Below are 56,372 nucleotides of genomic sequence, written 5' to 3'. Positions count from 1 at the left end.
AACTTGCATGTGTTAGGCACGCCGCCAGCGTTCATCCTGAGCCAGGATCAAACTCTCAAATAAAAGTTTATCAGGCTCAGATACTATTGTTATCAAAATATCTGGCTTTATGGTTTGTTTCTTGTTTTATAAATTAACCTACTGTTTAATTTTCAAAGTTCATTTTTTATGTCTGCCCTTTTCTTAGGGACAAGTAATACTATATCACCTTAAAAATAATCCGTCAATACATTTTTAATATTTTTTATTTTATTTTTTATATATCAAGTTTTTTTAACTCTTCTAAATCTAGTGTTATCAACCTATTGAGTATATCTTTTCTTTTAATTTTATCTTCATATTTTTTTATAACTTTTTTTCTAATATCACCTAATACATTTAAATATTCCTCATAATCTTCAGTGTATCTCTCCTCAAGCTCTTTCTTTATCTTTGATGATAATGAAGGACTTTTACCCCCAGTAGATATACTTATAAGTAAATCACCTCTTTTTATATATGATGGAACAGTAAAATTTGATATTTCTACGTTGTCAACAACATTTACTAATTTATTTTTTGCTCTACAATATAATCCTATTTCCATATTCAATTCCCTATTATTTGTAGCAGCGACTATTACAGAAGCATTTTCTATATACATTTCTTTATAATCATCTTTTATTATCTTTATATCTCCCTCCAAATCATAAAACTTATTTAAAAGTTGTTTAGAAACTATAGTAACACTCTTATTAAAGTTTAAAAAATTCTTACATTTTCTATATGCAACTTCTCCTCCACCAATTATAACTACATCTAAATCATCTAATTTTAAATTAATAGGATACAGCATTTTCCACCTCCAAAGTTTATTTAATTACATAAATAAAGTATAGAAATTATAAATTAGTATATATTCTTATTCAATAAATTTCTAAATAAAAATACTGTAAAATAGCTAACTAAAATTCCTATACTTTTCAACATTCTTTATACTTCTAGAATTTATTTTTTCAACAACTTAGCAATATCTTTAGCAAAATAAGTTATTATTATATCTGCTCCAGCTCTTTTTATAGAGGTAATTGATTCAAGAATTACATCTTCATTTAATAACCCTTCTCTAACTGCAAACTTAAGCATAGAATATTCTCCACTTACATTATAAGCTGCTAATGGTAAATCAAAATTGTCTTTAACTCTTCTTATTATATCTAAATACGATAATGCAGGTTTAACCATAAGTATATCTGCACCTTCTAATATATCAAGCTCCGTTTCTATTATAGCTTCATTGCTATTTGCTGGGTCCATTTGATACGTTTTTCTATCTCCAAAAGATGGCGCTGAATGAGCTGCTTCTCTAAAAGGTCCATAAAAATTTGAAGCGTATTTGACACTGTAAGCCATTATTCCTACATTTTCTAATCCATTTTCATCTAAAGCTTCTCTTATTGCTTGTATTCTTCCATCCATCATATCAGACGGAGCAACCATATCTGCTCCTGCTTTAGCATGACTTACAGATATTTTAGCCAAATACTCTAGTGATTTATCATTGTCAACATAACCAGTATTAGTTAGAATTCCACAATGTCCATGACTTGTATATTGACACATACAGACATCTGTTATTACATTCATATCTGGATTTATCTCTTTAACCTTTCTAATTGCCTTTTGAACTATTCCATTATCATTAAATGCTTGTGAAGCACACTCATCTTTTTCATCTGGAACACCAAATAACATTATATGTTCAATTCCCAACTCACTGATTTCTTTTACTTCTTCTTCTAACATATCAATTGATAAATGATAGACATCTGGTAAAGATTTAATTTCTTCTTTTATATATTTTCCCTCTACTACAAATAGTGGATATATTAAATCTTCTACATTAACTTTAGTTTCTCTCACTAAATTTCTGATTGCTTTACTTGCTCTTAGTCTTCTTGGTCTTCTTAACATATCAAGCCTCCAAAATTAATTCTTTATAATTAAATCTACTAACGAATCTATAGTAGATTTAGTAGCTTCTTTATATAACTTTATACCTAAACTATTTATTGTCTCTGTAGTTATAGGTCCTATAGATAGTGTTTTTATTTTGTCTAATATTTTAATATTTTCTTTTCCTATAATTTCAACAAGATTATTTACTGTTGAGGAACTAGTAAAAGTTATATAATCTATATCATTAGAATTTAAAATATCTAATATCTCATCTTTTTTACCTTCATCTATTACGGTTCTATACGTATGTACTTCTGTTACCTCACAAATATTCTTAAGCTTGTCAACTAGATAGTCTCTAGCATTTTCTGCTCTTGGTATAAGTATATTATCACTACTTTTCAAAATAGGCATTAACTCTTCATACAGTGACTCTGCCACAAATTTTTTTGGTACTATATCTGCTATAATTCCTCTTTTTCTCAATTCATTTGATGTAGCAGAACCTATAGCACATATTTTTAAATTAGATAATATCCTTAAATCAAAATTCATTTCATATATCTTTTCAAAAAAGATTTCCACAGCATTTTTACTAGTTAATATTAGATAATTATATTTGTTTATACTTTTTATTTCGTTTTCTAACTTAATATTATTTTGTAGCTTTTCTATCTTTATAGTAGGTATTTCAACTGGATTTCCACCTAAATCCATTATTTTTTCCACCAATACACTATTTTGATTTCTAGACCTAGTTACAGCAATACTTTTTCCAAACAAAGGCTTATTCTCAAAGAAGTTCAACTTTTCTCTAAGACCTACAACGCTTCCAACTACTATAAGGGTTGGTGGCTTTACTTCTTCTTTAATAGCAGTTTCATAAACATTCTCAAGTGTAGATGTAACAACTCTTTGATTATATCTAGTTGCCCAACTTATAAGAGCAACTGGTGTATCTTTATCTTTTCCCTCTTTCATTAAGTTTTCGCTTATTCTCTTTAAGTTTGAGATTCCCATTAAAAATACAAGAGTACCCTTATTATTCGCAAGAGCATTCCAATTTAATTCTTCACTATCATCATCCTTCAAATGACCTGTTATTACATGAAATGATGAAGCATGGTCTCTATGTGTTATAGGAATACCAGCATAACATAAACCTCCTATAGCAGAGGTTATACCTGGAACTACTTCAAATTCTATACCTTCATCTACTAAAGTCTCTGCTTCTTCGCCTCCTCTACCAAATACATAAGGGTCTCCTCCCTTAAGACGAGTCACATATTTTCCTTCTTTAGCTTTTTCTACTATAATTCTATTTATATCTTCCTGTGGCAAAATATGATTACTTGATGCCTTTCCTACATATATAAGTTCACAACCAGGCTTAGCCTCCCTTAGGTAACTACTATTTGCTAATCTATCATATACTATTACATCAGATTTTCTTATACACTCCAAACCTTTTAAAGTCATAAGTTTATAATCACCTGGTCCTGCCCCTACTAAGTAAACCTTACCCTTCATAATTCTCATACTCCTTCAATACAAGTTTAGCTAACTTTAAACCTAACTCTCTAGGAGAAGAAATATCTCCATCTATAGACTTGATTACTATTTTATTTCCTTCTGAATCTCCATATAAACCAGTAAGGTGTATTTTATCTTGAATTATTTCACAATAAGCTGCCATTGGAATATGACAACTTCCATTTACACCATCCAAAAAACCTCTCTCAGCCAATATTTGGATTTCTGTATTCTCGTCTTTTAGCGAATTCACTATTTTCTCTATATTACTATCGTTACTTCTAATCTCTATAGCCAAAGCTCCTTGGGCAGGTGCTGGAATAACAACATCAACAGGTAAATAAGAACTTATTTTATCTTGTAAATTAGCTCTTATTATTCCTGATGCCGCCAAGACAATCCCATGCATATTTTCATCTTTTATTTTTCGTATCCTAGTTTCTACATTACCTCTAACTTGAACCACATTTAAGTCTGGTCTTTGTTTCAATAATTGAAATTTTCTTCTTTTGCTTCCTGTTCCTATTACTGCTCCATGAGGTAAATCATCTAAGTTTTTATATCCTTCTCTAAGTATCAGAACATCTCTTGGGTCTTCTCTCTTAGGTGTGTGAGCAAATTTTAGTCCATCTGCTAAATAAGATGGCATATCCTTCATACTATGTACTGCTACGTCTATCTTTCCATCTAATAATTGTTGCTCTATTTCTTTGACAAACAACCCTTTATCGCCTATTTTATCTAGGGAAACATTTTGAATCAAATCCCCTTTTGTCTTTATGACTTTAATCTCAAAACTAATATCTGGATACTTCTTTTTTAGTTCATTAATTACCCATTCTGTTTGTATAAGTGCTAGATTACTACCCCTAGTTCCAACCACAATATTCATACCAAATCTCCTTTAAAATGTTACCTTAGTTTATTTTGTTCTCTTTATTTATTAGTATCGTAGAAAAATAAGATATTTTATCTTCAAGATGTGCCTCTCGTAAATCTTTAAATACAGTTTCACCTTTTTGAGACGAATTGCTTACTAAAATAGCATGTTCTATTAGATTATATTTTTCTAGTTTTTTTATTATATCTTTAAAGTTCTTATATACTTTCATCAATACTATTGAGTTATAATTTTGTAAAGCATGTTCTATTTTATCATCTTCCATAGTACAGGGAACTACTACTAAGGCTTCCTTATCCATTACTAATGGGAAATTTTGATTGGATGCTATATTAGAAAATGATGAAATTCCTGGTATAGTTTCCACTTCTATCTCATCTGATATTCTTTTCATTATGTAAACATACGTGCTATAAATCATAGGGTCTCCTAATGTAACAAATCCTACATTTTTACCATTCTTAACATCTGAAACAATCTCTTCAGCTATATTGTCCCACGCTATGTTTTTTTCATTTCCATCAAAACACATTGGAAAATGTCTAGATTTTATCTCTATTGATTCATTTAAGTATTCTTTAACTATTGATAAAGCTAAGCTATCTCCACCTTTTTTTGATTCTGGAGTATATAAAATATCTAATTTTTTTAATGTACTAACTGCTTTCATAGTAAGTAAAGAACTATCTCCTGGACCTGCTCCTATACCATAAAACTTAACATTTTCTGCACATTTAGTCGCATGACGAACAAATTTATCTTGTATATAAGGATTTTCACCCAGACCTTTTAAATGTATGTTTACATTAAACCCATTCTCTTCTAAGATTGTTTTCCAAGAATCTTCTTCATCTCCTGCCATATCATTTACAGCATGGTCACCTGCAACTAACATAAATGGCATCAAATTTACAGTTTTTATGTTTCCTTCTTTCAGCCTTCTTATTACATGTTCTATTTCTGGATATCCTTCAACTGTCCCAACATAAGCATTTATTCCATTATCTCTAAGCATATATTCCAATGCTGGATATGCTGAATGTGATTCATGAAGAGTTCCATGTCCCATAAATACTACTGCTTCGTCATTTTCCATATGAGGCATTTGATGTTTAATCGCCTCTACAGATTCTTGATAGTCCTCAATATGTGTAAGTAAAGGTCTTCCTAATACAATCTTTTTAAATTTAGATGAGTAGCTTTCCACTTGTTCTTTTAACTTGTTAAATTCTTCTCCACATATAATATGAAGAGTTTGAATTATTACTTCATCATATCCTTGTTCATATATTTTATCTAAAGCTTGTATTGGATTATCTATCTCTATTCCATCTCTTTTTCTTATTTTATTTATTATCATATTTGATGTATAAGCTCTAAAAAAATCATAGTTTTTTAATGAATTTTTTATTTTATTTTCACATATATCTATTGTCTTTTCTCTCGTTTCATTATAGCTTGTACCAAAACTCACTACTAATAATGCCTTCTTCATATGTTCTCCTCCTAAAAAATTACACAAGTATATCTTTAATTTTATTTATATCATTGATTACATTTTCATAGTTAATTGATTCTCTCTTAATAATTATCACTGGTATATTGAAACTTTTACATGCATTTACTTTTTCTAAGAAACCACCTGCTATTCCACTTTCTTTTGTTATAACTAAGTCTATGCCATAATGCTTATAAGTTTCTTCGTTTATACACTGGCTAAACGGTCCTTTCATAGCTACTATATTATCTGCGTTTAAACCTAATTTTTCACAACTTAGTATAACTTCACTAGTTGGAAGAACTCTAACTACTAAGTTTTTATTATTTATTTCTTCTACAAATCTATTCAAATTTTTACTTCCTGTTCCTATGAATATATTTTTTCCTATTTTATTTGCTATTTCACAGGCTTCTTCAATTGTATTTACTATAAACTTATTATCATAATCTATTTCTTCAATTAGAGATTTTCTCTCAAACCTTATGTATTCTATATTTGATAGTTTTGCACAATACATAGCATTTTTAGATACTTCAACTGCATAAGGATGAGTTGCATCTATTATTTTTACTATACGATTATCTTTTATAAATTTTAGCATTTCCTCTTTTCCGAGTTTCCCTAAAATTACATTTTTTGTATGTCGTTGTGCAAGTTCCTTTCCATAATCTGTGGTCACTGAAAGTATATATGGTTGATTTAGTTCATTTATCTTATCGCATATAGATAAGCTATCTGAAGTTCCTCCTAAAATCAAAATCATACTGTATAACCTCTTGGAGTTATCATCAACCCACCATCAATATAAGTAGATTTATTTCCGATTATAACCATTGTAGTCATATCGACTTTTTCAAAGTCCATACTTTCAAAAGTACATACAAATTTTTCTTCATTTTCTCTACCTACATCTTTAACCACTCCAACAGGTATATTTCCATTTTTAAATTCGCCCATTATTTTAAATGCTTTACTTAAATGCTCACTTCTTCCTTTACTTCTTGGATTATACAAACAAATTACAAAGTCAGCTTCGGCAGCCAGTCTTAATCTTTTTTCAATTACCTCCCATGGAGTCATTAAATCGCTTAAACTTATATGACAAAAATCGTGCATAATAGGAGCTCCAAGTATAGCTGCTGCACCAATACTTGCAGTAACACCTGGAATCACTTTTACTTTTATATCTTCCTTTTCTTTAGATATTAATTCTAAAATAAGACCTGCCATTCCATATATTCCAGCATCACCACTACTTACAACTGCTACTTTTTTTCCTTTCTTTGCTTCTTCTACTGCTTGTTTACATCTATCAACTTCTTGTCTCATACCAGTTTGAATTATTTCCTTATTTTTTATAAATTCTTCTATTAAATTTATATAAGTCTTATACCCAACAATAGCCTCAGAATCTTCTATTGCTTTTATTGCCTCTAAAGTCATGGTATCTTTGCTTCCTGGACCAATTCCTACAACGTATATCATATTTTTACTCTCCCCACTGAAAAAGTTATTCCTTTATATTTATGTTTTTCAACTATTAAGTTACCTTTGCTCAAAAGATATGCTACAGGCTCAGCCACTGAATACACTCCCACATTTTTTTTAACAAAATCAGATTTATCGAATAAATTATCAACCTTTGATATTTCATCTACTGAAAATATCTCAAATGGTACTTGCAATGTTTTTGATAAATCAATAATCGCTTTTTCATCTTTTTTAAGCTCAATACTTCCAATTGTTCGAACTGCTTTAGCATCTATATCTTGACTATCAAAAAATTTCAATAGCGAATCTAACATTAACTTACTATCCGTATCTCTTCTACATCCAATGCCTATTACTATATCTTTTGGAATTACTTTAACTATTTTCTCACTAAAATAACTATTTTTAAATTTATTATCTTTATCTAAAACTTCAATATCTTTATTTAAATTTTTCTTATTACTTATTACAACTATTTTTTCTATATTAACATCTAAATAACTCTCTTTTAACTCTTTACTACTTTCTATAAGTTTAAATCCTCTAGTATCAACTTTATATCCTCCGTCAATATACAAGCCAACACATCTATTGTTTACCAGCATAGAATTTACTTCTTTTATATTCTCTCTAAAGTTATCAATATGTGCATTTAAGTATTTTGCTATCATGTCCAAAGAAGCTTTTTTATTGACGTCAGTAGCTGTTGTTATTACTGGATTAGCATCAATAAGACTACTTATATGATTTGTTAGACTATTTGCACCTCCAACATGTCCACTTAATAAACTTATTACATTTTTTCCCTTTTCATCTATAACTAAAATAGCAGGGTCACTAAACTTACTCACTATATATGGTGCTATGCTTCGTACAACTATACCCGTAGCCATTATAAATACTATATAATCAAATTTATTAAATACTTCTCCCACAAAATCGCTTAGTTTCTTTTGAACTATATGTACACATTTTTCTTGAACATTTAAATAACTTTTTTTATTTTTTATTTGATATACAACACAGTTATTTACTAAAGATTTTATCTTTATAGCTAGATTTTTTCCATTCTCTGTTATACAGATTATAGCAATATTACCCTCTATATTCATGTTTAAAATCCTTGTCATATAACTTTGAGTTATTATATTCTTCTCCTAAAAATCTTCCAACCATTATTAAAGCAGTTTTGTTTATATTATTTTCTTTAACTTTTACAGCTATATCACTTAAGGTTCCTTTAACTATCTTTTCATCTGCCCAAGTTGCTTTATATATAACTGCTATAGGAGTATCTTTTGGATATCCACCTTCCAGTAATCTAGACACAACTTTCTCAATTTCTTGAACAGATAAAAATATTACCATAGATGTCTGATGCTTAGCATATGATTGTATTGACTCTTTCTCTGGAACTGGAGTTCTTCCTTCCATTCTTGTTATAATTACACTTTGAGAAATCTCTGGAACTGTATATTCAACTCCTAAAGATGAGGCTGCTCCTAAAAAAGAACTTACTCCTGGTGTACAGTCATAATCTATATTTAATTTATTTAAATCCTCCACTTGTTCTCTAATTGAACCATATATAGAAAAATCACCTGTTTGTAATCTTACAACAGACTTATTATTTTCTATACCTTCCTTCATAACATCTATTATTTCTTGTAAATCCATATGTGCACTATTATGTATTTGACAACCTTCTTTACAGTACTCCAAAAGTTCAGGATTAACAAGTGAACCTGCATATATTACTACATCTGCATTACTTAATAGTTTGTATCCTTTTAATGTTATTAGCTCTTTATCTCCAGGCCCTGCTCCTACAAAATGTACTTTATTCATCATCATTTTCCCCTTTTTCACAAGATATTATATATATAGGATTTAGTGGTTTAAAATATTCACCTTTCCCTAGTTTCTCTAGTTTAGAAACATTCAAAACACATACGTCTATTTCTTTAAATCCATGTTTCCTAATTAGATTTAAAGTTTGATTAAACGTCTCTAGTATTATAAAATTAGCTACAAGTCTACCTCCAGTGATTAAAGTATTTTTAGACCATGCTATTATTTCTTCCAAATTATTTCCTGTACCTCCAATAAAAATAGCATCCACTTGTCTATCTAAATCTATACTGATAGGAGCATATCCTTTTATTAACTCTACATTTTTCAAATTAAACTTTTTTACGTTTTCTTTTATAAGTTCTAAAGCAGCATCATTTCTTTCTATAGATATAACATTTAAATCTGGATAATTATATGCTGATTCTATACTTACACTGCCTGTCCCAGCACCTATATCTATGAAAGTTTTAGCATTTACTAAAGCCAACTTACTTATTGATATCGCTCTAACTTCTTCTTTTGTAATTGGAACTTTACCTGTTATAAATTCACTATTCTTCATCTAAAATCACCACAACATTCATCTCGAAATTATCCATTCTTATTATTTCTTCTGGTTTTGCTATTGTTATTTTTTCATTGTCGTATGATAAATTTTCTCCTACAACAATAATTTTATTTAGATTTCTGTCTATTATTTCCTTGCTTATTTGTTTTGGTCCTATCTTAAAGTCTGTAACCATGCATACTTTTTTATGTGACAATATGTAATCAAAATCTGGTACTTTACCATGACTACTTGTAATATATACATCATTCATATCAACATATATTTTTGAAAATATATATTGTAAAGAACTAATTCCAGAAACCATATTTAGCATCTTATTGTCAATATTTTTGGATATATATCTACCTATCCCATATATTAGTGGGTCACCAGACGCTATTATTGATATTTGCTTTTCTTTATTGTTATTTATGTACTCTATAATTTCTCTCAAATTAGAGTCTAGGATTATCTTTTCACCTTCAAAATTCTTTATAGATTCTAGATTCCTCTTACCGCCAATTAATACATCAGAAGTGGAAATTAAATTTTCACCTTTTTTTGTTATATAGTCTAAGTTTCCAGGTCCTAGACCTATTATATTTATCATATAAAGACCTCCACTAATGCATCTGCATTATCCGATTTACCTAATAAAGACTTATCCATTGAAAACATGATTACTTCCACATCAATGTCATCTGAATCTTCATTCAAGTACTGCTTTACTCTCTCCCTACATTTATTACTCAATATATTATATACTTGTCTATATTCACTATTATTTATTAGCTCTACAGCTTCTTCAGCAGTTAGGCATTGATTTATTTTATTTAAAAATTCGTATGTAGCTCCCATTAAGGCTAAGTTTGCCACTAATATCTCACTTCTAGCATCTGCTACCTTACTATGAGTATTGAAAATACCAGCAGATACTTTTATAAATTTACCTATATGACCTGCCATTAAGATTTTTTTATATCCTATTCTTTGAGCTTCTTTAATCATATAACCTATAAAATTACTTGTCCTAACTACATACTTAATGTCTAAGTTTAGTTTTTCTCTTATAAACTGTTCTCCATGATTTCCTGGAACCAATATTACTTTATCTAAACCTTGTTCTTTTTTCATTTGAAGTTCTATAGATAAAGACTTCTTCCATCCCTCATCACTCATAGGTTCAACAATTCCTGTTGTTCCTATTATAGATATTCCTCCAACTATACCTAACCTTGGATTAAATGTTTTTTTTGCTATGTTTTCTCCTTGTGGAGCAAAGATTGTTATTTTTAAAACTTTATTATCTCCAAGTATAGATTCAAAATTATCTCCTATAAGCTTTCTTATTTCATGATTTATCATTTTAAGTGGAGTCGGATTTATAGCAGGCTTACCAACCTCTACACTTAGACCTTTTTTCATAACCACACCAATACCATTTCCTCCATAAATCCTAATAAACTTATAGAGTTTACTTTGACACTCACTGTTGGTACTTAAACTATCTATATCACCTAGAGTAAGATACTCTTTGTTCTCATCATTTTTAGACACAATTTCAGCTCTTGCGTAAATATCCATGGTATGAGTTGCATCTATATCATCCCCACCATCTTTTTTTATGGAACATTCCACAAATGTATCCGAAATATTTACATTATCAACTTTTAGTGATAGTGGTATCCCTTTAGGAGTATCTATATTTATAGTATTGATTCTATTTTTTGTAATCAGCATATATACAGCAGCTTTAGATGCACCTGTTGCACATGAACCTGTAGTATATCCTCTTCGATATTTTTTACCATCTACATATACATATTCTTCCATATAAATACCTACATAGTATATAATATAGCATTTACTATTGCTGCTGCTAAATTACTACCACCTTTTCTACCTTTAGAAATTATATATGGTATATCTGTTTTTTCAACTTCATCTTTTGATTCTTGTGCTCCTACAAAGCCTACAGGAACTCCTATAACTGCATCTAAATCTAATTTACCTTCTAATTTCATCTCCATAACTTTATATAAAGCTGTTGGTGCATTTCCTAAAACAAATATTTTTCTTCCTTCTTCTTTAGCTGCAATTTCTACTGCTGCCATAGAACGAGTAATTCCTTTTTCTTTAGCTAGTTTTGCAGTTTCCTCATCTGCTACTAAACATTTATATTTACATCCCAATGATTCTAGTTTTCTTTTATTTATTCCACTAAGAGCCATATTTGTATCAGTATAAATACTCGCATTATTTTTTAATGCATCTATTATACTATCAACAGCTTCTTCTGATATTCTTAATATATCCAAGTAATCAAAATCTGCAGTAGTATGTATGGCTCTCTTTATTATTTTTTCTTCGATATTATTCTTAAATTTATAATCTGGTCTAATTTCATCTATTATTTCTTGTATCAATTCAAAACTTTTTTCTTCTATTTTCATAGGATTCTTTATGTATTCCATTCTATTTCCCCCTTAATTCCTCCATTTATTATGTTCATTGTATAAATTTTGTTATAGACAGAATTTATGTTAGATTCACATAAAGCATCTATCACCTTTTTATCGTCCATAAACTTATCAATTAAAATGCCTAATACAGTTCCACTGTGAGCAATATTTACTCCATATGCCCCATATTTTTTTGATACTTTTATTATTTCATTTAAGTATTCTTTTTTTTCTATATTCTCATTTGCTAAACTACTCAAGGTACAAGCCTCTCCAACTAAAGACAAATTATCATTTTTCAATCCTTCTTCTAAAATAGCAAATGACTTTTTTATGATTTCTTTATTTTCTATTTTTAACTTGTTGTAATCTTCCCTCATCCTAATTTTCATAGTATTTAGTATTTTATTAGGTTCAAGTATTACAACTTTTGCATTGGTTAAATTTCCCAGGTATTTTATAACAGTTCCATTTAGAGGGTTAAATATACTATTTTTATCTATAAATATAGAATCTGTTGGTTCTATTTCTGCTGCTAATTTAGAAATCTCTTCACTACTCAACTCTTTATCTATCAATGATAACGTTGCCTTTATGGTAGCTCCTATGTCAGCAGTAGAACTGGCCATTCCTTTTCCAACAGGTATTCTACTATCTATATTCAAAGAAATATTTTTAGTATCTTTTTTAGGTAAATTAAACTTTTCAAATACCTTTTCTATTGCTAGTCTTGACTTATGCCTACCTAAATTTATATCTTGTAATTTTTCTTCAATATACACCTTAGAATACATATCTATTGCATATGAGCATAGATATTCTTCATTATCAATTATTCCTTGTACAAATTCTCCACAAGATGCCGGGCATATTCCATAAGATTTCATTTTAATCACCTAATAAATTTTTGATATTTTCTATAAGAATTTTATTATCTTCGTGAGATTTTATAGCCACTCTTATAAAACTGTCGTCTAATCCTACAAAGTTAGATGCATCTCTAACCAATATATTTCCTTGGTTAAACAAATCTTTTTTTAATTGTCTAGCTGTTTTTTTATAAGTTCTTATCAGAATAAAATTAGTATCTGTATCATAGACCTTTATATTTCTTAAGTTTCTTAACTCTTGTAACATATATTTTCTTTCTTTTATGTAATACTCTTTACTATTTCTAATATACTCTTTATCTTCAAAAATAAAATTAGATAGTATGTCTGCAAAAGAGTTTATAGTCCAGGGTTCTTTGTGTTCATAAATTTTATCTATAATTTTAGCGTTACTTGTAAGACCATATCCCAACCTTAAACCAGGCATACCAAAAAATTTAGTCACTGCTTTAATTATAAATATATTTGCATTTGATTCTATATACTTGACCAAGCTATATTCACTTTCATCTTCAACAAATTCCATGAAGGTTTCATCAACTATTAACATCTTATTGTGTTGACCTAATAGGCAAACAAGTTCCTTTAAGTCTTGGACATTACCACTCGGATTGTTAGGATTACATATAAATAAGCTATCAAATTTTTCAATGTTATTTTTTATTATATCTATATCAAGTTTAAAATTATTTTCTAAATCTAATTCTAAATCTATAATGTCTAAATTATTTAACTCAGCACTTCTTCTATACTCTGAGAATGTAGGATTTATTATAGCCAATCTTTTTTTAATACTCTTCATAAGCAAATAAATTACTTCTGTTGCTCCATTTCCAGGTATTATAAAGTTTGGACTTATATCTATGTATTTTGATATATTTTCTCTCAAGTTTGTATAGTTTATATCTGGATAATTTCTACACTCCTCTAATCCTCTCAAAATGTATCTTTCTAAATCTGGTAATACATTTGGATTTATATTTGAACTAAAATCAATTATTTCTCTTGGGTCTTTCCCATATAATCTTGCCATTTCATCCACATTGGCACCATGCCCTAAATCCTTCATCTATGTCCCCCTTAAGTTAGCAAACAATAATTTATATAATTAAGTTAATTAAAATAATTCTACATAACACATATGCTAGTGTAAATACTAATATGGATACAAATGAAGATGCATACATAATTTTATTCGTTTTAATTATATCCTCTTTATCTATCTCCCTAAGCTTATCTCCTATTGTCGGCTTATATACTTTTTCACCAAAATAAACATTTGTACCTCCTAGCTGTATTCCTAAAGCACCAGATACTGCACCTTCTGAAAACGCACAATTTGGACTTTTATGATTCTTTCTATCTCTAATAGAAATTCTAAAACAATTCCTATAGTCATAGCGTAAAAAGAAACTGCCAATTGTCATAAGAATGACAGATATTCTAGCTGGTATATAATTGGCTATATCATCAATCTTAGCAGAAGCAAAACCAATATCTTTATATTTTTCATTTTTATATCCAACAGTTGAATCTAATGTATTTACAGCTTTATATGCCATAGCAAGTGGTGCTCCTCCAATAAATGCATAAAACAGTGGTGCCATTATACCATCTACAGTATTTTCTGCAACAGTTTCTACAGTTGCTCTTATTATCTCAGGCTCACTTAAATTAGTAGTATCTCTACCTACTATGTAAGATAGCTGAACTCTAGATTTTTCTATATCTCCAGTTTTTAATACATTATAGATTTTTAATGCTTCATCTTTCAAACATTTTGTGGCTAGTGTTGTATAAATTATAAAACTATTTACTACAACACCTAATAATACATTAAAACTGAATAATTTCACTATAGCATAAGTCATTAGATATGTTGTTCCAACAGTTATAAACCATAATATAAATCCACCAAATTTTAACTGCCTATCATTTTTAGAGACTATCCTTATTATACCTTGAGTAAAATTTATAAGTTTGCCAATAAATCTCACTGGATGAGGAAAAGAATATGGGTCTCCAACAATTAAGTCTGCCACATACCCTATATAAATAGATAAAATATTCATTTATTCATTTCCTTTATTTAAAAAATTTTCTATACAGTTTAAGTTATTATAAAAATGAGTGTGAAGATACGTAGCTAGAGTGTTTCCTTTACTATAACCGCCATCCCACTCTTCTACTATATTTCCATCCCTTTCTTTTTTCATTGAATATGCACATTTTTCATCACTTTCAAATATTGAATGATGAAACTCATGTCCTTTAATAGATTCTCCTTTTTTAGATAAAAGAGTGTTTTCTTTAGCTACACCAATACAGTATCCAAATCTCTTTAAAGAAGATGTCATCTTACTAATTCCACTGAATATACCAACCATATTAAATTCTTGTTCTTCTTGATTCAGCAGTTTCTCTCCTAGGTACATCAGTCCTCCACATTCTGCATAAATAGGTATATTATTGTTATGTGCTTCTAGTATAGAGGCTCTCATTGACTCATTTGCTTCTAATTCTTTTCCAAATATCTCTGGAAAACCTCCTCCAATATAAATATAATCTGAATCTGGTACTGATGTGTCTTCAAGAGGACTAAAATAGTTTATTTCTAATCCAAGTTCTTCTAAGAGCTCTATATTTTCTCTATAGTAAAAATTGAATGCTTTATCATATGCTATAGCTATTGATTTATTGTTAACATGCTCTTTTATTTTATTATTTTCTATCAAAGTTTGAAAATCAAAATCACTCTCAAATTCATCACTTTCCGATATTTCAATTATTCTATCAATATCTATGTAGTTTTCAATTTCATCTGCTAAAGTATAAAATTTTTCCCTTAGTGATTTCATTTCCACACTAGGAACTAATCCTAGATGTCTAGATTCTAAAGAGAATTTATCATTTGGAGGAAAGTACCCCAATACTTCAACATTACAATATTTTTCTATAGAACTCTTGATTATTTGATAATGACTATTAGTCTTCACATTATTTACTATGACACCTTGTATATTTACATCTTTATCTAGTTCCTTATATCCAAGTACCATAGCAGCACTAGATGCTGCCATAGATTTCCCATTTATAACTAATATAACAGGCGATTTTAATACCTTTGAAGTATGTGAACTTGTACAATTATCTAAATCTATTCCAAAACCATCATATAAACCCATGACACCTTCTATTACTGAAATATCTGCGTCTTTTGAGGACTTATTTACTATATACTTTATTTTTTCATCGTCTAACATATAAGAATCTAAATTTCTGGAATGTCTCCCAGTTATAAAAGTGTGATATGAAGGGTCTATATAGTCTGGCCCTACTTTATATGGCTGTACTTTCATATTTCTCTTAACTAAAGCTTGCATTATTCCTAATGATATTGTTGTTTTACCTACCCCACTACTAGTACCCGCAATTAAAATTTTTTTCATAATACACCTCCTACCTAAATTATAAATAAAAGTTATCCTTATTTCATAATCTCATATATTTTGTCTATATCTAAATGCTCTCTTAAAAAATCAGCCAACTTATCATACTCTTTATCCTTAAATTCATTAAAAGAGTTTACTTTGCTTTCTAATTCTCCTAATCCTTTTTTCTTTCTTATATTGTTTAAAATTGCTCTTGTAAAACTTATTTCATCAAATATTCCATGAAGATAAGTCCCAATTACATTCCCTTCTTTATTTACACTTCCTTCAGTATAACTCACTTCTTTATCAAGTTTTTTAGTTATCAAATCTAAGCTTCTTACATCATTACCTCGATTTGTAATACCCATATGAATTTCATAACCTTTTACTTTCTTACCCTTAAGGTCATTCATATATTCACTGCTACATTCAACAATAGTAGCCTCTACCTGTGTTGTAGTCTTTTCTTTCTCAAAAGTTGTTTCTGTATCTAAAAGACCTATTCCGTCAACTTCTTCAATTTCACTTTCAACATGATAAGGGTCTTTTAATTTTTTACCTAGCATTTGATATCCACCACATATACCAAATATCAATTTACCTTGACTATGTAAATTTTTGATTTGTGATTCAAGACCACTTTTTCTTATATATGTTAAATCGTCTATAGTACTCTTAGTTCCAGGTATTATTACCATATCTGGATTTCCCAAAGATTCTCCGTAGTCTACATATCTGATACTTACATCTTCCTGTGTCTCAAATATATTAAAGTCTGTAAAATTTGACATATGTGGAGTTCTAATTATTTCTATGTTTATATCGCTTTGATTCATTTTCTTCTTAAATCTCGTAGTTACACTGTCTTCATCCTCTATTTTTATATCTGTATAAGGCACTACTCCTATGACAGGTACTTTTATTATGTCTTCTAGCATATTTACACCATCTTGTAAAAGTTCTTTTTTCCCTCTGAATTTATTGATTATTACACCTTTTACTCTTCTTTTCTCATCTTCATTTAACAAAAGCATTGTACCTGCTAATGATGCAAATACGCCTCCTCTATCAATATCTCCGACTATTATTACAGGTGCATCAGCGATTTCTGCCATACCCATATTAGAGATATCTCTATCTTTTAAATTTATCTCTGCATTACTTCCTGCACCTTCCATAACCACAATATCATACCTTGAATTCAAGCTATTAAAGGTTTCCTTCAATACATCTACTAACTCTAGTTTGTAATCATGATATTCAGAAGAAGGCATTTCTCCTACTACTCTCCCTCTTACAATAACTTGACTTTTATTATTTCCAGAAGGCTTTAGTAAAACTGGATTCATATCAGCTATTGGCTCTATTTTTGCAGCCTCTGCTTGAAATACCTGTGCTCTTCCCATTTCTAAACCTTCTTTAGTTATAAAAGAATTTAAAGCCATATTTTGTGACTTAAAAGGAGCAACAGTATAACCATCTTGTTTAAATATTCTACACAACCCTGCTACTAAGATACTTTTACCTACATTTGACGCTGTTCCTTGTAGCATTATTTTTTTCCCCACTCTTCATACCTCCTTGTTAAAATTTACTAAAAATTAAATTAAAAAAAGCCCTAATACTTCTAAAGATAGGACTTTTATATATATTAATTAAAAATCTTTCACCCCGAAGACCTCTTGTTTTAAATTAAATTAGGCAGGTATCCTGGCTTAACTTCATCCTACTTCTATAACCTTCCCATCAAATTGACAGTGGTATTTATAGTTTCGTTGGTTTCACAGTAGCGGGGGCTGCAAAGGCATCTAACCTTTTTCCCTTTTAACATCTAATTAAGAACCTAATTTTAATCTAATATTCTATTTTCATTTCTAATTTTACAGGTATATTGCAAACACATATTGTAATTTTTAGTTTTGATTAAATTATATAAAGTCTGTAAAATTCATTTTATCTATTACAGCAAATCCACTATCAACTTCTAAAACCGTAATAGATGCATTATCAATTTTAAAATTCCAATGATATTTATAACTACCAGAAATTAAATGTGTTATTATATTTCTTATCGTTCCTGCATGAGAACATATAAGTATTGTTTTTGTATCTGAATTACTATCATTTTCTAAAATTATATTATCAATTTCTTTTGCCACTCTTTTGTAAGAGTCTATCAAACTTTCTCCATTTGGATATCTATAGTTGTTGCCTTCTTTTATCATTTTTTCAAACTCATCTGGATATTTGGTTTTAATTTCTTCAAAAGTTATTCCTTCAAAGTCTCCAAAACTAATTTCTCTTAAAGTTTCTTTTTCTTCTATTTCTAATAATTTCAATTTTGATATTTTTTCTATTGTATATTTAGTACGTGTAGATGGTGTTGTATAAATCTTGTCTATGTCTTCATTACTCAAATATCTAGTAATTTTATTTATTTGGAGCTTACCCTCTTCACTAATACAACTATTTATATGACCTGATAATTTTCCCTTTTTATTATCATTTGTCAATGCATGTCTTATTAATATTAATCTTATCACATTATCACCACTTTTTAGTTTAAAAAAACATAAAAATTAACAAATATATGTAAATCAAATATACAAGCTCTGAAAGTTCTATTCCACAGCCTAATATATCTCCTGTTACTCCATCAATCTTTTTATAAATATGTTTTTTGAATAATATTATAAATACAAAAACTACTATAGCTGAACTTAGTACTTTAATCAACACTATATTAGGTAATAAGAATATAAATTTAGTAATAAGAGCAACTATCAATAATGTGTATATTATAGCAGTTATTAACATACTTGTAGTTAATTTTCCTATAAATAAATTTCCCATTCCTTTTTTTCTTGGTGTCACAGTTTTATATGTCAATAACATTACTCCTAGCCTTGCAATCATTGGCATAAAAATTATAACCCACAATGAATCATTACTTATTATATTGTAGATGAATCCAATCTTTAATAAAAGTACAAACATAATCGCTAAAAGTGAATTTGTACCTAATCTTGAATCTTTCATTATTTCAAGCATTTTTTCTTTGTCTCTATAACTATATATTGCATCAAATGTATCTCCTAATCCATCTATATGAAGTCCTCCAGTAATTAAGACAACAGCTAGAGTTATTATTATAGAAGCTATAAATGGTTCAAATAAAAGCATAGAAATCCATCCTACTAAATAGGATAATATACCTATGACAAAACCTACAAGTGGAAAATATACTATTGATTTATAAAATTCATCATCAAATCCTACATTTAATTTTATAGGTATCCTTGTCAAAAACTGTAGTATTAAAATAAATCTTTTCATAATCACATACTACTCCTTTATTTTCATAGGTATGCCACTAACTACAAAATAAACTTCATTACTTTTTGATGCTATATATTGATTTATGCGACCTACAACATCAGCATATATCCTACTAAGTTTATTCCCAGGAACAATTCCCATACCTAATTCATTCGTCACAAATACAAAGTATAGATTTATTTTTTCTATTTCTTTAATAAGTTTGCTAACTTGTTCTTTTATGTACTCTTCTAATTTATTTATTTCTTCTTGAGTAGAGTCTTCTATATTTAGATTGTACTTAAACATTAGATTATTTACTAATAATGTTACACAATCCAGTATAACAGTTTCATGTTCTTTATATATCTCTTCAATTATAGAATATATATCTTCATATATTTCATAGGTATTCCAGTTTCTAGGTCTATTCTCTTGATGCTTTTTTACTCTATCTTTCATTTCATCATCAAATGGAATAGAAGTTGCTATATAAGCTGTATTATTATTTCTGTCCAAACATAGTTTTTCTGCAAAGTTGCTCTTCCCTGACCTAGCTCCTCCTGTTACTAGAATAATTTTACTCATCAAAACACTCCTACATATTAAATTTTTATATTTATCTTCCCATATCAATTTCATCAAAAGTTGCCATATTTTTGTAAGTATAATTTGAAGCTTCTATTATATTAAATGCTAAAGCAGCTCCACTTCCCTCACCTAATCTCATATCCATATTTAATAGAGGGTCTAATTTCAATATGTCTAATGCTCTTTTAGTTCCTGATTCTGCTGACAAATGAGATGCTATCATATATTCTCTAGTTTTTGGATTTATCTTATATGCAATTAATGCTGCTGCATAAGAAATAAATCCGTCAATTACTACTGGAATTCTATTAGCACTACAACCTAATATAACGCCTGCCATTGAGCCTATTTCAAATCCTCCTACTTTAGATAAAATATCTACTCCATCAGTTGGATTTGGATTATTAATTTCAATAGCCTTTCTAATTACTTCAGCCTTATGTTTCAGTCTCTCTTTCTTAAGACCTGCACCTATACCAGTAACCTCTAATGGGTCACACCCTGAAATTACAGATATTATTGCTGTACTTGGAGTAGTATTTGCTATACCCATCTCCCCAATACCAATAACCTTATAATCTTTTTCTATACACTGTTCTGCTATTTCAATGCCTATCTCTAAGCATCTAATAGCTTCTTCTTTACTCATAGATGGTCCTTTTGCCATATTTGATGTTCCTTTTCTTATCTTGTAATCCAATACTCCATCCAGTTTTTCATCACAGTTTATTCCTACATCTACAGCTACAACATCTGCCCCTACAAATTTACTTATTACTCCAACTCCACATAGACCTTTCGAAAAATTTGGAAATTGTAGTTTTGTTATATTTTGAGGGTCAGGTGCTACTCCTTCTTCATATACACCGTGGTCTCCAGCAAAAGCTATTATAACCTTTTTACTTGTCTCAAAATTTTCATTGCCAAATATTCCTGCTAATTGCATGCAAATATCTTCTATCTTTCCTAAGCTTCCAGTTGGATGTATAAGCCTGTCCAATCTCTGCTTTGTTTTTTCAATAGAAGAATTATCTAGAGAATATATGTTTTTTGATATACTTTCTAATAAACTCATTTTTTATCCTCCTAACATTTTTTTATTTTTTTAATTATCTTTTTAGATAAAAAATACTCCTATTTTCTAAAAATTTCAACTTTTTATTTTTATTTTTACACACATACAAAAATTATTCTACATTTTATCTGTATTTCCTTTATTTTCTATTATCAATTTGCATACAATAAGATGATTTTTGTAAAAATATATTTAAAAGAACTTTAAGGAGATGATATTGTGGATGATTTTTCTAAATTAAAAAATTTGTATGAAGATGGATATAGATGTATTTACCATGATTGTGTTGATAATAATTATACTATCTATCTTAAGAATTTTTATACGGAAGGTTCAGAAACTATCGAGTTAAGCAGTGAATCAGATTTCTCACAATTTAAAGATTATATAGATGGACTTAGAATGTCTTAATTATTATGAAACCCATTAAAATAGGGAGTTTAATAACTCCCTATTTTGAAGTCACAATTTTTTTTATAAGCTTTAAAAGTTCGTCTCTATTTACTTCTCTTTGATTTTTTCTGTCTTTATACTCTTGAAAGTTAACAACTTTTGTATTTGGTTTTTCCATAAACTCACTTCCCATTTAACATTATTAACTTATCTTAATATAATATTTTATTCTATACAATTTATCTATTTCCTTCTATTTATAATACAAAATTTCTTAAATAATCCCAAATTTTCAAAACAAAATTTTCAAAATATACTAAAATCTACCTTTTAAATATAATATCAAATAAAATTTAATAATCCTTATACTTTATAGTATAATATACTCATAAAATATAATAAAGGAGATTTTAAATGAATATATTACAAAATGAAAATTTAATTATCGAATCAAACAGTTCTGGTGCTGAACTCACTAAAATATTTTCTAAAAAATCTAATAAAAATATTCTTTGGGATGGCAATAAAAAATATTGGGGTAGACAATCACCTATATTATTCCCTATAGTAGGTAAACTTTTTAATAATGAAACTATAATAGAAAAAAATCTATACAGTATGACTCAGCATGGATTTGCTAGAGATATGAACTTTGAGGTTATAGATAAAGGAAACACATTCATATCTTATAAATTAACAGACAATGAATCTACTTTAAAAAAGTATCCATATTCTTTTGAACTAATCATAAACTATACATTAAATGATAACAGTATAAAGGTAGAATGGATTGTGAAAAATACTGACTCTAAAGATATATTCTTTTCTATAGGTGGACATCCTGCATTCAATCTTCCTTTTTTTGAACAAAATGATTTTTCTAAATATTATCTTGAATTTAAAAAAAGAAATGATGTGGAAAAAATTAATTTAAATGGCTCTTTTACTAATGATATAACATTTATTGGAGATTTAAAAAATTTACAGTTAAGCCCAGAGTTATTTAAAAATGATGCTTTGATATACACTAACATAGATGAAGTATCTATATGTAATAATGATGGTAGCAAATATATAACTCTATCTATGAAAGATTTCCCTCTAGTTGGCATTTGGACTCCTTATTATAGTGAAACTAATTCTACTGCTCCATTTTTATGTATAGAACCTTGGTATGGTCTTGCTGATAGTATACATTCTAATAAAATTTATAAAGATAAGAAATTCATTAATAAACTGAATAAAGGAAAAGTTTTTAATGCTTCTTACAGTATAAATATACATTAAATAAAAGTCAGTTTCATGTGTTACCAAAGTGATAAAATATTTTTATATAAGTTAGTATAAGAATATGAAATAGTATTATTTAATATTCCTTAATCAAAAAATATTGCTGGAATATAGTCTAAAAATATTTATGTGTATTATTTAAATAGAAATTCATTTTCTAAGTGATGATTAGGTATTTATTGATAAGGTTATGGTTTCAAAAATCATAGCCTTATTTTCATATTTTCATAAATATCCATAGTTGTTAAGTATAATGATTTGTACAAAGAATAATCTGAAGGGAAAATAGACTTTGATTTTGTAATCTTTCTTAATAATCTATTGTAACTTTTCGTTGAATTTGTAGTATATATCAATGTTCTTATCTCTTGAGGATATTTAAAATATATTGCTAGTTCATTCCAATTGCTTTGCCAACTTCTTAATGCTATCGCATATTATCTTTGTTTATGACTTCATTTCAATAGACTATTGTAATTAGGTGAATACCAATATGCGTTGAAATACTTTAGCTTTACTCTTTATTTTACATGTTGAAATTTATGGAAAAATAAGATATCATTATATTTAACAGAATATTCAATGAATTAAGGATAAGATATGTATAAAATTATGAACTTAATTAAAAATACATCGGTATAACTTAAATACATCTATTTTGTTATTTTATAAAATATATAAATTTTATAGTTAAATCAAAGTTATTTTAATAATTATAAGTACTTAATTAATTTACTATTTTCTAAATAGTTGAAAATAATATGTATCTCTTACTTCCTAATTAATTCAACATTAATATAAGATTTATTATATTATCTAGTTCTCATGGCTGTATCTACAAATATTAAAAAAGGAAATCTATCATGAATTCAAACAAATTACCTGAACCACTAAAAAAACAAATCACACATATTATCATCATTAATGTTATTCAATTTATAGGTATGTTATCATTATTTGAAATATATGGAATGAAACAGTTAATATTTATTCCATGGACGATTATGTTTCTATTATCAACATACACAAGAATTTTAGTATTAAAAAATAGAAAAAAAGGAGATGTAAAAAATAATGAGAAACAAAGTAGATAAGTTCTTAGAGATAATATCTGTAGCCTTAGTAAGTAATTAATATTTAATATATCCAGTTATGTTTATGCAAGCTCAAATATGGATGACCTATATTCTAATCCAAATATATTTGATATGTATAAAACGTCATAGAATATACCCTGATATAGTTGATGTTTTAAACATTTACTATAAAATGGGTACTCTAATGCTAAATATCCCCTATATTATTATCATACATCTGTATATTTATATCCTTTGACCGATAGCTCTAAAATTAAGTTCCATATACATGTGTTTCCCTTTCTTAGAATATTTACACATATTGCAACATTTTTAAAAGTATATTATAGTAAACTAATAGAATTATTTAGGCGTACCAACAGGAGAATATGGATTTGATGCCTGTGCAATTGGCTTCCCTACAATATCTGTAACTAAGGAAGGTAGAACTGTTCCCCATCCATCAATAAAATGGATATAACAAATAATATAATAGGTGACATGTTATTTTCCAAGTGAATCTATACAATAAAAAGGCTTATAAATTATAAGTCCTTTTATTGAGTAAAGTTAAATTCTCCAATAAATTTTTTTATATTTCACTTTTATTAAACATAAAAAGTGTGCATTTTCCTTTATATAGTGATATTTAATATTTTAATTATCACCACTTTTTAGAAGAATACACACTTTATTTTAAAGACCACTGTAATGCAAAGTTCCAGTAATATTTACTAACTAAATAATATGCTCTTATATAAACCCATAAATATCTTATTCTCTATAATTTAACAATACATGCTTGTATAAGTTTTTTTAATTCTATTTAGAGCCTCATTTAATGTTTCTTTAGGACATCCTATATTAAGACGGATAAATCCATCTCCATCTTTTACAAAATAACTTCCAACTACCATAGTTAAATTTGCATGTCTAAAAAATGTTTTAGCTTCTTCTTCGTTTTCAAAAACTTCTCTCACATCTATCCAAGCTAGAAAAGAAGAATCAGACTTCATAACCTTTGCTTTTGGTATATATCTTTCAAAGAAGTCATAAACTATTTCAAAATTATTTTCTACATAATTGGTCATCTCATCTAGCCATTTTTCACTTTCATTGTACGCTGCAACAATTGCTGGTATTGCAAATACATTTGGAGAAGTTATTGAATTACTTTTTAGTCTTTCTAACAAAGTTTCTCTAACTTTTAAATCTCTTATTAATACATAAGAGGTTTTTAGTCCACCTAAGTTAAATCCTTTATTAGGAGATACACATATTATACTATTTTTATAAATTTCTGGATGTGCATTCCATAAAGATACAAATCTATAACCTTTAAATACTACATCTCTATGAATTTCATCACTTACCAAAAGTACATTATACTTTAAACATAACTCTGATACTTGATACAGTTCTTCTTTTGTCCATATGCGACCTGATGGATTTTGTGGACTACAGAATATAAATAATTTTATATTTTCGTATTTCATTTGTTTTTCTATATCTTCTAAATCTAAATAATACCTATTATTCTCTAACTTTAAGGAACTACAGCATAACTTTCTATTATTGTTTACTACAGCTTCTGCAAAAGGGTCATAGGCAGGTGTATTTATCAATACACCCTCTCCTTCTTTAGTGTATGCTTGGACTATATAATGAAGCGTTGAAACAGTACCAAAAGTCAACTTTATCCATTCTTTTTCTACATATATATCAAATCTTCTTTTATTCCAATTTATAATAGCATCATAGAAATCATCTCCTATAAAAGTATAACTATAATCCCCTACTGATGCTCTTTTTAAGATAGATTCTCTTATAGCAGGAGCACATTCAAAATCGATATCAGCTAAATCCATAGGAATTGCATCTTCATTTAAGCCGAACTTTTCTTTAATTACATGATTGCTCCATTTCCTACAATTCCCTTCTTTGCGATTTAATACTTTGTCAAAATTATATTTCATAATTTTACTCTCCTAATATTATAAAATCTTTTGATGTCTCATTGATTGGGACACCTTTCCCATCTATTATAACAATGTCATCCTCTATCCTAACTCCCCCTATATTTGGAATGTAAATTCCTGGCTCACAGGACATTACCATACCCTCTGTTAATATATCATCACTATTTGGATTTAGGGTAGGAACCTCACCATCTCCAAGACCTATACCATGACCCAATCCATGATTAAAATATTCACCAAATCCATGTTTATCTATAATGTCTCTAGCTACTTTGTCAACATCACTGGCCTTAACTCCTTCTTTTATTGATTCTATTGCAGATAATTGTGCTTCTAATACTACATCATATATCTCTTGAATAATTTCAGGAGGTTTACCTATAGATATTGTACGAGTCATATCCGATTGATACCCTTGATAAACAACACCAAAATCTATTGTTATAGCCTCATTCATTCTCAGTTTTTTGTTTGTAGGTCTTCCATGTGGCATTGCTCCTCTTTCTCCTGATACCACTATTGTTTCAAAAGACATTCCACTTGCACCTTTTTTCAATGCATAGTACTGAATTAGAGCTGATACTTCTAGTTCAGTCATATCTTTTTTAATCTCAGAAATAACCTCACTAAATACTTCGTCTGTAATATCACAAGCCTTTTTAATAAGTTCAATCTCTTCTTTAGATTTTATAGCCCTTAACTTCCACAATTCATTGGTTATTAAATTGATTTCAAAACCTGCATTTTTTAGCAAAATATACTCTTGTATGCTCATAGCTTGATTTTCTATTGCCAACTTTCCTATATTCAACTCTCTTAATAACTCAATTATAGTTGGTATATAAGAGCCTTGAGATACAACCCTTTTTATGAAACCAGTCGTTTTTTTATCTGCTTCATCAATATATCTTCCATCTAGAATTTGATAATTTTTATCTTTAGTAACAAGTACATACACACCACTACCTGATAATGCTCCTATATATCTCTTAGTATTTTTTGCTTTAATCAAAAGAGCGTCAACACCTCTTTTATGGATTAAGTCTACTAGTCTCTCTATTTTATTATTCATAGCAAAATATTAAAAGTCCAGCCCTAAGTCGTCTAATAAGTCTTCTTCTTCTTTAGAGAATATGTTCTTTGTTTCTTCTTTTTGTTTTTTATTGTTTTGTTGACGTTCCATTATCTTAAAGAATGGCCAATATAACAAGACTGCTAATACTAATTGTAATGCATTTGCTAATATAGAATGCCAATCTCCATTAGTTAAAAAACCTTCTAGGAATACTCCTACATATGGAGGATCAAATACTGGTTTTGCTAACCATCCCCAGTGCATAAAAAACATTGGTAATGTACCTATTATAGCTCCACCAAATACATGTGGTATAAACATTATTGGATTTAATATTATCGGTGCACCAAATAATATTGGTTCATTTATTCCAAATAATGCAGGGAATAATGATACACGTCCAATCTTCTTATAAGAGGCATTTTTTGATAACATACATGCAATTACACAACCTATACTGATTCCACAACCTGTAAATCCAAAGAATGCACTTGAAGCTCCTCCTGTAAAGAAATGAGGTATTGTTTCGCCAGCTTGCATAGCTGCTATATTTTCAGCTATAAATGTAATCATTATAGGTCTAGTTATAGGGCTAAATACTGATGAATGTATTCCAAAAAAGAATATAGTACATATAGCAAAGTTAAGTGCAAGAACTGACCATGGGTTATCCATACTCCCTACTAATGGAGATAAAAATTGAGTAAGTATCTGTGGAGGTAATTCTCCAAACACCTTTAATGAAACAAAACGAGCAACTATAAAAGTTCCACAAACTATTATAGTAGTTGGTATTAATTCAAAAGACCTAGATACAAAATCAGGTACATTTTCTGGCATTTTTATTGTGATATTCTTCTTACTACAAAAATTATATAACTCTACAGAACCAAGCCCTGCTATCATTCCTGTAAATAACCCTTTAGCTCCTAAATTTCCTATTTCTAATGCACCATCTGGTGTGAATGATGCTACTAGGAATAGAAAAGAAAACGTTGATAGTGCAACACAACCTGGTATATATAACTTATAATAATTACCTAGATTGAAAGCAATACACATACAGGCATATAATCCTATCAAACCTATGGAAAGACTTACTGGCAAGTCTAGTATTGCTGAATTATTCAGTATGAATTTGCTTATTGAGTTATTTTCTCCAAGCATATTTGGAAGTGCTGGAAGTATTGCAAATATACTTCCTAATATTGTGAATGGTGTCATAGCTACCATACCAGCCTTTATAGAACCAAGATGACGCTGATTGTCAACCTTGTGAGCTAAAGGCATAAATACTCTATTCATAAACGCTTCAAATTTTGAAAACATATTTAATCCCCCTTTTCCCTCAATCTTCTTATTATCCTTGAGCTAATTGATGTTTCTTGTAAGTTATTAATGCTAACTTCATAACTGTAGCTCCATCCATTTTTCCATAAACATCTTTATCTATTACTGCAAAAGGTTTATTTTTTGGCTCTAATATTCCTTTTAAGAAATCTATTTTGTGAGCTATTTGAGGACCTATAAGTACTATATCCCAATCATCAACCTCACTTTCTATTGAATCTGCTGGTATAGCTGTAAATTCAAAATCTTTTTCATTAAGTTTAGTACTTTCTTTTACTACCTTCTTCATATTTTGCATTAGCATATTAGTAGAAAATCCACCTGCACAACATAATAATATTTTCATAATAATTCCTCCTAAAATTTGTATTTTTTATTATCTTTTGAAAGCATTTAAAACTTTCTAAAAGAAAATTTATGTAAATAATTTATTATACACTCCAACTACTTATCAAAACAATCTATCAAAGCCTCTATCAAGTCTTTAGCTAGTTGAGAAGTCATATAGTGGTCTTGGGCATGTACCATTAAAAGACTCATTGCTGGACTTTCAACATCCTCATTTAAATCTTGAGTTATTAATTCTGTCTGTATTCTGTGAGCTTCAATATCTATTTTACGAGCCTCCTCTATTAACAACTTTGCTCCTTTAAAATCTTTTGCCTTCACTTTTTTTAAAGCCTCAAAAGCTTTTGATTTACTTTCTCCTGCAGTTGATATAAGCTCCATTATTTGTACTTCTGTTGACATTTTCTTATTCTCCTTTAAATAAAATTTCTTATATGTTTATATTTTTCTTCATCAAAATTTAAAATTAACTGTGTATATAATCTTATAATGGCATCCAAATCTTTATTACTTACTATCGAAAATGCACAATGACCATATCTAACTGGTACACAAGTTACTACACAAGGTTTCCCTTCATTTACAAGATGTGCTTCTCCTCCATCAGTCCCACCTGATTCAAACATATCATGTTGAAGTAGTATGTTGTTTTCATCAGCAATTTCTATTACATAATCTATCATTTTTCTACTAGGGACTAGAGTCCTATCTCTATGCATTAGCATTATACCTTTATCGATTTGCTTCTGATTTGTATAGTCTCTTACAAACTCATTCTTAGCACATGCTACATCTATTACAAATACTATATCGGGATTTATTAATTGCGTTGCTGTCTTTGCTCCCCTTATTCCAACTTCTTCACTACTTGTAGCTGCAAAGTGAACATTACAATTTAGATTCTTCTTATCTAACTCTTTTAAAACCTCTCCAATCACAAAGCATCCTATCCTATCATCAAAAGCTTTTCCCACTAATCGGTCTGGAAGAGTAAATTCCTCAAAGTTTGTTGTATAGGTCACCATATCCCCAACATGAATCCCTAAATTGTATACCTCTTCTTCTGTATATGCTCCAATATCTGCATATATATTTTCGGCTTTACCATCATTATATGTAGCATTTATGATAGCAGGTATTTTTTTCCCTTCTCGTGTTGTAATTCTAATTTTTTGAACAAACTGTGCAAGGGGTTTTACTCCTCCTATTGTTATTAGGTGAATCATACCAAGTTTATCTATACTTCTCACCATAAATCCAACTTCATCCATATGAGCACAAATCATTACATTTGGTGCATTTTCATCTTTTATCTTGGAAAAGATTATACTCCCTAGCCCATCACATATAACTTTATCACTATAAGCTCTTAGCTCTTTTAATAAAACTTGTCTAACCTCCTCTTCATTAGAAGCTATACCATCTGCCTCTGATAATCTCTTAAAAAATTCTATATTCATGTCTAACCTCCCAGGTAGATTTTTAACTTATACATAAACTCTTCATAGGATTGCGACTTATTTAGCATATCTACCATATCCTTATCTGCCATAATCTTACTTAAATATTTAGATATTTGTTTATGAAGCTCTAAATTTCCCTTTATTAATGAAATCATGAAAATAATCTTTGGCACCCTATTTTCATAACTAATATCAGTTTGTATTAAAGACACTGATATAATATTTTTATTACCTGTCATTTCAATTGGATGGGGTATCGCTACACCATTTGTATAAATAGTACTCAAATAGCTCTCTCTTTCCCACACATCTTTAGGATACGTTGGAGAACAAGCTCCTTCATCAACTATGCATTGTGACATGCTATCAATGACATCCTTATATTTGAGTTTCTCTTTTATACATCTAAAGTGATTCTTATCAAACAGACCTAATATATATTGCTTTGGACTTGATATATTTCCTATATGGTCTGCAAATCTAACACTTTCTTTAATATCCAAATAGTCTAGCTCATCTAAAATTTCATTTATAAGTATAACTGGAGCATTTATTTCAAATAAAAGACTTGTTATTGAAAAAATCAAATCTGGTGTAAACTCTACTACAGCTTTTTCTTCTAGTAATGAAAAATTTTTTATATCAGCATTTGGAAATATTTCTTTAAGTCTTAAATTTATCAAAAATGCACTGCCTCCACCAGAAGAGCATATTATTGCTATCTTATATTTTTTATTAAAATTAGCCTCGTCTCTCTTTTCAAAAGGAACAGCAATATGAGTAGCTATAAAACCTATTTCATCTTGACTTATTTTTATATGATACTCATCTTCTATGATTTTTGAAAATTGAATAGATAAATTAAAAACAGTTGGATACTGTTGACTTATCTTAACTGAAAAAGGATTTATTATCTTGTGATTCTTCTTTATACGTTCTATTAAACATGCAATATGTAAATAAAATAAATTAAGAAACTCTTTATCCTCCAAAAAATTAGAGTTATACTTTTTATCTATATCTCTAAAAAATTTACACATTATATCTTGAAGTTTATTTTTATCTATATTCTTTATAGTGGCTTTCTTATCTTTAGTCCTTAATTTTATAAGTTGCTTTAAGTAATACTTTTCGTCATGAGAAAGATTATATTTTTTATCTCTAAAAATTTTATCTAATAAGTCATCTATAATTAAATCTTCTGTATATAATTCTAAATCATTAGCATCTCTTGCTACTCTCATACTAACTCTTATATACAATATAATAATTTGTGCTAATATTTCCTCAAGCTCTGTTAAGTTAACTTCTAAGTTATGTTTATTAAGAACATTTTTTATTGTGCTTCTGATATTATCTAATTTAAAACTATCTATAAACTTATTTCTGTACTCTGTTATATTTCTATTACCTTTAAAATAATTATCCACTAATATACTTTGGATTTCTTTTACAGAACCTTCTATTTTAATTCCATAATGAGCCTTTCGTTCCAATTTTAATTCTGTATCCTTTATCTTTTCATCTATCTTTTTCAAATCATTTTTTATTTGAGATGAACTTACTAAAAATTTTTTACTTAACTGTTCTATAGTTTTATAACCTTCATTTATTAAAAGTTCTACCATTATAGACTCTAACCGTTGTTCTGGATTTTCAACTAAATCTGAGGGTAAGTTTTTTAGGTAATGCTCGAATTTATCTTGGTCTTTAATATTTAAAATATATCCTAATTTAGACTTATATTCTAATTTGAAACCATTACATTCTCTTATAGTTTCTATATTTTTTATTTCATTTCTGATAGTTCGAGTAGATACCCCCAACTTATCTGCAAAATAATCTATATTTAGATAACCACTACTATTTTTCAATATCTCAAGAATAATGCGTTCTCTCATATCCCCACCTCCCTCAGTATTATTATCTTTTTCAAAGTAGTATAATAAACAAAAATATTTTCTTATAAAAATTAAACTCTTTATTTGTATTTATCGAAATTTATATCCTAGTACATTTTAACACTAAAATTTAAGATATATATTTCATAATAATAAAATATATAGTTCAATTTTTATTATATTTTAATTATATATGTAATACTTTACCAATAAAAGCTGATATTTTTCATCAATTAAATGAAAAAAATACACCATTATACCTATAATTGATATAAAATTTTCATATAATAAATATCCTAAACTTATAAAAAATAAATTTAGGATATTTTATTTTTTATGCCTTATTTACAGACCCACATACTCTAATCTTTTCTTTTACAAAATCCTTTACTGATTGAAGTCCTGCTAATCCATATTTCTTAGGGTCTATAACTTCAGAATCCTTACTTAAAACTTTTTTAACTCCATTACTGTATGCAATTCTTAATTCAGTTGCATAGTTAACTTTTGCTATTCCTCTTTTTATAGCCTCTTTTATAATATCATCACGTATTCCTGAACCTCCATGTAATACCAAAGGTATTGAAACTACCTTTTTAATTTCTGATAGTCTATCTAAATCTATTTTAGGTTCACCTTTATACAATCCATGCGCTGTACCTATAGCTACAGCTAACGAAGATACTCCTGTTCTATTGACAAACTCTTTTGCCTCTTTTGGATTTGTATAATCATTACTATCTCCACCATCTAAATCATCTTCTTTCCCACCAACTTTTCCAAGTTCTGCTTCCACTGGTATAAGAGACGGGCTACATGCTTTTACTACTGATTTAGATAGAGATATATTATTTTCAAAACTTTCATGAGAACCATCTATCATTATTGATGTATAACCATTTCTCAAAGCTTTCATTGCAAGGTCAAAACTTGAACCATGGTCTAGATGCATTGCTACAGGTATATTTACTCTTTCTGCAGCAACCTTTGCGTTTGCTAGATAATAATCAAGCCCTGCATACTTTACAGTTGATGGAGTAGTTTGTAATATAACTGGAGAATTTAACTCCTCAGCAGCTTCTATAACAGCAATTACCATTTCCATATTTTCCACATTAAATGCTCCTACTGCATATTTTTCATCTTGTGCATTTTTAAGCATAGATGTTGTTGTTACTAATGCCACATTGATACCCCCCAAATGATTTAATTATAATGTTTTAATAAATACTTTTAGTATTCATATATTGTTACACCTTTTACTACCCTATTTACTGTTCCCGTAGCTGATGGTGTGTCTGGCTTATTTTCAACTTTTATAGATACAAATAATGCTATAGTTTGTGCAAATAATATGTATGGCATTGCAAGATACACATCTGGTAATTTATTGTATTTTCCTTCAAACTCAAACTTTGTCCCTGAGAAATTATTTTCATCTTCTACTGACACTGAGCAAGAAAGTTTAGCAATTTTATCTCTTTTTATCTCTTCTAAAACATCTAAATCATATTTTCGTGTATATGAATAATTAGATACAAATTCAAATACAAGTGTCTTTTCATCAATAAATGACTTTGGACCATGTCTAAATCCCATAGGAGAATCATATACTGTAGCTATTTTCCCTGCTGTAAGTTCTAAAAGTTTTAGTTGTGCTTCTTGTGTCAAACCACCCAATCCTCCTGAACCTAAATATACAACTCTATCAAAATCTTTATTTATTAACTCATGTATTTCATCTTTTCTATCTATAACATTTCTTCCCATTTCAATTATTGCATTTATATATGACTTTTCTATATCATCTTCTAAACTATCAAATATTAACATAGCAGATAACATCATACATGAAAAACTTCCTGTCATAGCAAAACCTTTATCATTTGATTTTGATGGCATTAATAACAAGTAATTATTTTCATCATTTTTAGTCATTTTAGCCAGTTCTCCTTCTGGATTACAAGTTATAGCTAAATGATAAAAATTATCTACAATCTGATTTCCTAAATTTAGGGCAGCTAAACTTTCAGGGCTATTTCCACTTCTTGCAAACGAAACTAATAACGTTGGTACATCTTTTTTTAAGTAATCATATGGATTAGAAACTATATCTGTAGTAGGTATTGTTTCAAATATGTATTTTCTTATGTCATTTTTATTTTTAAGATAAGGAAGTATTGAGTTTCCTATATAAGCTGAAGTTCCAGCACCTGTAAATATAACTCTAAACTGACCGTGATTATTACTTATTGTATCTATAAATTGGTTCAATTTTTCCTTATTGGATTTATATATTTCATAAGTTTCTAACCATAATTCAGGTTGTTGTTTTATTTCGTTAGTCGTTATTATTGCACCTAAATCTTTTAGTTTTTGTTCTTCTAGTTTAAACATTTTTATTCCCCTTTCATACTTATAACATTTAATTTTGGTAATGAGGTTATAACCACTTTTTAGTGTAAAAAAATATGCTTTTTTATATTTTTTTAATAAGACTTTTTATTACTACTAAAACTAATTTTTAAATATACTCTATAGATTTTGATTACTCTTATAGATTATTTTTAGTTTATTTAAAAAAATTTAATAGAATCATATTATAGACGTTTTAACATTTTTATTTTATGATAAAAATTTATTCAAACCAAAGTGGTAATTACCACTAATCCAAATATAAATTAATTTGAATTTTTTGTCAATACATAAAATCTTTATATCAATCAATTTTATAGGTATTTTTTAAAATTACTTTATCAATTGTCTTTATTTCACCATTGAGTTACCTGTATTAACTTCATATTTATTTTTTTGACACAAAGTTTACAAATTTATCTGTCTGAATTATAATCAGTTCTATAAATATAAAAAATACTAGGAGAAACTATTATGAAAAATATAAAAATAGGTATGATAGGTCTTGGCTCTATAGCTCAAAAGGCATATTTACCTGTATTAACAAAATCTGAGAGATTTGAATTTGTAGGAGCTTTTACTCCAAATAAATCCAAAAGAGAAAAAATCTGTAGTGATTATAGACTCACACCATTTGATTCTATTGAATCTTTAGCTAAAAAGTGTGATTGTATTTTTCTACATAGCTCTACAGAAACACACTACGAAATTATAAAGATATTATTAAATTTAGGTATTCACATATATGTAGATAAACCGCTTGCTTCAACAGTAGAGCAAGGAGAAGAGCTTATCGAATTAAGTATGAAAAAAAACCTAAATTTAATGGTTGGATTTAACCGTAGATTCTGTCCTATGTACAAAGAAATTAAAAGGAATGCCACAGAAATTGTATCTATCAATATATGTAAACATGGATTAAATTCTCTAAGAAATGTTGGATTTGACAGTACACTTATAGATGACTATATACATGTTATTGATACTGCTTTATGGTTAGCAGATAGTGATGTCAAAATTGCTGGAGAGGATTTATTTTTAACAGACAATAAGAATCTAATATTTGTAAGTCATAAGCTTAAAGGTAAAAACTTTTCCATAAATACCTCTATGCATAGAAATTCTGGAACAAAATTAGAACAAATTGAAATTCTTTCAAAAGGTAAGATTCAAAGAGTTAAGAACCTTAATATACTGGAAATAGAGGAGAATGGAAATCTAACTTCAAAACAAAGTGGTGCATGGGTAAATATATTAAAACAAAAAGGCTTTGAGGATATAACAAATCATTTCATTGATTGCCTAGAAAATAATATAAAACCAGCAATTAGTGGAGAAGTGTGTGTTAAAGCTCAAAGATTACTAGAGAAAATTATAGGTTCAGTAAAATAGATATTTATTATAAAAATGTGGGTGTCTCAAAATTAACTTTTTAGTTCATGAGACACTCTTTTTTGTATGAAATCAAATATATTTTCATCATTTCAACAATGAAAAAGATACTTACTTTCTATTTTGAGACAGCCCCCTTTTTATATAAGACTCTGTTTTTTATATATCAAATTATATTATATTCACATTAAACTTATTATATTCACATTAAATCTATTCAACTTAACTTCGTTACTTCAACTAAATTCTGATACTTCTCAACTTCTTCTAAACATACAAATCCAGTTTCCATATTTAGGGCATTGCTTATGCCACAAGCATTTGCAAATTTAAGTAAATTTTCTATTTTATAACCCCTTAAAATACCTACACTAAATCCAGCTATCGTGCTATCTCCACTACCTACAGTATTTACACATTTTACAGGTGGTACTTTCACATCATATACACTATCTCTACTTAAATAAACCATTCCATCCTTTCCTAGAGATATACATACATTTTCTGCCCCCATTTCAAGAAGTTTTTTTCCTGATAATATAATTTCCTCCCTTGACTCTATATTAATTCCTAATAAACTTCTTATTTCATCTATATTTGGCTTTATTAAATATGGTTGCGACTTTAAAGCTACTTTTAAAGCATCTCCTGATGTATCTAATATAAATTTTATATTATTTTCTCTACATAAATTACCTAACTTTTTATAATAGTTCGTTGGCATATTTTCACAATAACTACCAGATGCCACTAATATTTTAGTATTTTTTATTACTTCATCTACGTCATTTTCAAACCTCTCTAAGTCGCTTTTTTCCACCCTCGGTCCCTTTTCTAAAAATTCTGTACTCATTTTATTGTCTTCGATTATATTTAGACAATTTCTAGTTTCCTGCTTTATATCTGTAAATTTATTTTGTATATCTAATTTTTTAAGTTCATTTTGTATAAATTTTCCATTGAAACCCCCTAAAAATCCCATAGCTAAAGGACTTTCTTTTAAAATTTTGCATACTTTAGCTACATTTAATCCTTTGCCTCCAGCAGTTGCATTTGTCCTTACAACCCTTTGCACCTCACCTATATTTATATTATTTACTCTATACATTCTATCTATAGATGGGTTGAATGTTATTATTGTAATCATACTAAATTCTCCTCATTATTAATTTTTTACTTTTATAGATAATAAATTAATATGTAAAAATATAAAAGCCTCGTCTATAATACATCTTAAGTGGTTATTACCAATTTGAATATAAATTATTTCACTCGTTTTGTCAATGCATCATAATTTTGAAATAAATTAATAGTATTACTTATTTGATTTTGATTAAACTTTACTCATTGACATAAATAATTGTATATTTTATAATCAAATTGTGGTTATTACCACTTAGAAAGGACTATAATTTTTATGATAAAAAGAAATGATAAAAGACCAATATATGACCAACTTGTCGAAATACTAAGAACTAAAATTGAAAACGAGATGGAACCAAATGATAGAATGCTTTCCGAAAGAAAAATTTGTGATGAATATGGAGTAAGTAGAACTACAGTTAGATTAGCTATGGCTGAATTAGAACATATGGGATATATATACAAAAGACATGGAAAAGGAACTTTTGTCGCTGCACTCAGTCAAAATTCCCAAAACTTAATGGACAGTTATAGTTTTACAGATTATATGAGAACACAAGGAAAAAAACCAAGTACAAAAGTATTATCATTTGAAGTAGTAGAAAGTACAAAATATTTTTCTGAGAAATTAGGTATAGCTCCTGGTGAAAAAATAATAAAAATAATGCGTCTAAGACTTGCTGATAATCTTCCTATGATGCTTGAAAGAACATATCTTCCTATGAAAGAATTTACAGGACTGACACAAGAAAAAATAGAACAAAAACCTCTATATGAGATATTTAGAGAAGATTATGGAGAGATTATTAAGGTGGCTGATGAGGAATTTTCAGCAGGAATAATATCCGATAAGGAATCAAAGCTATTAGAAGTACCAGGTGATTCACCTTGCCTAAAATTACTTCGTACAACATATAATGATGATAATATAGTTATTGAATTTACTTTGAGTGTTGCTAGAAGCGATAAATTTGTATATAAGGTAAGGCATGTAAGATAGCAAATTTTAAATAGATTTCCAGAAAACTTGATATTTTATAAACGCCAAGACTACAAATGATAGTATAAATTATAAGGAGGTAGTTTTGAAAAATTTTATTTATGCAGATAAATTTTTTATGAAGTGTGGAATCAAGGAAAAAGGTTACCTTAGCATAATTGATGGCAAATTTGGTGAATTTCAACAAGAAACACCAGATATTACTGATAGTGTTATAGACTTTTCAGGTAAGTATATTGCTCCTGGCTTAGTTGATACTCACATCCATGGTCTTTTAGGTGCAGACATCATGGATAATACATTTGAAGCAATAAACACAATTTCAAAAGGGTTATTAAAATATGGAGTGACTTCTTTCTTACCCACAACTTTAACTGATTCTATAGATACACTAAGTGATTCTATAGAAAATATAAGTAATAACTATGATAAAGTCGAAGGAGCAAAAATACAAGGAATTTATTTAGAAGGACCCTTTTTTACAGAAAAATATAAAGGTGCTCAAAACGAAAAATATTTTAAAGACCCTAGCATAGATATTTTAAAATCATGGCAAAAAAAATCAAAAAATCTAATAAGAAAAATAGCAATTGCCCCAGAGCGTAAAAGTTCAATAGAATTCACAAAATACGCTACTAAAAATAATATATCAGTAGCACTTGGTCATAGTTCAGCTACATTTGAACAGGTTGAGCAAATTGTTAATTCTGGAGCTAAAGTGTTTGTACACATGTATAATGGAATGAGTCCTCTAAATCACAGAGAACCTGGAATGGTTGGAGCAGCTATGTCACTAAAAAACACTTATGCTGAACTAATATGTGATGGACATCACGTAAGCCCCATAGCTGCTAAAATAATAATGGATATTAAGTCTAGAAACAATATTGCTTTGATTACAGATTGTATGAGAGCTGGTGCTATGGATGATGGTCAATATACTCTTGGCAAGTTTGATGTCAATGTAAAAAATGGTGTTGCAAGATTAAATAATGGAAGTTTAGCCGGAAGTGTATTAACAATGGATAATGCTGTAAGAAATATAGTTAATTGGAATATATCAACTTTAGAAGATGCAATAAAAATGGCTACATATATACCTGCTTTAAGTTGTAATATTGATAATGTCTGTGGCTCTATATACCAAGGTATGGATGCAGATTTTATAGTAATAGATAATGACTTTAATATACATAAAACTTATATAAATGGTATATGTAAGTATACTGCTAATAAATAAGTTCTATATAAAAATATAATGGGTGTTCCAAAATTAACTTTTTAGTTCATGAGGCACTCTGTTTTGTATGAAATCAATATATTTTCATCATTTCAGCAATTAGAAAGAGGCTTATCTCTATTTTGAGACAGCCTCTTTTATAATTCTCTTCATTTTATACCATAAGTTTATAAAAATCAAATCCTATTTATCAATCTGTTCTCTAAGCCATTTAGTTGCTACATCCAGCTGTTTATTTTCGTCTTTCTCTTCAATTGTAGGCTTTATTCCTTTTTCATTGATATAATCTCCATTAGGTGTAAAGTATTGTGCAGTAGTTAGTTTGTATCCTGTTCCATCTTTTAATCTTACAACTGATTGTACCAATCCTTTGCCAAAAGTTGTGGTACCTACAGAGATACCTTCTTTATTATCAACGATTGCAGCTGTTAGTATTTCAGCAGCAGAGGCGCTTTCTCCATTAGTCAAGACCACTATTGGAAGTCCCAATTTTTCTTTATCAGATTTCAAGTACTCGGTGTTTCCTTTGTTGTCTTTTGTATATACTATAGTTCCTTCACCAATTAGCTCATCAGCAACTTCTTTACATATATCCAGCATTCCACCAGGATTATTTCTAAGGTCAATTACTAATCCCTTAATATCCTTTGCTTTTAATTCTTTTAAAGCTTTGTCAAAGTCAGTATATGTACTTGATATAAATTGGGTAATTTCTATATATCCTAAGTCATTATCAATTACTTTACTTTCTATACTTTTCTCTACTATCTGTTCTGTTTTTACTTTAAAGCTTAGTTGTTTGTCTTCTCTTAATACTGTCAGCTCAACTGTTTTCCCCTTTTTACCCTTCATCATACTCACAGCTTCGTCTGAATTTTTATATGACACAGATTTTCCATTGACTTTTACTAGTTTATCACCTGCTTTTACACCTGTTTTTTCTGCTGGAGAATCTTTCATAGGAACTACCACTAGTCCGCCATCTTTTGATGCTCCTATATACATACCTACACCAACATAAGAGCCTTCACTATCATTTATTAAATTCTCCATTTCATCTTTAGTATAATAACCAGAATATTTATCATTTGTCCCTAAGAACAAACCTTTTGATGCTCCATCTACCAAATCATTATCAGATACTTTTTTATAAAAATCTTGTTTTATAATAGATTCTAATCCTAACAACTTATCATATTTTTTATAGTCTTCATAGAGTTCTTTCGATATTACAACCTTATTACCCAATGTTAACTGAAATGCTGAGGTAGCCATAGCTGTTATAATTACTAAAATCACCCCTAAAAAAATAGCCTTCTTCTTTGAAATCACAAGATACATCTCCTTTTACATAAACTATTATTATTATATGACTAGCTGTTATTTTTATTACATTTACCCAAATATATTGCTTTATTGTAATAAACTATACTAAAATTTATATTAAATACAATTGATGTACACATTATAACACATTAAGGGAGGAATATTTTATGAAAAAAGAATTTAGGAGAAAAGTTATTGAATCCAGAAAAAATAAAAGTGCAGACTTTTTACTTAGTAATTCAAATTTAATAACAGAAAAATTACTTCAAATGGAAGATATAAGAAATGCAACTAATGTAATGCTTTATCTAGATTTTAACAATGAAGTTCAAACAGATAATTTAATCAAAAAACTTTTGTCCCTAAAGAAAATAGTCTCAAGCCCTATCACAATAAAAGAAACTCATACATTAATCCCTACTCAAATAACAGACTTAAAAGACGGATTGAGAATTGGAACATATGGAATAAGAGAACCTAACGAAAAATCACCTACAATTGATATTAAGGCTTTGGATGTTGTAATTGTACCAGCTGTAGCATATGATATACATTGCTATAGACTAGGATATGGTGGAGGATTTTATGATAGATTTTTAGAAAACTTAAGAAAAGATGCTATAACTATAGGAATAGCATTTGATTTCCAGATATTCGATTCTATTCCAAAAGAAACTCATGATGCCCAATTAGACTATATAGTTACTGAAACTAGAATTATCACTCCAAATAATTAGAACATCAAATACTCTAATATAGTAATAAATTTTACTTTTAACATTTTACTCAATAAGCATTTTAAGTCATGGCTTTTACAACAATAAGAACCATACATAATTTACTTACATTAATAAAAACCATGACTTTATTGTACAATACGCAGTTATTTAATTATAAAATATCTTCTTATTTCGTCGCATTTAATTCTATTCTATCTGGAAGTTCACTCATATTTGTTTCAACAACTATGTATGGAAAAGAATTCTCTTTATCTTTATACTTTATCTTGACTCTCAAAACATCCTTTCCTTCTTCAATCACACTTTCTATTTTGTCCATTTCTATACCGTATTTATTATTTCCTCTAGTCACTATAATGTATATTTTGTTATCAATTTTAGCTGCTAATGCTCTTTCTTCATTTGTATACTTATCCATCACATCAAGTATCTTTTCTGGTATTGAATTTCTTTGTAATACTGTATAATCTATGGGTTTAGATTTCTCTACAAACATACTTGGTATGAATATAAATCCACCTATAACAAATACAAGAGCTATAACTCCATAAATTATACCTTTAATATTAAACTTTACATTCAATCTTATCACTCCTCTCATATATTCTAAATATATGATTTATAACCTTATCTTAGACTCTAAATTATTAATTAGGATATATTTATACATAATTACAAATATATGTAATGCAATTAAAAAACATGTTTTCCCTATTTGGTAATAGGCTACAAAATAAAAAGAGTTATATGAAAACAACGAAACTGTTTTCACATAACTCTTTGGTTTACAATACTAAAATATTTATTTGCCACTAATTCCTTCTCGATATCCAGATGTTTTTGTAATCTGTCTATAAAGAACACAAACCAGTATTATTACGCCCATATATCCAGTATATGGATATAAAATACCAACCAGCTTATCAAATGGTAGGAATCCACCTATAAGACCTAATATAGCTGTTATTAAAGTTATTAACTTAAATTTAGGATGATTATCTTCTACAAATCTATTAGTTACTGACCATAATAAAGGTACAGCTGTTGTATATATACCTAATATAAGAACTATTGAGAATAAAATTCCAACTATTGGAGAAATCTTATCAGCTAAGAATAATGAAGGTATTGCTTTTGAATATAAGTTGCCTATATCAGAAAGAATAGCTAAGTGCATCATTATAGCCGCTGCCATAAGTGCTACCCCACCTAATATACCACCACAAATAGCTTCTTTTTTATTAGCAGCACTTGCTCCTAACCCAGTTAAAAACGCCATAACAACAATTGTATTATAAGTAGTATATATTACACCAGATAGGTAAGCATTTGGAACTGGTTTAGCTACCTTTACAGTACTAAGAACCTGTGCAGCCTCTCCTATATTACCTATATTATTAGCTAAACTTATACCACCAACTAAAAGTGTAAAGATTATTATTATAGGACCTATTCCACCTAGTATCTTTGATAATTTATCAAGACCTAGTGAAACAGTTAATAATGCTACTATTGCCATACCAACTCTACCTACAAATGGATTTAATCCATAATATTCAGTTAAAGTTGCTCCTGCTCCTGAAATCATTACTACGAAAACACCAAATAAGAATAAAGGTCCAAACCACTCAAAGAATATTCCTAAATACTTACCACAATAAACACGATAAATTTTGATAGGTTCTTTAAGTTTAAGTTCTTTACCTTTTGACATAACTGAAGCGCCCATCCATGAGAATAACACCATTGAAATTATCCCACCAATAATACCTGCAAAACCATAAAAAGAGAAGAATTGCATTATTTCCTGTCCTGTTGCAAATCCAGAACCGATTACTGTTGCTACATACGCACCTGCGAAACTGATGACTGTTTTAACATTTACTTTTTCTGACATATCTCAGTTACCTCCCCACGTGAAATTTTTTTATCTGCTTAAATAATTCGATAAACTGCCTATAATTTCCTTTAACATAAAATACATGATAACTGTTTTATAGCATTTTAGTATAATAACTTAAAACTTATAATATATTTTTTATACCTAGACCTCCCTTCATAAATTTTTTTAGATTCTTTTTTGTCTTAGTATTCGTTATATATAAAATTAATTTCTCTATAAATTATATATTAGTCATATTTTTCTGAATAGTCAATATATATTTGAATATTTCCTCTATTTTTGTAAAAATTTGAATATTCTATTACATTTTTGATATATTGATATAATGTATAAAAAAGAGAGGTATAAATTAATATAGCAATTTACACCTCTCCTTTAAATATATTATATTATTAACAAACATGAATAATTTACATCTCTTACATTCCTTTGGCAATAATAGCTTCTTTAGCAGCCTTTACTATGTCATCACAAGTCAATTCATATTTTTTTAACAATTCATTTGGAGTACCAGATTCTCCAAACGAATCTTTAATTCCAACTTTTTTTACAATAGTTGGATGAAACTCTCCTACTATCTCACTTACAGCAGAACCTAATCCTCCAATTATGCTATGTTCTTCTACAGTTACAATAGCATGCGTTTCTCTTGCTACTTTTAATATTAAATCTTTATCTATAGGTTTTATGGTAGACATATTTATAACTTTAACACTTATACCTTCTTCTTGCAACTTTTCTTGTGCCAATAGAGCCTCATTTACCATAATTCCACAAGCTATAATTGATACATCATTCCCATCTCTTAGAACTGTACCCTTCCCTATTTCAAACTTATAGTTTTCATCAAATAAAACTGGCACTGAACTTCTTCCTAGTCTAACATAAACTGGTCCATTATACTTAGCTACTTCAAAAATCATTTTTTCTGTTTCAACTCCATCAGCTGGAACAAGAACTGTCATATTTGGTATAGCTCTCATTATAGCGATATCCTCTACACTTTCATGAGATGCTCCGTCTTCTCCAACAGTAAGACCTGCATGAGTAGCACAGATTTTTACATTTAGTTTTGGATAACAAACTGAATTTCTTATAACTTCAAAGGCTCTTCCTGTAGCAAACATAGCAAAAGTACTTGCAAAAGGTATTTTGCCAGCAGTCGATAATCCACAAGCCGCGCCTATCAAATTTTGTTCAGCTATACCCATATTAAAAAATCTATCTGGAAATGCTTTGTAGAAATCATGTGTTTTTGTAGATTTTGATAAATCTGCATCTAACACCACAACATTGTCATTTATTTGACCTAATTTTACTAATGCTTTACCATATGCTTCTCTCGTAGCCATTTTACTCATTGTCAGCACCTCCTAATTCAAGCAATGCCTTTTCTAACTCCTCATCACTTGGAGCTGTCCCATGCCATCCTGCTTGATTTTCCATAAAAGATATTCCTTTGCCTTTTATAGTCTTTGCAACTATCATTGTAGGTTTTTTAACTGTTGATTTAGCCATATCAAGAGCAGCAAATATTTGGTCAAAATCATGTCCATCTATTTCAATTACATTCCAACCAAAAGCTTTAAATTTATCAACTATTGAACCTAAACTCATTACACTTTCTATATCTCCATCTATTTGAAGTCCATTATTATCTAAAAAAGCAATTAAATTATCAAGCTTATAATGTGCAGCACTCATAGCAACTTCCCAAACAATTCCTTCTTGAACTTCACCATCACCAAGTAAAGTATATACATTCCATGGAGCATTATCCAGCTTTGATGCCATAGCCATACCACACGCAACTGAAAAACCTTGACCTAAAGAACCTGTTGATATCTCTACACCTGGCGTGCCTTTCATATCTGGATGACCTTGTAACATCCTACCGATTTTCCTTAGACCATTCAGTTCTTCCTTATCAAAATAGCCTTTTTCAGCCAATGTAGCATACAATGCTGGTGCAGCATGCCCTTTTGATAATACAAATCTATCTCTATCTTCCATTTTAGAATTTGAAGAATCCACATTCATTTCATCAAAGTATAATGCAGTAAGTATTTCAACTACTGATAATGACCCTCCTGGATGTCCAGATTTGGCTCTATGTATCATTGAGACTATATCTCTTCTTATGATACGCGCAATCTCATTTAATCCTTTATGGTCTCTCATGCAATTAACCTCCCTTGAGTTCGTAATTTTATATCAATTCCATATTATTATATCACTTTTATGCTATTTTTTTGCGTTATTTTTAATTTTATTAATATAGTACACTAAAATTAAACCCTAAGAGATATTTAAAAGAAAAAAGGGATTGTCTAATAAAAGACAAATCCCTCTTTAGAAAGTAAACAATCCTAAACTTATTTGAAGTCCATCATCTACTTTTATCATCATATTTTCATCTAGACAACCAATTTTTTCCCTCAGTCTCTTTTTATCAATGGTTCTAATTTGTTCTAAAAGAATTACTGAGTCTTTATTAAGCCCATATTCATTGGAACTTATCTCTACATGAGTAGGTAATTTGGCTTTATTAATCTGAGATGTTATAGCTGATACTATAACTGTAGGACTATATTTATTACCTACATCATTTTGTATTATCAGAACAGGTCTAACGCCTCCCTGCTCTGAACCAACAACTGGACTTAAATCAGCGTAATATAAATCACCACGCTTTATTTCACAATTAGTACTCACCTTGGGCAATCTTCCCTTCATTTTTATCATCAGAAGATACTTCTTCAACTGTCATACCTAACTCAGCTAGTGACAGATTAATTTGACCCATTTCTCTATAACCCGTTTTCATAGATTCTTTAATATGAATTCTCCTTTTTTGAGTTATATAGAACTGAAAAGCAGCTTTTGCAAAATCTTCTCTGTTACTGTTCTCCATCTGAACTATACTATCAACTTCAGAAATCAGAGAGTCTGGTAAAGTAACTTCTATTTTTTCTTTACTCTTATCGTACACAAAATCGCCTCCCAGATTATAATATCATGGTTTTATTTTAGCAAATAACTGTTTATTTGTACAAGCTCATTATTTTCCATATAAACACGGTCAACTCTTCTTGATATCATACATAACACTTCATAGTTTATAGTTCCTAAGTCTTTAGCTATACGCTCAGCTGTAACTTCGCCTTCTCCAAATAGTATAACCTCATCTCCAACTTTTATGTCTATATCTTTGTCAATTCTAACCATTATTTGATCCATGCATATTCTACCAACTACATCAAACACTTCTCCTTTAATAAGAACCTTTGGATTTTTTTGAATTCTAGTAAATCCATCTGCGTATCCTATTGGAACTGTAACTATTGTTTCTTTACCAGTAGTTGTGTATTTTAGTCCATAACTTATTCCTACACCTGGTTCAACTTGTTTTATATGTCCGATTTTTGATTTTAATTTCATGGCTGTTCTTAATTCTAACCTATCTTTAAACACATCATCAGATGGATAATGACCATATAATATTATTCCTGCTCTTACCATATTTAATCTTAAATCAGGGCAATCTATAATAGCTGCACTGTTTGATACATGTTTTATAGCTATTTTTACACCAGCCTCATCCAATTTATCAGACATAAATTTATAATTACTAGCTTGTTTATAAGTGTACTCTTTACTTACTTCATCAGCTGTAGCAAAATGAGTAAACATACCTTCTAAATCTATATATTCTAATTTATTTAATTTTATTATTTCCTGTACTGACTCCTCATTAGGTTGAAAACCTATTCTAGTCATCCCCGAGTCTATTTTAACATGAACACAGGCTTTTTCTTCTAAAGATTTTGCAATTTCGTTTATCTTTTGTGCTGTTTCTAAAGAATAAACTGTCATAGTTATTTTATTTTTTATAGAATCTTCGAAAGCTTCGTCTGGAGTATATCCCAAGTTCAAAATAGGAAGTGTTATGCCATTTTGTCTAAGTTCAATTCCTTCAGCAGTTCTTGCTACTGCTAAATAATCTACCTTTTCTTTTTCTAGTAATTTTGCAACTTCTACTGCACCATGCCCATATGCATCCGCTTTTATTACTCCACAAACCTTAATATCTTCTTCTAATAAATTTTTAATATTATTTAAGTTAAATCTTAAGTTATCTAGATTTATCTCTGCCCATGTAGGCACTGTTATTTTTTGCATGTCTTTAGTCCCCCTTAGTTTCTGTATTCAAAATCTTTGTATTTTACTGTAAATCTTGGCACTCCCTCTTTATCCAACACTTCCATTTTTTCAGGACTTTTTGTGTCAGCATTTATATATAATACTTGCTTGTTAAAATATTTATTATCCCCAGGAATAAAAGTCTCTAAAACCAAATGTCCTTTGGATAACTTTACTTTCATCTCTTCGTTTTGAAGATAGTTTTTTATAAAGTCTCCTATAAAAAGATATTGATTATTTTTTCCTGTATTAGGTAACTCCACTATATCACTAATATTTGGATTTTTAACTAATATTTTATCACCTTGATATTCTATACTTTTCCCTTTTAAATGTTTTGGGGAAATTACTTCTAATTTATAGTTATCGGTTTTTTTATAAGTATGAATCAAAACATAATTGTGCGGGCTTCTATTTCCAACTACTTCTACTTCAGCTTTACAACTGTAAGAATTCATATCAGAAATCTGCTTTTGAAAATCTTTGTATACTTCTTCTTTTGTGGACTGTCGTTTTTGGCATCCTATTACAATTATAACCAGTGCCAAGAACATAATACATACTATGGTCCACTTTTTTCTCACATCACACCTCCTATTTCAGTTTATTCATTGTATAAAGCTTTTATTATATCATATCTACAAATTATACCTTTAAGTTTATTGTCATCATCTACTACAGGAACTCTGTTTATTGATTTTTTAATCATTATATTAGCTACATCATCAAACTTATCATCTTCATGAACCTTTATTATATCTTTAGACATAAGTTCTCCAACCTTATATGCAGCTACTTGCTTTATATCTTTTTCTACTTTTTTTAAATCATCTAAGAAAATCAATCCTTGTAATAGATTTATATAGAGAGGTGCTTCTATATATTTTTCTTTTTTAAGAATATCTGTTTCAGAAATTATTCCAACAACTCTATCCTCTGAATCTACAACTGGCAGACCTCCTATTTTTTCTGCAATTAGCATATTGGCTACATCTGCTATACTATCATCTTGTTTTGCTACTATTACATCTGTTGTCATTATTTCTTTTGCTGTTTTATCCATCATAATGTAATCACTCCTTAGTCCTTAATTATGGTTATCGCATTTGCTATAGCATAATCTTTTGAATGTGATATTGAAACTTTTATTTCTAAAACATTATAATCTATGCACATTTTTGCTAGATTATTATAAGTTTTTACTATTGGTTTTCCCATTTCATTTCTGAGAACTTCTATATCTTTAAAGTTAAACACTCTAATCCCTGTACCCATAGATTTACTTATAGCTTCCTTAGCTGCGAAATTACCTGCTATACTTTCTGCTTTAAAATTCTTAGAGTTAAAATACTCTATTTCTCTATCTGTAAATATCTTCTCCAAAAACCTATTATTTTTCTCTAAGGCTTTTCTTACTCTGTCAATTTCAATTATGTCTACACCAATTTCAAATATATTCATTGTTCCTCCAGAAAATTTATAATACTTCTTTCAATAATTAATAATGAATTTATAAATTTACTATCGATAATACATATTATTATTTAGTTTATGTTACTTATCTTAATTTAATAATCATTATAATAAAACTGTAACTTTTAAAATTATTTGTAATGAATATTATATACAAATCTATTATATTATTTATTATACTACACAACTAAGCAAATTTTTTAAATTTTATAAAAATTTTATGTGTATTTCTTATATGAAGATGTCTTTACGTACATAAAAGCTATCCAAATCTTCTTTATCTTATTAATTACAACATTATTTTGCAGTAAATTTAAACATTTTGTGAATTTATTATCACTAAAACTTTACAATTTAATCGTTATTTTATTAACATCAAAATGCAAAAAAGTCATTTTATCCAAAATATTTTTGGTCAAAATGACTTTTTACATTCTAAATTAAATTACTAAATCCACTCAGCAGATTCTGTCAATATGACAGTTTTATCTTGAGCCACATTAACGAATCCTTCTGCTATTTTCGCCTCTTTAAAGCTTCCATCTTTTTTTATCTTTAAAGTTCCTACAGGTATACCTGAAACAAATGGTATATGACCTTTCAATACCCCTTTATCTCCTTTTGTAGTTCTAACTACTATCATTTCAACGTCTCCATCATAAAAAGTATTATTTGGAGTTACAACTTTCAATGAAAATTCACTGGCCATGATTACATACTTCCCTTCGCTTTTTTAACAGCGTCTTCTATTGTTCCTACAAATAAGAATGCTGACTCTGGTAAGTCATCATGTTTACCTTCAAGAATTTCTTTAAATCCTCTTACAGTCTCTTTAACAGGAACATATTGACCTGGATTTCCTGTAAACTGCTCAGCAACTGTAAATGATTGAGATAAGAATCTTTGTATTTTTCTAGCACGTGCAACTATTAACTTATCTTCATCAGATAGTTCATCCATACCAAGTATAGCAATTATATCTTGAAGTTCTTTATATCTTTGAAGTATCGATTGTACACCTCTGGCTACTTCATAATGTTCTTTTCCTACTATACTAGGGTCAAGAATTCTTGATGTAGATTCAAGAGGATCAACTGCCGGATATATACCCAATGATGATATTTGTCTTGATAAAACTGTTTTTGCATCTAGGTGAGAGAATGTCGTAGCTGGTGCTGGGTCAGTTAAGTCATCTGCTGGTACATATACCGCTTGAACAGATGTTATTGAACCTTTCTTAGTTGATGTTATTCTCTCTTGAAGTGCACCCATTTCAGTAGCTAATGTTGGTTGATAACCAACAGCTGATGGCATACGTCCTAGAAGTGCTGAAACCTCTGAACCAGCTTGTGTGAAACGGAATATATTATCAACAAAAAGCAAAACGTCTTGTCCTTGCTCATCTCTAAAATGCTCTGCCATTGTAAGTCCAGTTAAAGCAACTCTCATTCTCGCTCCAGGTGGCTCGTTCATCTGACCAAATACTAAAGCAGTTTTGTTTATAACTCCAGATTCACTCATCTCTCCATAAAGGTCATTACCTTCTCTTGTTCTTTCTCCTACTCCTGAGAATACAGAAATACCACCATGTTGCTTAGCAATATTGTTTATAAGTTCTTGTATTAAAACTGTTTTTCCTACTCCTGCTCCTCCAAATAGACCTATTTTTCCACCTTTTAGATATGGCGCTAGTAAGTCAACTACCTTAATACCAGTTTCTAGTATCTCAGCTGTAGTTTCTAGTTCATCATATGCTGGTGCTGGTCTATGTATAGGTAATTTAGGTGCAGATTTTGGAGCTGGTTTCCCATCAACTGGTTTTCCAAGAACATTGAATATTCTACCTAAAGTCTCGTCTCCAACAGGAACACTTATTGGTCCTCCTGTATCTACAACTTCCATACCTCTTACAAGTCCATCTGTTGCACTCATAGCTATACATCTTACAGTATCATCACCTATATGTTGAGCAACTTCTGCAACTATTTCTTTATCTCCTAACTTTATTACTAACGCATTTAATAAGTTAGGTAGGCTTTGTTCACTATCAAACTTAACATCTAGTACAGCTCCTACAATCTGTACTACTTTACCTACATTTGCCATTTCCTAACCTCCCTATTTTAGAGCTTCAACTCCACCAACTATCTCTGTTATTTCTTGAGTTACAGCTGACTGTCTTGCTCTGTTATAACTTAACTCTAAATTAGATAGCATTTCATTCGCATTGTCTGTGGCTGATTCCATAGCAGTTCTTCTAGCACCTTGCTCTGATGCAAAAGATTCCAAAATTCCACCATATACTGTACCTGATATGAATTGAGGTACAATATAACTTAAAACTGCTTCTGCTGATGGTATATATTGTACTTTTGATTTATTTTGTTTTTCTTCTTTTATTACAATTCCTTGTTCATCCGTATCTTTTTCAAAAACTAATGGAAGCAATTTTAAAATTTCAACTTCCTGTGATAAAGCTGACTTAAATTTTGTATAAGCAATATAAACCTCATCTACTTCACCTTTTTTATACAGGTCAATAACAGTTTGTGAAATTTCTACCGCATCTTCATATCCACAAGCTTCAACACTATTTATATCTTTTGCTATATTGTAGTTTCTTTTATTAAAAAATTCATGAGCTTTCTTTCCAACAGTAATAACTGTTTCCTTTTTACCTTCCATATGAGATACAGATTCCTTTAATACATTGGAATTGTATCCACCTGCAAGTCCTCTGTCTCCAGCTACTACTATATAGCATTTGTTTTTTACTTCTCTTTCTTTTAAAAATTCATTTCTAACTCCACGTGTTGTTTGGGCAATATCTTTTACTGTATCGTACAAAGTATTAAAATATTCTCTTGAATTTTCAGCTTTTTCTTTTGCTTTTCTAAGCTTAGAAGATGCAACTAGTTCCATCGCTTTAGTTATTTGCTTTGTACTTTCAACACTTCCCATACGTGTTTTGATTGCTTTAATTCCAGCTCCTGCCAATTAATTTACCTCCTTTTTTAAAAAGGATTATACTTCAACAACAAACTTTTCTTTAAATTCATTTATTGCATCTGTTAAATCATGAGTGAAGTCCTCTCCACTTAATATTTTTCTTGATATTTCTGGATAATTATTATCTACAAATGCATACAATTCTGATTCAAATCTAGCTATATTATCTATTGGAATGTCCTCTAGATGATTATTTATGACAGCATATATTATCATAACTTGATTTTCAACTTTTATTGGTTGATGCTCACCTTGTTTTAATATCTCAACGATTCTTTCACCTTGAGCAAGCCTCTTTTTAGTATCTTCATCTAAGTCAGAACCAAATTGTGAGAATGCTGCAAGTTCTCTATATTGTGAATATGCAAGCTTTAATGTACCTGCAACTTTTTTCATTGCTTTAATTTGCGCAGAACCACCAACCCTTGATACTGATATACCAGGGTCAACTGCTGGTCTTACACCTGAATAGAATAATTCTGGTTGTAAATATATTTGACCATCTGTTATAGATATAACATTGGTTGGTATATATGCTGAAACGTCACCAGCTTGAGTTTCTATTATAGGTAAGGCAGTCATTGAACCTCCACCCAATTCATCAGATAACTTAGCTGCTCTCTCAAGTAATCTTGAATGTAAATAGAATACATCTCCAGGATATGCCTCACGTCCTGGTGGTCTTCTAAGTAACAATGACATTTCTCTATATGCAACGGCTTGTTTGCTTAAATCGTCATACACTATAAGTACATGTTTTCCATTGTACATAAATTCTTCACCCATAGCTGCACCAGCATATGGTGCTATATATTGAAGTGGTGCTGATTCAGATGCTGTTGCTGAAACTACTATTGTATAATCTAAAGCTCCACCTTTTTCTAAAGAACTAACTAATTGAGCTATAGTAGAACGTTTTTGCCCAATTGCTACATATATACAGATAACATCTTTTCCTTTTTGATTTAATATAGTGTCAATAACTATAGATGTTTTACCAGTTTGTCTGTCACCTATTATCAGTTCTCTTTGACCTCTACCAATTGGTATCATTGAATCTATTGATTTGATTCCTGTTTGTAATGGTTCATAAACAGACCTTCTATCTATTATACCAGGTGCTTCAGATTCAACTGGTCTAGTTTTTGTATATGCTATAGGTCCTTTTCCATCTATTGGTTGACCTAGAGAGTTTACAACTCTACCTATCAAAGCTTCTCCAACTGGAACTTCAACTATTCTTCCAGTTCTCTTAACTATATCGCCTTCTTTTATTGTACTGTCATCTCCAAGTATAACAACTCCAACTACTTCTTCTTCTAAGTTAAGTGCCATACCATATATTTCACCTGGGAACTCTAGTAACTCACCAGACATAGCTTTTTCTAATCCATATACACTCGCTATACCATCCCCAACTGTTAAAACACTACCTGTATCTGTCAACTCAACTTTATTCTCATAATTTTTTATTTGCTGTTTAATTATAGAACTTATTTCTTCAGGTTTTAAGTTCATGGGTTCACCGCCATTCTTAAGATATTACTTCAGATAGCTTTTCTTTCATCTTATCCAGACGAGTTTTTACAGTGCCATCTATCTGTTCATTTCCAATTCTAACTAGGACTCCCCCTAGTATAGTCTTGTCAACAACATTTTCTATAGTAACATTTTTGTTGTATTTATTTGAAAGTTTGACTTCAAGTTCTTTAATATCTGTTTCACTCATTGGAATAGCACTTATTGCTACACCAGCAATTATATTATTTTTCTTATTTAATAATTCTTTATAAGCTAATTCGATATCTTCTAAATATGATATTCTATTTTTATCTACTAAAACTTTTAAAAAGTTTTTTATGTTAGAATTTACTTCATTACTAAAAATAATTTCTACCAAGTTTTTCTTTTCTGATTTTGAAACTAATGGTGATTTTAAAACTTTGTAGAAATCTTTACTAACTTTGGTCATCATATCTACTACTTTTTCTAGTTCTTTGAATAAGACCTCAGTCGAATTTTCTTCTTCTCCTAATTGAAATAGGGCTTCGGCATATCTATTTGCTATTACATTTATCATTTAGCTTCCCCTACCTCTTTTATAAAGTTTTCTATCAATTCCTCATGTTTAGATTTATCTAAATCTTTTTCAATAACTTTAGATGCTGCAAGTAGTGCTATGTTAGATATATCATTTTTGATTTCATTCATAACCTTTTGTCTTTCTTGTTCTATATCTTTGTTTGCTTTTTCTTTTATATCAAGAGCATCTTTCTTTGCAGTATTTACTATATCATCTGATTTCTGTTCTGCTCTTATAGTTGCTTGTTTTATTATTTCTTGACCTTCATCTTTAGCAAAATTGATTTTTGACTCATATTCTTTTTTCAGAGCTAAACCTTCATTTTTTGCTTTTTCGCCTTCTGCCAAATCATTTTTAATATCATTTTCTCTTGATTCAATTATATTTAATACTGGCTTGAATAAAAGCTTTCTCAGAAGCAAAAATATTATAAAGGTATTAACAATCTGGAACACAAATTCCCATGTTATACCTACTAGTGCTTTCTCCATAATTATCCTCCTTTCCATAAATCATAACTACTTATAATCACGAGAAGATAAAACTCTTCTCATGATTATAAGTTTGAGATGATTTACCTATAAACCTATCTCAAAATATTTAAGGACTAAATCTACATTCCTAAGTATTTAAAGAATGGATTTACGAATAGAAGTATTATTGATACAACCAAACCGTATATTGCTGAAGACTCTGCTATAGCAACTCCTAGTAATAAAGTTGAAGTTATATCGCCTTTAGCTTCTGGTTGGTTTCCTACTGCTTCTGCAGCTTTACCTGCTGCTACACCTTGACCTATACCTGCACCTATACCTGTTGCAACTGCTATTCCTGCTCCTATTGCTGATGCTGCCGCTACTATTGCTGTTTCCATAATTATTTCCTCCTTAAAACTTTAATTTTTTAAATTATTTTTTATCTTAATATAAGCTGATTTCTTAATCTAATTCTCCTGCACTTGATATAAATACCATTGTTAACATTATGAATATATATGCTTGTAACAATCCTGCAAATAAGTCAAAATACAAGTGTAATGGGACTGGTATTAATATCTGTCCAATTGGTATTGATAATCCAGGTATTAAACTAGATATAAAACCTAAAAGTTGATAAAACAGACCCATTATTATTGTTCCACCTAAAATATTCCCAAATGGACGGAAACTTAATGATATTGGTCTAGCTAGCTCACCTATAATATTGATTGGTAACATTATGGCAAGTGGCTGGGCCAATTCTTTAAAGTATGACAACCCCTTAAATTTAACTCCTGCAAAATAAATCATAAAAAATGTAATCATTGCCCATGCAGCAGTTGTATCTAGGTCGGTTGTTGGTGATCTTAATCCAAGTAATGGGCTTAAATTTGAGCATGCGAAAAATAAAAATAAGCTTCCTATGTATGGTATCATATATGGCATTCTTTTTATTGTATTCTTACCCATAACATTTGTAACCATTTTAGCAAGACCACCTATTGCAAATTCTAAAAATATTTGAATTTTGCTAGTTGGAACTTTTTTTAAGTTTCTAGTCAAAAAATAAGATGCTATCGCTAAAAAGGCCATTATTCCCCAACTTACTAGTATTGTTTCACTAATCTTAAAGTTTCCTATGAGATAATAATGCGCTTGACTCATACTTATGCCTCCTTCCTCTTTAATTTATTTATAAAGTTTTTTGATAATATGACAAACTTTGTACTCAATAATCCCAATGCTGTTCCGATTATATTTAAATGCGGTAGCTTAGCTGAAGCAATTAGAACAACTGCCATTATAAATAATCTAATGGTATATTGTGCTGACGCATAAGCTTGTGCCTTTCCAGCGGAAAATGTCACTGATTTTTCCAGTGATATCGCTAATAATCTAAAATTTAACATAGCTATTATAGAGCCAAATATAAGTCCTAATAATACTGGCTTACTTAATGTTGATGTTATCAACATTAGCACAATTAAAACTACATCAAATATTACTATACCCTTTGTTACTGACCTTACCTGGTTGAGTAATTTTATGTCCAA

General features: G+C 29.1%; 60 protein-coding genes, 1 rRNA gene and 1 riboswitch. Of the genes, 7 read left to right on the top strand and 54 right to left on the bottom strand.

What is annotated here, in order from left to right:
* From IR152_RS12650 to cobT, 23 genes are all read right to left on the bottom strand, one after another.
* Positions 1–63, bottom strand: a 16S ribosomal RNA gene (locus IR152_RS12650); the annotation flags it as partial.
* Between the two features lie 193 nt (positions 64–256).
* Complete coding sequence (locus IR152_RS12645) at positions 257–835, bottom strand: bifunctional precorrin-2 dehydrogenase/sirohydrochlorin ferrochelatase (protein ID WP_227452312.1); 579 nt, start codon at positions 833–835, stop codon at positions 257–259.
* 152 nt (positions 836–987) lie between these two features.
* Positions 988–1,953 carry a porphobilinogen synthase gene (gene hemB, locus IR152_RS12640; RefSeq protein ID WP_227452311.1) on the bottom strand — a complete coding sequence of 322 codons (966 nt, stop codon included), beginning with the start codon at positions 1,951–1,953 and terminating at the stop codon, positions 988–990.
* Between the two features lie 15 nt (positions 1,954–1,968).
* Positions 1,969–3,468 carry a uroporphyrinogen-III C-methyltransferase gene (cobA, locus tag IR152_RS12635; RefSeq protein WP_227452310.1) on the bottom strand — a complete coding sequence of 500 codons (1,500 nt, stop codon included), beginning with the start codon at positions 3,466–3,468 and terminating at the stop codon, positions 1,969–1,971.
* The gene (gene hemC / locus IR152_RS12630; protein ID WP_227452309.1) at positions 3,458–4,363 is read right to left on the bottom strand and encodes a hydroxymethylbilane synthase; all 906 of its coding nucleotides are present in this window, start codon (positions 4,361–4,363) and stop codon (positions 3,458–3,460) included. Before hemC ends, cobA begins: the two co-directional genes overlap by 11 nt.
* 25 nt (positions 4,364–4,388) lie before the next feature.
* Positions 4,389–5,867, bottom strand: coding sequence for a cobalt-factor II C(20)-methyltransferase (locus IR152_RS12625; RefSeq protein ID WP_227452308.1), 1,479 nt, complete (start codon positions 5,865–5,867; stop codon positions 4,389–4,391).
* Between the two features lie 19 nt (positions 5,868–5,886).
* Positions 5,887–6,636: a precorrin-6A reductase gene (gene cobK, locus IR152_RS12620; RefSeq protein ID WP_227452307.1), complete on the bottom strand. Its 750-nt coding sequence runs from the start codon at positions 6,634–6,636 to the stop codon at positions 5,887–5,889.
* Entirely contained in the window at positions 6,633–7,358 is a 726-nt protein-coding gene (cobJ, locus tag IR152_RS12615) for a precorrin-3B C(17)-methyltransferase (RefSeq protein WP_227452306.1), read from the bottom strand. The genes cobK and cobJ overlap by 4 nt, the downstream gene beginning before the upstream one ends.
* Positions 7,355–8,476 (bottom strand): cobalt-precorrin 5A hydrolase, encoded by a 1,122-nt coding sequence (cbiG, locus tag IR152_RS12610; RefSeq protein WP_227452305.1) that lies wholly within the window; start codon positions 8,474–8,476, stop codon positions 7,355–7,357. Before cbiG ends, cobJ begins: the two co-directional genes overlap by 4 nt.
* On the bottom strand, positions 8,460–9,212 hold the full coding sequence (locus IR152_RS12605) for a cobalt-precorrin-4 methyltransferase (protein ID WP_227452304.1): 753 nt from the start codon (positions 9,210–9,212) through the stop codon (positions 8,460–8,462). The genes cbiG and IR152_RS12605 overlap by 17 nt, the downstream gene beginning before the upstream one ends.
* Positions 9,205–9,780, bottom strand: a complete 576-nt coding sequence (locus IR152_RS12600) for a decarboxylating cobalt-precorrin-6B (C(15))-methyltransferase (protein ID WP_227452303.1) — start codon at positions 9,778–9,780, stop codon at positions 9,205–9,207. The genes IR152_RS12605 and IR152_RS12600 overlap by 8 nt, the downstream gene beginning before the upstream one ends.
* Entirely contained in the window at positions 9,770–10,378 is a 609-nt protein-coding gene (locus tag IR152_RS12595) for a cobalt-precorrin-7 (C(5))-methyltransferase (RefSeq protein ID WP_227452302.1), read from the bottom strand. The genes IR152_RS12600 and IR152_RS12595 overlap by 11 nt, the downstream gene beginning before the upstream one ends.
* Positions 10,375–11,601, bottom strand: coding sequence for a cobalt-precorrin-5B (C(1))-methyltransferase CbiD (cbiD, locus tag IR152_RS12590; RefSeq protein ID WP_227452301.1), 1,227 nt, complete (start codon positions 11,599–11,601; stop codon positions 10,375–10,377). Before cbiD ends, IR152_RS12595 begins: the two co-directional genes overlap by 4 nt.
* A gap of 8 nt (positions 11,602–11,609) precedes the next feature.
* On the bottom strand, positions 11,610–12,242 hold the full coding sequence (locus IR152_RS12585; protein ID WP_227452300.1) for a cobalt-precorrin-8 methylmutase: 633 nt from the start codon (positions 12,240–12,242) through the stop codon (positions 11,610–11,612).
* Complete coding sequence (locus tag IR152_RS12580; protein WP_227452299.1) at positions 12,230–13,117, bottom strand: cobalamin biosynthesis protein; 888 nt, start codon at positions 13,115–13,117, stop codon at positions 12,230–12,232. The genes IR152_RS12585 and IR152_RS12580 overlap by 13 nt, the downstream gene beginning before the upstream one ends.
* Position 13,118: 1 nt before the next feature.
* Positions 13,119–14,189, bottom strand: coding sequence for a pyridoxal phosphate-dependent aminotransferase (locus tag IR152_RS12575; RefSeq protein WP_227452298.1), 1,071 nt, complete (start codon positions 14,187–14,189; stop codon positions 13,119–13,121).
* 31 nt (positions 14,190–14,220) lie between these two features.
* Complete coding sequence (cbiB, locus tag IR152_RS12570; RefSeq protein ID WP_227452297.1) at positions 14,221–15,192, bottom strand: adenosylcobinamide-phosphate synthase CbiB; 972 nt, start codon at positions 15,190–15,192, stop codon at positions 14,221–14,223.
* Complete coding sequence (locus IR152_RS12565) at positions 15,193–16,569, bottom strand: cobyrinate a,c-diamide synthase (RefSeq protein ID WP_227452296.1); 1,377 nt, start codon at positions 16,567–16,569, stop codon at positions 15,193–15,195. It abuts the gene before it with no gap.
* A 38-nt stretch (positions 16,570–16,607) separates the two neighbouring features.
* Complete coding sequence (locus IR152_RS12560) at positions 16,608–18,122, bottom strand: cobyric acid synthase (RefSeq protein ID WP_311315441.1); 1,515 nt, start codon at positions 18,120–18,122, stop codon at positions 16,608–16,610.
* 114 nt (positions 18,123–18,236) lie between these two features.
* A riboswitch (cobalamin riboswitch) is annotated at positions 18,237–18,416 on the bottom strand.
* 66 nt (positions 18,417–18,482) lie between these two features.
* A complete protein-coding gene (locus tag IR152_RS12555; RefSeq protein WP_227452295.1) occupies positions 18,483–19,097 on the bottom strand; it encodes a histidine phosphatase family protein in 615 nt (204 codons plus the stop codon).
* Between the two features lie 19 nt (positions 19,098–19,116).
* Positions 19,117–19,890: an adenosylcobinamide-GDP ribazoletransferase gene (gene cobS / locus IR152_RS12550; protein ID WP_227452294.1), complete on the bottom strand. Its 774-nt coding sequence runs from the start codon at positions 19,888–19,890 to the stop codon at positions 19,117–19,119.
* Between the two features lie 9 nt (positions 19,891–19,899).
* Positions 19,900–20,460 (bottom strand): bifunctional adenosylcobinamide kinase/adenosylcobinamide-phosphate guanylyltransferase, encoded by a 561-nt coding sequence (gene cobU, locus IR152_RS12545; RefSeq protein WP_227452293.1) that lies wholly within the window; start codon positions 20,458–20,460, stop codon positions 19,900–19,902.
* A 31-nt stretch (positions 20,461–20,491) separates the two neighbouring features.
* Positions 20,492–21,538 carry a nicotinate-nucleotide--dimethylbenzimidazole phosphoribosyltransferase gene (gene cobT / locus IR152_RS12540; protein ID WP_227452292.1) on the bottom strand — a complete coding sequence of 349 codons (1,047 nt, stop codon included), beginning with the start codon at positions 21,536–21,538 and terminating at the stop codon, positions 20,492–20,494.
* 219 nt (positions 21,539–21,757) lie between these two features.
* Between cobT and IR152_RS12535 the strand changes: the two genes are divergently transcribed.
* Together IR152_RS12535 and IR152_RS12530 are read left to right on the top strand one after the other, a co-directional pair.
* Complete coding sequence (locus tag IR152_RS12535; protein ID WP_003425777.1) at positions 21,758–21,949, top strand: hypothetical protein; 192 nt, start codon at positions 21,758–21,760, stop codon at positions 21,947–21,949.
* A 396-nt stretch (positions 21,950–22,345) separates the two neighbouring features.
* Positions 22,346–23,218 carry an aldose 1-epimerase family protein gene (locus IR152_RS12530; protein ID WP_227452291.1) on the top strand — a complete coding sequence of 291 codons (873 nt, stop codon included), beginning with the start codon at positions 22,346–22,348 and terminating at the stop codon, positions 23,216–23,218.
* 206 nt (positions 23,219–23,424) lie between these two features.
* On the opposite strand, the gene IR152_RS12525 is transcribed toward IR152_RS12530, so the two are convergent.
* Complete coding sequence (locus tag IR152_RS12525) at positions 23,425–23,652, bottom strand: transposase (protein WP_227452315.1); 228 nt, start codon at positions 23,650–23,652, stop codon at positions 23,425–23,427.
* A gap of 432 nt (positions 23,653–24,084) precedes the next feature.
* On the opposite strand from IR152_RS12525, the gene IR152_RS12520 reads away from it, so the two are divergent.
* Positions 24,085–24,315, top strand: a complete 231-nt coding sequence (locus tag IR152_RS12520; RefSeq protein ID WP_227452290.1) for a hypothetical protein — start codon at positions 24,085–24,087, stop codon at positions 24,313–24,315.
* Positions 24,316–25,085: 770 nt separating this feature from the next.
* Here the strand turns inward: IR152_RS12520 and IR152_RS12515 are convergent.
* The 9 genes from IR152_RS12515 to IR152_RS12475 form a co-directional block, all read right to left on the bottom strand.
* Positions 25,086–26,273, bottom strand: coding sequence for a MalY/PatB family protein (locus tag IR152_RS12515; RefSeq protein ID WP_227452289.1), 1,188 nt, complete (start codon positions 26,271–26,273; stop codon positions 25,086–25,088).
* 4 nt (positions 26,274–26,277) lie between these two features.
* The gene (locus tag IR152_RS12510; RefSeq protein WP_227452288.1) at positions 26,278–27,348 is read right to left on the bottom strand and encodes an aminopeptidase P family protein; all 1,071 of its coding nucleotides are present in this window, start codon (positions 27,346–27,348) and stop codon (positions 26,278–26,280) included.
* 9 nt (positions 27,349–27,357) lie between these two features.
* Positions 27,358–28,680, bottom strand: coding sequence for a PTS sugar transporter subunit IIC (locus IR152_RS12505; protein ID WP_227452287.1), 1,323 nt, complete (start codon positions 28,678–28,680; stop codon positions 27,358–27,360).
* Positions 28,681–28,711: 31 nt separating this feature from the next.
* Entirely contained in the window at positions 28,712–29,047 is a 336-nt protein-coding gene (locus IR152_RS12500; RefSeq protein WP_021386367.1) for a PTS sugar transporter subunit IIB, read from the bottom strand.
* 98 nt (positions 29,048–29,145) lie between these two features.
* Positions 29,146–29,451 (bottom strand): PTS lactose/cellobiose transporter subunit IIA, encoded by a 306-nt coding sequence (locus tag IR152_RS12495; protein ID WP_021386337.1) that lies wholly within the window; start codon positions 29,449–29,451, stop codon positions 29,146–29,148.
* Positions 29,452–29,465: 14 nt separating this feature from the next.
* The gene (ypdE, locus tag IR152_RS12490; protein WP_227452286.1) at positions 29,466–30,509 is read right to left on the bottom strand and encodes an aminopeptidase; all 1,044 of its coding nucleotides are present in this window, start codon (positions 30,507–30,509) and stop codon (positions 29,466–29,468) included.
* 2 nt (positions 30,510–30,511) lie between these two features.
* Complete coding sequence (locus IR152_RS12485) at positions 30,512–32,413, bottom strand: BglG family transcription antiterminator (protein ID WP_227452285.1); 1,902 nt, start codon at positions 32,411–32,413, stop codon at positions 30,512–30,514.
* 334 nt (positions 32,414–32,747) lie between these two features.
* On the bottom strand, positions 32,748–33,599 hold the full coding sequence (gene gatY / locus IR152_RS12480; RefSeq protein WP_227452284.1) for a tagatose-bisphosphate aldolase subunit GatY: 852 nt from the start codon (positions 33,597–33,599) through the stop codon (positions 32,748–32,750).
* Between the two features lie 47 nt (positions 33,600–33,646).
* On the bottom strand, positions 33,647–34,810 hold the full coding sequence (locus IR152_RS12475; protein ID WP_227452283.1) for an SIS domain-containing protein: 1,164 nt from the start codon (positions 34,808–34,810) through the stop codon (positions 33,647–33,649).
* 492 nt (positions 34,811–35,302) lie between these two features.
* Between IR152_RS12475 and IR152_RS12470 the strand changes: the two genes are divergently transcribed.
* Positions 35,303–36,220 (top strand): Gfo/Idh/MocA family protein, encoded by a 918-nt coding sequence (locus IR152_RS12470; RefSeq protein ID WP_227452282.1) that lies wholly within the window; start codon positions 35,303–35,305, stop codon positions 36,218–36,220.
* Between the two features lie 217 nt (positions 36,221–36,437).
* Here IR152_RS12470 and pfkB read toward each other — a convergent pair whose 3' ends face one another.
* Positions 36,438–37,367, bottom strand: coding sequence for a 1-phosphofructokinase (pfkB, locus tag IR152_RS12465; protein ID WP_227452281.1), 930 nt, complete (start codon positions 37,365–37,367; stop codon positions 36,438–36,440).
* 270 nt (positions 37,368–37,637) lie between these two features.
* Between pfkB and IR152_RS12460 the strand changes: the two genes are divergently transcribed.
* Both IR152_RS12460 and nagA read left to right on the top strand, forming a co-directional pair.
* Positions 37,638–38,363: a GntR family transcriptional regulator gene (locus IR152_RS12460; protein ID WP_227452280.1), complete on the top strand. Its 726-nt coding sequence runs from the start codon at positions 37,638–37,640 to the stop codon at positions 38,361–38,363.
* Positions 38,364–38,448: 85 nt separating this feature from the next.
* On the top strand, positions 38,449–39,603 hold the full coding sequence (gene nagA / locus IR152_RS12455; protein WP_227452279.1) for an N-acetylglucosamine-6-phosphate deacetylase: 1,155 nt from the start codon (positions 38,449–38,451) through the stop codon (positions 39,601–39,603).
* Positions 39,604–39,786: 183 nt separating this feature from the next.
* On the opposite strand, the gene IR152_RS12450 is transcribed toward nagA, so the two are convergent.
* Positions 39,787–40,944 carry a S41 family peptidase gene (locus tag IR152_RS12450; RefSeq protein ID WP_227452278.1) on the bottom strand — a complete coding sequence of 386 codons (1,158 nt, stop codon included), beginning with the start codon at positions 40,942–40,944 and terminating at the stop codon, positions 39,787–39,789.
* Between the two features lie 152 nt (positions 40,945–41,096).
* On the opposite strand from IR152_RS12450, the gene IR152_RS12445 reads away from it, so the two are divergent.
* Positions 41,097–41,666 carry a 5-formyltetrahydrofolate cyclo-ligase gene (locus tag IR152_RS12445; protein ID WP_227452277.1) on the top strand — a complete coding sequence of 190 codons (570 nt, stop codon included), beginning with the start codon at positions 41,097–41,099 and terminating at the stop codon, positions 41,664–41,666.
* Between the two features lie 169 nt (positions 41,667–41,835).
* Here IR152_RS12445 and IR152_RS12440 read toward each other — a convergent pair whose 3' ends face one another.
* The 19 genes from IR152_RS12440 to IR152_RS12350 form a co-directional block, all read right to left on the bottom strand.
* Entirely contained in the window at positions 41,836–42,252 is a 417-nt protein-coding gene (locus tag IR152_RS12440; protein ID WP_255624772.1) for a hypothetical protein, read from the bottom strand.
* A gap of 219 nt (positions 42,253–42,471) precedes the next feature.
* Complete coding sequence (locus tag IR152_RS12435; RefSeq protein ID WP_227452276.1) at positions 42,472–43,566, bottom strand: hypothetical protein; 1,095 nt, start codon at positions 43,564–43,566, stop codon at positions 42,472–42,474.
* Positions 43,567–43,991: 425 nt separating this feature from the next.
* Positions 43,992–44,933, bottom strand: a complete 942-nt coding sequence (locus IR152_RS12430; protein WP_227452275.1) for a transketolase family protein — start codon at positions 44,931–44,933, stop codon at positions 43,992–43,994.
* A complete protein-coding gene (locus IR152_RS12425) occupies positions 44,926–45,780 on the bottom strand; it encodes a transketolase (protein WP_227452313.1) in 855 nt (284 codons plus the stop codon). Before IR152_RS12425 ends, IR152_RS12430 begins: the two co-directional genes overlap by 8 nt.
* A gap of 144 nt (positions 45,781–45,924) precedes the next feature.
* On the bottom strand, positions 45,925–46,308 hold the full coding sequence (locus IR152_RS12420) for a type II toxin-antitoxin system PemK/MazF family toxin (protein ID WP_003421356.1): 384 nt from the start codon (positions 46,306–46,308) through the stop codon (positions 45,925–45,927).
* Positions 46,277–46,564, bottom strand: coding sequence for an antitoxin (locus tag IR152_RS12415; RefSeq protein WP_227452274.1), 288 nt, complete (start codon positions 46,562–46,564; stop codon positions 46,277–46,279). Before IR152_RS12415 ends, IR152_RS12420 begins: the two co-directional genes overlap by 32 nt.
* Positions 46,565–46,596: 32 nt before the next feature.
* The gene (gene alr, locus IR152_RS12410; RefSeq protein WP_227452273.1) at positions 46,597–47,754 is read right to left on the bottom strand and encodes an alanine racemase; all 1,158 of its coding nucleotides are present in this window, start codon (positions 47,752–47,754) and stop codon (positions 46,597–46,599) included.
* 14 nt (positions 47,755–47,768) lie between these two features.
* Positions 47,769–48,359, bottom strand: a complete 591-nt coding sequence (gene gerS, locus IR152_RS12405) for a germination lipoprotein GerS (protein WP_227452272.1) — start codon at positions 48,357–48,359, stop codon at positions 47,769–47,771.
* A gap of 20 nt (positions 48,360–48,379) precedes the next feature.
* The gene (locus IR152_RS12400; protein ID WP_227452271.1) at positions 48,380–48,841 is read right to left on the bottom strand and encodes a CBS domain-containing protein; all 462 of its coding nucleotides are present in this window, start codon (positions 48,839–48,841) and stop codon (positions 48,380–48,382) included.
* A gap of 14 nt (positions 48,842–48,855) precedes the next feature.
* Positions 48,856–49,236 (bottom strand): holo-ACP synthase, encoded by a 381-nt coding sequence (gene acpS / locus IR152_RS12395; protein WP_227452270.1) that lies wholly within the window; start codon positions 49,234–49,236, stop codon positions 48,856–48,858.
* A 460-nt stretch (positions 49,237–49,696) separates the two neighbouring features.
* Positions 49,697–49,957, bottom strand: a complete 261-nt coding sequence (gene atpC / locus IR152_RS12390) for an ATP synthase F1 subunit epsilon (RefSeq protein WP_227452269.1) — start codon at positions 49,955–49,957, stop codon at positions 49,697–49,699.
* Positions 49,958–49,959: 2 nt separating this feature from the next.
* Positions 49,960–51,354, bottom strand: coding sequence for a F0F1 ATP synthase subunit beta (gene atpD, locus IR152_RS12385; protein WP_003421365.1), 1,395 nt, complete (start codon positions 51,352–51,354; stop codon positions 49,960–49,962).
* Positions 51,355–51,366: 12 nt separating this feature from the next.
* Entirely contained in the window at positions 51,367–52,245 is an 879-nt protein-coding gene (atpG, locus tag IR152_RS12380) for an ATP synthase F1 subunit gamma (RefSeq protein WP_227452268.1), read from the bottom strand.
* A gap of 27 nt (positions 52,246–52,272) precedes the next feature.
* Positions 52,273–53,775 carry a F0F1 ATP synthase subunit alpha gene (atpA, locus tag IR152_RS12375; protein ID WP_227452267.1) on the bottom strand — a complete coding sequence of 501 codons (1,503 nt, stop codon included), beginning with the start codon at positions 53,773–53,775 and terminating at the stop codon, positions 52,273–52,275.
* 16 nt (positions 53,776–53,791) lie between these two features.
* Positions 53,792–54,337 carry a F0F1 ATP synthase subunit delta gene (locus IR152_RS12370; protein WP_227452266.1) on the bottom strand — a complete coding sequence of 182 codons (546 nt, stop codon included), beginning with the start codon at positions 54,335–54,337 and terminating at the stop codon, positions 53,792–53,794.
* Positions 54,334–54,831: a F0F1 ATP synthase subunit B gene (atpF, locus tag IR152_RS12365; RefSeq protein WP_227452265.1), complete on the bottom strand. Its 498-nt coding sequence runs from the start codon at positions 54,829–54,831 to the stop codon at positions 54,334–54,336. Before atpF ends, IR152_RS12370 begins: the two co-directional genes overlap by 4 nt.
* A 122-nt stretch (positions 54,832–54,953) precedes the next feature.
* Positions 54,954–55,214: an ATP synthase F0 subunit C gene (atpE, locus tag IR152_RS12360; protein ID WP_021386434.1), complete on the bottom strand. Its 261-nt coding sequence runs from the start codon at positions 55,212–55,214 to the stop codon at positions 54,954–54,956.
* 64 nt (positions 55,215–55,278) lie between these two features.
* Positions 55,279–55,983, bottom strand: coding sequence for a F0F1 ATP synthase subunit A (locus IR152_RS12355; protein ID WP_227452264.1), 705 nt, complete (start codon positions 55,981–55,983; stop codon positions 55,279–55,281).
* Positions 55,984–55,985: 2 nt separating this feature from the next.
* A complete protein-coding gene (locus IR152_RS12350) occupies positions 55,986–56,300 on the bottom strand; it encodes an ATP synthase subunit I (RefSeq protein ID WP_413927499.1) in 315 nt (104 codons plus the stop codon).
* Positions 56,301–56,372 lie beyond the last annotated feature (72 nt).

Source organism: Clostridioides sp. ES-S-0108-01 (genome assembly GCF_020662285.1).
GTDB lineage: Bacteria > Bacillota > Clostridia > Peptostreptococcales > Peptostreptococcaceae > Clostridioides.
Note: the sequence above shows the minus strand (reverse complement) of the source record. Positions and strands in the feature narration are given on the sequence as shown.

Bases quoted from the DNA above. Each gene is read 5' to 3' on its own strand.
- IR152_RS12645 (WP_227452312.1), bottom strand. From the start codon at position 835: ATGCTGTATCCTATTAATTTAAAATTAGATGATTTAGATGTAGTTATA.
- hemB (WP_227452311.1), bottom strand. From the start codon at position 1,953: ATGTTAAGAAGACCAAGAAGACTAAGAGCAAGTAAAGCAATCAGAAAT.
- cobA (WP_227452310.1), bottom strand. From the start codon at position 3,468: ATGAAGGGTAAGGTTTACTTAGTAGGGGCAGGACCAGGTGATTATAAA.
- hemC (WP_227452309.1), bottom strand. From the start codon at position 4,363: ATGAATATTGTGGTTGGAACTAGGGGTAGTAATCTAGCACTTATACAA.
- IR152_RS12625 (WP_227452308.1), bottom strand. From the start codon at position 5,867: ATGAAGAAGGCATTATTAGTAGTGAGTTTTGGTACAAGCTATAATGAA.
- cobK (WP_227452307.1), bottom strand. From the start codon at position 6,636: ATGATTTTGATTTTAGGAGGAACTTCAGATAGCTTATCTATATGCGAT.
- cobJ (WP_227452306.1), bottom strand. From the start codon at position 7,358: ATGATATACGTTGTAGGAATTGGTCCAGGAAGCAAAGATACCATGACT.
- cbiG (WP_227452305.1), bottom strand. From the start codon at position 8,476: ATGAATATAGAGGGTAATATTGCTATAATCTGTATAACAGAGAATGGA.
- IR152_RS12605 (WP_227452304.1), bottom strand. From the start codon at position 9,212: ATGAATAAAGTACATTTTGTAGGAGCAGGGCCTGGAGATAAAGAGCTA.
- IR152_RS12600 (WP_227452303.1), bottom strand. From the start codon at position 9,780: ATGAAGAATAGTGAATTTATAACAGGTAAAGTTCCAATTACAAAAGAA.
- IR152_RS12595 (WP_227452302.1), bottom strand. From the start codon at position 10,378: ATGATAAATATAATAGGTCTAGGACCTGGAAACTTAGACTATATAACA.
- cbiD (WP_227452301.1), bottom strand. From the start codon at position 11,601: ATGGAAGAATATGTATATGTAGATGGTAAAAAATATCGAAGAGGATAT.
- IR152_RS12585 (WP_227452300.1), bottom strand. From the start codon at position 12,242: ATGGAATACATAAAGAATCCTATGAAAATAGAAGAAAAAAGTTTTGAA.
- IR152_RS12580 (WP_227452299.1), bottom strand. From the start codon at position 13,117: ATGAAATCTTATGGAATATGCCCGGCATCTTGTGGAGAATTTGTACAA.
- IR152_RS12575 (WP_227452298.1), bottom strand. From the start codon at position 14,189: ATGAAGGATTTAGGGCATGGTGCCAATGTGGATGAAATGGCAAGATTA.
- cbiB (WP_227452297.1), bottom strand. From the start codon at position 15,192: ATGAATATTTTATCTATTTATATAGGGTATGTGGCAGACTTAATTGTT.
- IR152_RS12565 (WP_227452296.1), bottom strand. From the start codon at position 16,569: ATGAAAAAAATTTTAATTGCGGGTACTAGTAGTGGGGTAGGTAAAACA.
- cobS (WP_227452294.1), bottom strand. From the start codon at position 19,890: ATGAAAAGATTTATTTTAATACTACAGTTTTTGACAAGGATACCTATA.
- cobU (WP_227452293.1), bottom strand. From the start codon at position 20,460: ATGAGTAAAATTATTCTAGTAACAGGAGGAGCTAGGTCAGGGAAGAGC.
- cobT (WP_227452292.1), bottom strand. From the start codon at position 21,538: ATGAGTTTATTAGAAAGTATATCAAAAAACATATATTCTCTAGATAAT.
- IR152_RS12530 (WP_227452291.1), top strand. From the start codon at position 22,346: ATGAATATATTACAAAATGAAAATTTAATTATCGAATCAAACAGTTCT.
- IR152_RS12520 (WP_227452290.1), top strand. From the start codon at position 24,085: ATGAATTCAAACAAATTACCTGAACCACTAAAAAAACAAATCACACAT.
- IR152_RS12515 (WP_227452289.1), bottom strand. From the start codon at position 26,273: ATGAAATATAATTTTGACAAAGTATTAAATCGCAAAGAAGGGAATTGT.
- IR152_RS12510 (WP_227452288.1), bottom strand. From the start codon at position 27,348: ATGAATAATAAAATAGAGAGACTAGTAGACTTAATCCATAAAAGAGGT.
- IR152_RS12505 (WP_227452287.1), bottom strand. From the start codon at position 28,680: ATGTTTTCAAAATTTGAAGCGTTTATGAATAGAGTATTTATGCCTTTA.
- IR152_RS12500 (WP_021386367.1), bottom strand. From the start codon at position 29,047: ATGAAAATATTATTATGTTGTGCAGGTGGATTTTCTACTAATATGCTA.
- IR152_RS12495 (WP_021386337.1), bottom strand. From the start codon at position 29,451: ATGTCAACAGAAGTACAAATAATGGAGCTTATATCAACTGCAGGAGAA.
- ypdE (WP_227452286.1), bottom strand. From the start codon at position 30,509: ATGAATATAGAATTTTTTAAGAGATTATCAGAGGCAGATGGTATAGCT.
- IR152_RS12485 (WP_227452285.1), bottom strand. From the start codon at position 32,413: ATGAGAGAACGCATTATTCTTGAGATATTGAAAAATAGTAGTGGTTAT.
- IR152_RS12475 (WP_227452283.1), bottom strand. From the start codon at position 34,810: ATGTTTAAACTAGAAGAACAAAAACTAAAAGATTTAGGTGCAATAATA.
- IR152_RS12470 (WP_227452282.1), top strand. From the start codon at position 35,303: ATGAAAAATATAAAAATAGGTATGATAGGTCTTGGCTCTATAGCTCAA.
- pfkB (WP_227452281.1), bottom strand. From the start codon at position 37,367: ATGATTACAATAATAACATTCAACCCATCTATAGATAGAATGTATAGA.
- IR152_RS12460 (WP_227452280.1), top strand. From the start codon at position 37,638: ATGATAAAAAGAAATGATAAAAGACCAATATATGACCAACTTGTCGAA.
- IR152_RS12450 (WP_227452278.1), bottom strand. From the start codon at position 40,944: ATGTATCTTGTGATTTCAAAGAAGAAGGCTATTTTTTTAGGGGTGATT.
- IR152_RS12445 (WP_227452277.1), top strand. From the start codon at position 41,097: ATGAAAAAAGAATTTAGGAGAAAAGTTATTGAATCCAGAAAAAATAAA.
- IR152_RS12435 (WP_227452276.1), bottom strand. From the start codon at position 43,566: ATGTCAGAAAAAGTAAATGTTAAAACAGTCATCAGTTTCGCAGGTGCG.
- IR152_RS12430 (WP_227452275.1), bottom strand. From the start codon at position 44,933: ATGAGTAAAATGGCTACGAGAGAAGCATATGGTAAAGCATTAGTAAAA.
- IR152_RS12420 (WP_003421356.1), bottom strand. From the start codon at position 46,308: ATGAAGGGAAGATTGCCCAAGGTGAGTACTAATTGTGAAATAAAGCGT.
- alr (WP_227452273.1), bottom strand. From the start codon at position 47,754: ATGCAAAAAATAACAGTGCCTACATGGGCAGAGATAAATCTAGATAAC.
- IR152_RS12400 (WP_227452271.1), bottom strand. From the start codon at position 48,841: ATGATGGATAAAACAGCAAAAGAAATAATGACAACAGATGTAATAGTA.
- acpS (WP_227452270.1), bottom strand. From the start codon at position 49,236: ATGAATATATTTGAAATTGGTGTAGACATAATTGAAATTGACAGAGTA.
- atpC (WP_227452269.1), bottom strand. From the start codon at position 49,957: ATGGCCAGTGAATTTTCATTGAAAGTTGTAACTCCAAATAATACTTTT.
- atpD (WP_003421365.1), bottom strand. From the start codon at position 51,354: ATGGCAAATGTAGGTAAAGTAGTACAGATTGTAGGAGCTGTACTAGAT.
- atpA (WP_227452267.1), bottom strand. From the start codon at position 53,775: ATGAACTTAAAACCTGAAGAAATAAGTTCTATAATTAAACAGCAAATA.
- IR152_RS12370 (WP_227452266.1), bottom strand. From the start codon at position 54,337: ATGATAAATGTAATAGCAAATAGATATGCCGAAGCCCTATTTCAATTA.
- atpF (WP_227452265.1), bottom strand. From the start codon at position 54,831: ATGGAGAAAGCACTAGTAGGTATAACATGGGAATTTGTGTTCCAGATT.
- atpE (WP_021386434.1), bottom strand. From the start codon at position 55,214: ATGGAAACAGCAATAGTAGCGGCAGCATCAGCAATAGGAGCAGGAATA.
- IR152_RS12355 (WP_227452264.1), bottom strand. From the start codon at position 55,983: ATGAGTCAAGCGCATTATTATCTCATAGGAAACTTTAAGATTAGTGAA.